The sequence below is a fragment of the Bradyrhizobium sp. LB14.3 genome, from assembly GCF_040547985.1.
Taxonomy (GTDB): domain Bacteria; phylum Pseudomonadota; class Alphaproteobacteria; order Rhizobiales; family Xanthobacteraceae; genus Bradyrhizobium.
Window position 1 is genome coordinate 1 of sequence record NZ_JBEPQT010000002.1, and the last position, 54214, is coordinate 54214.

Genomic DNA, 54214 nt, shown 5'->3' on the forward strand with positions numbered 1-54214 from the left:
AGAACGGCCTCGACAAACAGTCGGTTGTCCTTGCCGCTGCGGCCCGGATCTCCCGGCTTGCCAAGACAATGCGGCTCCATCTTCGCCCATTGGGCGTCAGTCAAAACGAATCGGTCCATCCCAAGCTTGAATCACAACCAAGCCCCGATGAGAATCCTGAATCCCAACAGACCCTAGGGCATCGACCATCCGTCCAGATTTTCGGAGCGCCCGTTCGCTGTCCGCCTAGTCCGGTAACTGTGTTCCATCGCTTCGAGGTGGTGGCGCGTGAAAATGTCCGTGGCCGTTTCCAGCGCCACCCGATATCGCTCCGCCAGTTCGAGAACGAGTGTGCACTATGGTACTTAGTGTCGCTCGATGGTGTGGTGATAGCAGTGGATCGCGATTTCAAGAACGAAGTGTTTTCCAGTTTTGATCCAACCCGGTTAAGCCCTGCGACGAGTGCGGCAGGAAGCCTCTTTCCGTCTTGAAAATGCTCAACCCGCAAAACGGTAAAATAGTTCGCATGTTCAAGTGCGAATGCGGTGCGCAGACCTGGACCACAGACCTGGACCGAGGAAAAAGAGTAAGCCCCCTCGGTGACATGGTCATTCATGACCAATTCCCGCTTCTCACCATTTTGACGATCACAGGTGCCTGATTTGCGGGAACCGGAACCATCATTGTACGTTGGGCGCGAGTTCATTGGCTGGAGTATGACCATGGCGCCACGACGCAGGATCATCCAATCCTCCCCACTCGAAGTACGGCTTACCGAGGAAGCGAAGCGACTTCGCGAGAAAGCCAACACACTTCCACCGGGCGCTGCCCGCGAGGCACTGATCCGCAAGGCCCGACAAGCTGAAACCGGCTCGCACATGAGCGAGTGGCTGGCGTCTCCCGGCCTGCAGGCGCCTGAATAGGACCTCCGCCGCGCTCGTGATACGTTAGCTGCCATCAGCGGCCACGGTATCGGGCGCCGCTGACTGAGAGACGCCATAGCGCTCCCCCGCCTGCTAGCAGGGAGTGCTTGTGTGACAGAGCAATTCAGTCCCAAGACCCAGGAATTGTTGGACCGCGCTCAACGCGCGATAGCCAAGGCCATTGCACTTCGCAAATTGAGCCGCAGGCAGCGATCAGATGCCGAGCGAAAAACGTTCGAGCTTGAAATGACGATGTATCGTGAGCGGGCGCAACAGCTGCAAAATAAGAACTAGGGCTGCGGGGCTTGACGACGGTTGCGGTGCCGGAGTCTGATCGGCCGGGTGACAACATCAGCGCGACATCGACGAGCTCGCGCGCATGGAGCGCATCTGCCTGGATCTGGCGGAGGAGAGCACTCTGTCCCTTGAGCGCGTCGCCCTGATCGAGATGCCGGCCGGTACGGTGCCGCGGCAGCCGAGCCCGCAAGCCCGCTAAGCGTTCAGACTTCCCATGGTCTTCCCAATCCAAATTACTGGGAAGATCGGGCTTTGCATTTCTGCCGTAAGTACTTGAAATCGCTGGTCGGGGCAGCTGGATTCGAACCAACGACCTGCAGTACCCAAAACTGCCGCGCTACCAGGCTGCGCTATACCCCGAATGTCCGGCGAGCCCCGTCGATACACGCTTCCCAAAGCGCCAGCAAGCTTTCCAAGGCGCCCCCGCAAGCTTCCTAAAAAGACCGCCAGGGACGGGGGCAATAACCCCTTCCCGCCTACTTGCTACCGAACAGCGGGTGGCCGACGCGATCGCCGGCGCGGATGCCGTATTTTTGCGCCGTCCCCGCCACCACCTCCAGAACGGCGCGCGCGGGCCCCCTGGATGAGATGATCCTGGTCGACATCGGCTCGGTATTTTCGGCGATGCGCAGGATGCGGCCGTCGGCGCGAATGAAGATCATGTCGAGCGACACATAGGTGTTCTTCATCCACATCGAGACTTCCTGCTCGGGATTGAAGTCGAACAGCATGCCTTTGCCGTCGGCCAATTCCTTGCGGTACATCAGGCCAGTCTGCTTCTCCTCCTCCGTCGTCGCGATTTCGACCGAGAACACCTGCACACCGTTTTTGGTGACGATCTCGAGCGGCTGGAAGCTGGCGGCGCGGACGGGTGCGCTCGCGACGGCACAGCCGGCGACGACGAGGATGGCGGCAAGCCACCCCTTCGCAACGGCGAAGACGGCCTTTCGATCGAAATTCATGGACGGCACTCGAGGCGTGGGACTGGGCCAGTCCTTACGCGGCGGTCGCCGGAAAAGCCAGAGGCGCGCCGGTCAGCCAACGCGCCTCTGCTCACGATCGCGGGAATTGGAATTAGTGGGACGAGACCGGCGACCCCGTCTCGGGATGGATCTCGGCCGCCATCATGCCCTTGGAGCCGGGCCCGAAGCGGACCAGGACATACTGGCCGGGCCGCAGTTCGGTCATGCCGAAGCGGCGCAGTGTCTCCATGTGCACGAAGATGTCGGGCGTGCCCTCGCCGCAGGTCAGGAAGCCGAAACCGCGCAGCCGGTTGAACCATTTGACCTGGGCTCGCTCCAGCCCGCTGGTCGCGGTGACCGAGACATGGGTGCGCGGCGGCAGCATCTGCGCCGGATGGATCGCGGTCGATTCGTCCATCGAAACCACGCGGAAGGCCTGGTAGCCCTTGGCGCGCTGGATGCACTCGACGACGATGCGGGCGCCCTCGTAAGCGGTCTGGAAGCCGTCACGCCTAAGCACAGTAACGTGCAGAAGCACGTCGGGCCAGCCATTGTCGGGAACGATGAAGCCGTAGCCCTTTGAGGCATCGAACCATTTGATAACGCCGTGAACCGCGACGAGATTGGCGCTGCCCTCACCAAGTTCGGTGAAGGGACTAAGCGCGCTGTCGCGACCACCACCGCCGTGTTCGCCCACGGAGGGAACTCCGACCTTCTTGGACTCAAATCCGTCCGACGACCCCATAACCCCGGACCCCACACATGCCATGCGACCCGCCTGAATAGCGGCGCCGAATCACGCGTCTTTAGAGAATCTAGAGAATCTTCCCAACAGAGAATCTTCTCAACTCGACGCGACGCGAATCTTTCGACTCAAAAGATAACACTCCCGGTTGCGACGCATAGACAAAAAAGAGATTCGCCGGAACCTATGAACAGCTTGCACGGCCGCGAATCAAACTACCGCCTCAATTAGCGACAAAGGGCCCGAGCGTTTCGCCGATGTCGTGGCGGATCACGAGGTCGGCGATATCGTCCTGCTCGGTCGGCTCCCGGTTGATGATCACCAGACGTGCACCTGATCTCTTCGCCATCATCGGAAAGCCCGCGGCCGGCCATACCACCAGCGAGGAACCGGTCGCGATGAAGAGGTCGCAGGCTTGCGACAAAGCGGTTGCACGCTGCATTTCGTCCTCGGGCATCATCTGGCCGAAGGAGATCGTGGCAGTCTTCACCGGCTCGTCGCACGCGGTGCAGTTGGGCGCGGCGCCCGCCTCGTCGAAGCGGCGCTTCACCCAGTCGAGCGGATAGGCCTGCCCGCACCCGATGCAGCGCGCATAAGTGGTGTTGCCGTGAAGTTCGATCACGTGCTCTGCAGCGAAGCCCGAGGCCTGGTGCAGATTGTCGATATTCTGGGTGATGATCGCGGGAACCTTGCCTGCGCGGTAGAGCGCGGCGAGCGCGCGATGGCCGCGGCCAGGCTTGGCGGCCGCGAAGACCTCCTCCATCGCAAAGCGCCGGCGCCAGGATTCGTCACGCGCCTCCGGGCTGGCGACGAACTCATCGAACGGGATCGGACGGTTGCGCGTCCAAATTCCGCCCGGCGAGCGGAAGTCGGGGATGCCGCATTCGGTCGAGATGCCGGCGCCGGTGAACGGCACGATCCGTTTGGCCTCGGCGATCATGTCGCCGAGACATTCGACGCCGCTGCGAAGATCCGATGCAATCAACGCCGCCTCCCGTTTGTTTTGCCTTTTTGTTTTGCCGGTTTGTTTTACTGATTAATTTTGCTGATTTGTTTTGCGCTAGCTGCAATGTGCGCAAGCGACAAGACTGTTGACGCTCTTATCCACTGCCCCGCAAGCGTGGTCGGCAATTCTTTCCGCCCTTCGCATATCACAATCCTGCAATGCCTCCTCCCCATTGACGCCCCAATCAGAAGCGCCAATGCATATGTTGACGCGACTCAACGCGATTGCGGCGGCAGTGCTTGAGTTCAGGAGTGTACACATACTCCACGTGTAGAGGGGATTTGACATGACCGAGGACGAACAACGCAAAATCCGCGAACGCGAAGAGATCGCCGCCCGTGTCGCCGCCTTCCGTGCCACGCAGGAAAAATTCAAGCGCGAGCGTGAAGAGTATTTCGTGTCGACGCTCGACAATGCCCGCAAGGTGGAGCGGCCCTCGCTCTGGCCGTAAGACACCAGATCACCATCCATGAAAAAAGCCCGGAGCATTGCCCCGGGCTTTTCATTTGGTCCAGCCGTTACCAGTGACGGTAATAATGGTGGCGGCGATAGTACGGTCCGCCGCCATAATAGGCGTACGGGCCAGGGCCGTAACCATAGGCCGGGCGACCATAGTAGCCATACCCCGGGCCGTAGCCGTAGCCGTAAGGATGGGACGCTGCGACAGCGCCCGCGGTGATAGCGCCGGCAGCCAAGCCAAACGCGAGGCCCGGGCCGATGCCGCGACCACGCGCCTCGGCGGGCGCAGGCGCAGCAATCGCGGTCACGCCGACGGCCGCAACGGTAGCCAAAATTGCCAATGTCTTCTTCATGATCTCCTCCGTGATATTCGCCGGGGCAACGCCGCCGCCGCGCGATGGTTGCGCGCAGGCTGCGGAACTCAGCGCCGTCAAAAAGTTACGAAACGAGGGGAACGAAATCGATCGGGCGCGATTGCACCTGCAAGTGCGGAAGCCTCCGCTATCCGGTTGAGGCAACAGCACGAAGACCCCCGTCAGTATCTTCGCGATGCTGGCGGGGTTTTCAGTTTCACGGGAGGCAAATGGCAGCGGACGATCATTGCTGCCAAGGGGCGGATGATCGAGGAGGAAAAAATGCCAATATCCGCGCTGCTGGCCCGAATTCGCAGGCTTCTTCCCGGATCCGGCAACGAGCATTACGACGAGATCGTCCGCAATTTCGGTGTCGGCACGCTGCGTCCGCCGCCGACGCCAATGAGCGACGGCGAGCTGGCGCGGGCCATTGCCGAGTTTCTGAAAGAGACACCGTCGAGCTCATCCGTGGCGACCCTAGGCCGGCGGATCGACCCCTCCTCGCCGCTCTGACGCCACTCTCGAACGGGAACTCTCGCAGGCCCGGAACGGGGGGCGCATACGCACGTTGAGCTTGCCTTCACGACAGGAGACACGACATGCCCGTTTGGCTTGAAGTTCTAGTCAACCTGTCCGGCTATGCCGGCTTCGTGGCGCTCGCAAACCGCGGTGTCGCGTATCCGGATAGTTCCGTCGACGAGCGCTAGTTGGCGTGCGGCGCCTGGCCTGCCGTGCGCATCAGCCTGTCAGCCTTGACCGCGACGCGCGTGTCTTCGAGCTGCGGGCGCAGCGAGAAGCTGATCACCACGAAAGCGAGACAGAACAGCGTGCCGACGATGGCGATGCGCCGGTAGGTGTGGCGGTCGCCTTGATAAAAGGACGGTTCTGAAAATGGTGTCATGAATTCGTTCTTGGCAAAATTGGTTCTTGGCAAAGTCGTTGCCTGTCTTCGCCGGACAGACCTATCCCAAGTAGAGGCAAGCGCAACGCGATTGGGTTTTTAACCTAACCGAATAGGGTTATCGGCTTTCCGGCAAGCTTCCGTTAGGAGTTTGCGAAGCGTCTTTAGAACTCGGCGAGCCGCTTCAAGCTGGCGCGAAACCCGAGGCTGCGATGGCCTGCGACCAGCACGGTGCCGAACACCTCGGCCGCGTCGTCGCTGAACGTCCCGGAGAAGCCGCTCGTCGCCTCCTCGCCGCCGAACAGCGGCCGGGTGAGGCCATCGGCGAACGGCGTATGCTGGTTGGTGGCAAGCTCGCCCTTCCAAGTGCCGTCCTTCGAAGAGTCGTTCTTCGACGTGCCGCGGCCGATCGTGTAGGAGCCGCGCGACCAGAAGTAAGGGCCGCCACCGAGCAGCAGGCCGTCCCGCAAGATCAGCACGCCGCTGTCGCGGCCCTTTACGCCGTCGAGCATGTGGATGTGGATGGAATAAAGCCCGTTCTTCATGTTGCGTCCGCCGCGGGAGCAACGATAGCGCCGGACAGGGAGAGCGTCGAGACGATGATGAGACGATTCGCGCGTTTGCCGACCGGCTTTGTTCCAGCTTCGCCTGCCTTTCGTTCTCAAAGAACGAATCGGAATAGACGAAACCACGCGAAGCAACCCTTAACAATTCGTTTGCACGCGAACGAGCGCACCATCGCAACCGAGCGCTCGATCACATCGTGTCGTCTGATTTCGATCGCGGCGACGCCTGCGGCACTGACGACCTGTCTTTGCGCAACCGCGGATGCCGGTCGTACCAAAACACTTTTGCGATCCCAGCGAATATCTCGAGAAACCAGCACGCATCCATGTCGCGCCTCCCTCGCCTCATCTTGTAACGAGGACGCAAGGACCGGACCGTGCGAAGCATCACGCCGGCTTGGCTTGGAGACGCGTGTCCCACATCGATACAGAAGCCATGGCTTGTTCTGCATCCGACTCCATTTCGTTCGCAAAGAACGAATCGGAGTCGAGAAAATCAGCGCAAAACGATTCCTAACGATCAGTGAAGTCGGGCGCAGTTGCCCGTGATCAGCGAAATAGCGCGACGCTCGTCACGCCGCTCGCTTCGCCGACTCCTTCTCCGAAAACTCCTTCTCCGAAAAGCAGTCGAGGATCTGGATGCGGAGCTCTTCCGCGGCCGGGCCCTCGAGCTTCCTGAGTTGATTCCAGAGCCTGATCACTTCGCGTTGTTTCTCGACAGTCATGGGCACACCTCCAAAAGAGATGAGTCACCAGAACAACATAAGAACAAAAAGTCCAGTCCCTCCCCGCGAAATTCGCCGGGCACATTGCCTTGAACCATCCATCGCGCTGGCGCGGTTGCTTTTTGGAGTTTCAACCTTAGGTTTGAGAGACGGCTGGCGGCCAGGCGCTGAAATCCCAACGCCGTCAGCCACGAGAACCCCGTGCGCGAGCGCGGGGTTTTTCTTGCGGGAACGCAGTTCGGCCCTCCCCGTTACACTCCCGGAGCGAGGGGACCGTGATCAGAAAATACTACGCCGTCGAAGTGGTGCGTCAGATCGAGGAGACCGTGGAGATCATGGTCGAGGCGCCGGACGAGACCAGTGCACACCATGCAGCGCTTGCGCACCTGAAGGCGCGCGGCTCCGAATATCAGTGGCTCAATCCCAAATGCGATTTCGTCGTCTGGCGCGAGCGCCAGGTCGATACGCCGGCGATCATCGACGTGTCGACAAAGCCGGAGTAGCGGCCGGAACGTTTGTCCCGCTGCACGTTGTCCTGGCGAATTCAGTGGTGCTGGCGGCGTGTCGCGACGCGGCCGTCCAGCTCGACGAGCCCCGGTCCGAAGGTCCGGGGTTTTTCTTTGACGACTCCGTCAGACCGGCAAATTGTCGGTCATCCCCGGCGGCACTTCGCCTTGCTTGCGCCGCTCGGCGAGCAGCTCCTTCTCGGCCTCGTACCAGAAGGTGTCCATCGTCCCCGCGGGCTCGCCGGCCTCTTTCCAGAGGTGATAGGCGCGGTTTCGAATCTCTTCCTCGCTTAAGCTGGCCATAGGGTTTCCTCCCTGTCGGAAGCAAAGCCTGACACAGCCCGAGAGTTCCTTCTAGCCCGCGCCATCACACGGCGCTCGTTGCGGCGCTTCGCGAAGCAAGCCGCCGCAACGAAAATGCCAGCGCCTTGGACGGGCGCTCATTTTAGACGGAGTGCTCTTTAAACAGAGTCCTTGGCCACCTTCAGCGGCGAGGCCTTCACCGACTTGCTCGCCGGCTTCGCCGCGAACTGCATCGGCTCCTTGGTGAAGGGATTGACGCCCATGCGGGCTTCGGTCGCAGGCTTGTTCACCACCGACATCTTCGCGAAGCCGGGAATGACGAACTCGCCGGATTCGTTGAGCTCTTTATAGCCAACCGTCGCCATGTACTCGATGACCGACTTCACGTCGTTCTTCGACAGCTGCGTGCCCTCGGCAATTGCATCAATCAATTGGGTCTTCGTCATCTTCGCCATGTCTGAATTTCCTTCTGTGCGCGTGAGCAGGCTTTGCTCAGGAGGCGGTCCGACCGCGCAACGCGCTTCTGATTCATGCCAACTTTCATGAAGTGACGGGGCTTAGAACCCATCGAGGCCTAAAACGCAAGCAGGGTTCTGCGGGGGGCCCGACCGCCCCCGAAAAGATGCCGCAGCCAGCGCCGCTACTGGATTGAACCATTCGCCGGCTGAGGCGTCTAACTCTTTGAAGTCCCCAAGCTTCACCCCATCAGAGAGCCCCGCTTTCCCCCAGGCGGGGCTTTCGCTTTTTCCGGGACCGGCGGCGTCATGCCGATCAGGCCGGACCCGAGCTCTGCGCCCGAGCCACGCGGACGACCATCACAAGGCAGGTTCTCTTTTCAGGCCATCTCCTGCATAATGGGGCATGGCAAAAACAAAAGTGACCTTCAAAACCGTCCGCATTGCAGACAACGACTGGAAAATCCTGGCGGATTACCCGGGCAGCGAACAGCGCGAAATCAAGGGCTTCACCAGCAAGGCAGATGCCGACGACTGGATCAACGGAGATCGCAAGATCGCGTGGCTCCGCTCCCAAGGGTACGCCAAGTGAACTGAGCATCAAGTGACCTGCGTATCAGGTGACCTGCCTCGCGGAGTCATCTCGTCGTGAAACCTGTGTCTGGGCATGCCCCGTTGAGACTTCAGTAACCTAACCCCGCCAAGCTCCTCGCAGTATCGTTGCGTTGGAGTACCCCACAGTGCTGGATTTTAACGAGCTGCGTGAACTCGCGGCTGACGTTCGCGTGTTTGTCGACATTGCCGAAGACAAGGCCGAAGCGCTTCGCGCCGTCATCACGGCCTATGACGTGGTGCTGGCGATCTTCCCGTCCGAACAGGGCATGGGCCTCCACGTCATCAAGGGCGGCGAGATCCTGGACCAGATTGCAAAATCACGAACCCATGTGATGTACAGCCACACGGCCATCGCGGTTCCCGACCTGGAGCACGCGGAAGTGCTCAAGCAACTGACGGCGCCCATCACGCAACGGATCGCAGCCTAGCTGCAGACGAGAATTTCTTTGCTCCGGAACGCCCGGTTTAGGAACCGGGCTTCTGCGCTCCCGTTGGCGCACACAACCAACCAGGAGTTTGAGATGAAGAAGCTTATCATTGCGACCGCCGCCCTCGGCCTCATGTGCGGCTCAGCCTTTGCCCAGACCCAGACCGGCCCCGCTGCGCAGACCGACAACATGCAGAAGCCCGGCATGTCCAACTCGAACAAGGGCACGATGACCAGAGGCACGACCGGCATGAGCCATGACCGCATGAACAAGGGCGGAATGGTGAGGCCCGACGCCTCCGGCCAGGGTGGCTCCGGCCCCGGCAGCGACCAGGGCGGCACCAAGACCCGCAGCAACATGAAGTAAGCCAGGCTCCTGTACGGCTTGCCTTTCGGCCGCGTAGCTTTCCACAAAGCGGCGCGGCCGTTTCATAGCGAGGGTCTGACGGGGACTGATGTCTCGCCGCAAGACCGACCTCATCCTGAGGGCCCGCCGCAGGCGGGCGTCTCGAAGGATGCGCCACGAGCGAGCCATCCACCAAGTGTTTCTTCAGACGCGATAGCTCACTCTCGAAGCTTTTGGAAACCTGTCGAGCGAAGCCGCGTTGTCCAACGCACTGCCGGGTGACAGCCGGACGCAATGGGGATGTTGGACGCGGCGCATTTTTCCGGTTTCTGCCCGCGACATCAACGCATCGGTACGCGCTGACAACTAACCTGTTCCCGGCAAGTGCACCCTCACCAAATGCATCCTTGCAATGCACTCCTAACAATAATGGGCGCACCGGAACGGTCAGTTCTCACGCGAGTTAGCTCATCTCCAGACAAGGAGATCGTCATGAGCGTTGAAGGTAAAGTGAAGGAAGGCGCCGGGTACATCAAAGAAGAGATGAACGAACACGGCAAGTCCCCTGAGAGCCAGAAGAAGGCTCAAGAGGGTCGTGACTTGCGCAACGAAGGCCGCATCGAAGACGGCAAGCCGCCGAAGACGACGAAGCCCGGCACCGGTCACTAGAACGCTTTCGAACGAGAGTGGATAGCGGTTCGCGTGAATTTTCGAAAACCGCCCCTGGCAATGTCAGGGGCGGTTTTTCAGATCAGCATCGCCTCCATGGCCATTCCGATCAGGGCAACCGCGACCAGGCCGCCAATGACTGAGGCGAACAAATTGACGATCCACGCCTGACGGAAAGATCAACATCCAGCACTGTCACCTTAATTGCCAGGTCACTTCGGTAGACCGCGAATTGCTAGCTTGGCGACGACAAGGACAACGAAGACAGGCGCCCCGTAAACGATTGCATTCACGGCCCAAGCGATGGCTACGCCCAAGAAAACGGAACCGCCTACCGCTCCCCAGAAAAGGTAAGCTGCGGAGATGCCGGGCATCTCCCACGCCATCACAGCGATGGAGTGGTCGGTTAGCTGCTCCATGACGAGCAGCACCGTCGAGACGAGCGCCCCGATTGCCAATGTAATGATGAGAATGGATTTCGTTGTTTTCAAAAACCCAACAGCCCCATCACTGTCGGAATCATGAAAAAGGCTGCCAGGCCGAGGAGGCCTCCTACGGCAACCTTCACCCAACGCGGTTGGATTTTCGGGTCGAGCCATGTCGCAAGTTTGACCCAGAGCGCATACGCCCATCCAGCAACAATCGAGTGGATAAGTGCGAACAGAAGCTCGCCTAGAATATTGGCCATAGCGGTTAGTCGCGTCATCTCCGCAGGAGTTCATCTGCCAACGCCTTAATCAGCCCTGTGGGAAGGCTCCAAAACACGGCGCATGATTTCCACTAACTCACATCTCCAACCTTTTCACCATCGTGGTGATTCCACCCCTGGAGCAGCGACGAATGAGGTGGTCCCGGTTGTCTGATAAGTTGGGTACCCTGCTCGCTCCGCGAGCTTCGGGGCCACGCCTGACGGATAAGTCAATATGATGCACTCACCGTCTCTGCCGTGTCGCACTTGAGGGGGTGCAGTCCAGTGCATTAAATTCATTTGCGATCGCCACCTTGCGGCCCTGCGGCTTTGGTCCACCCGCCATTTCCTCCTCACGTGCATGTGCACGCGGCCCCTGCCACTCCTCCAACTTTCCTGCTATTTGCTACCCGCCGTCCCGGCCCGAACCAAAGGGAGCAACAACCATGCGATACCTCCACACCATGCTGCGCGTGCGCAATCTCGATGTCGCGCTGAAGTTTTACCAGGATGCGCTGGGACTGAAGGAGGTGCGGCGGATCGAGAACGACAAGGCGCGCTTCACGCTGGTGTTCCTGTGCTCGTCGGACGATCTCGAGGCGCTGAAGAAGCAGCCGCAATCGCGCGGCGCGCCGCTGGTCGAGCTGACCTGGAATTGGGACGAGGAGAAATATGGCGAGGACCGCTTCTTCGGCCACCTCGCCTATGAGGTCGACGACATCTACGCCACCTGCGAGAAGCTGCAAAAGGCCGGCGTCACCATCAACCGTCCCCCGCGCGACGGCAACATGGCCTTCGTCCGCTCGCCGGATTTGCACTCGATCGAGATCTTGCAGAAGGGCGAGCCGAAGGCGCCGCAGGAGCCGTGGTCCTCGATGCCCAACACCGGCCACTGGTAAGCCTGCCTCTTTGGAACCAGCACCCGCCCCCTGCGTTCTCTCTTCGACAATGCAATTTGGAGGAGGACGCAATGGGACGAGGATTATTGCTTTGGATGGTTGGCGTGCCGATCCCGGTGATCATTCTGCTGTGGCTGTTCTTCGGCCACTGACGTAGGGCTCACTTGCGACAGGCTTGCTTGCAATGAAAGCTCCGCCTTGCGCGGAGCTTTTTGCATGAGGACCTTTTGCATGAGGACCTTTTGTATGAGGACCTTTTTGCATAAGGGGCTCGGCGCAATCGCGCATCGCTCGCCGCGGCAAATTCCGCTATCACCCGCGCCGAAAGAAACGCCGCGGGAGGATGATGTGCCGGACCAAAAACTGACGATCTGGGGCCGCGCCAATTCGGTCAACGTGCAGAAGGTGCTGTGGTGCCTCACCGAGCTCAGCCTGCCCTATGAGCGCATCGACGCCGGCATGGCTTTTGGCAAGACCCGCGAGGCCGACTACCTCGCGATGAATCCTAACGCGCGGATCCCGACGCTGGTCGAGGGTGACTTCGCGCTGTGGGAGTCCAATTCCATCATGCGCTATCTCTGCCTCGCGCACGGGCGCGGCACGCCGATCTATCCCGACGCGCCGACGCTGCGCGCCAGTGTCGACCGCTGGCTCGACTGGACGCTGTCGATGGTGCAGCCGGTCGACCGTCCGGTGTTCTGGGGCATCGTGCGCACGCCGCCCGCCGAGCGAGACATGATCAGGGTGCAGCAGGATGCCGATGCCGCCGCCGAGGTCTGGGCCATCGCCGACGGCCTGCTCGCCACGCGCCCGTTCATGGACGGCGATGCGTTCACGCTCGCCGACATCGCGATCGGCGCCTATGCGCGGCGCTGGCTCGGCGTCGAAGGCATCACGCGCCCCGCGCAGCCGCATCTGACGCGCTGGCTCGCCGAACTCGGCAAGCGGCCCGGTTTTGCGCAATATGTGGCCCCGCCGATGTCGTGAGCCGCTGACGCGGCTTAAAGTCCGTTGAGAGCACGATGAATCGCCATTTTGCCGCGCGCCGCCGGGACTTGACGGCTACTGTGCATGGGGTTGTTTTCGCGTTTTTTGTTTTGGGGGCCCTAGCGCCAGCCGCGCTCGACCAGCAGCACGCCGACGATCACCACGAGCGACACGACCGCGGTGGCGAGCTTTGCCGTCCAGCTCAGGCCGCGGCCGACCCACCACAGCAGCGCGCAATACATCACGAACGGGACGATGATCTCGGGCCGCATGATATCGGGCGGCATGCGGCCTCAGCGCCTGACCGTGGTCTCGACGCTGATCGAGCCGCCGATCTTGACGCAGGTCCCGGTGCTCTCGACCATATAGAAGCCACGGCCATAGGAGGCGCAGGAGCCCGCCTTCGCCGTCCCGCCCGCGCCCTTCAGCGGCAAGGCCTTGCCGGCCTGTGGGCGCTCCGCGGGCGGAAGACGCAAGGCCTCTGCCGCGGACGCGGATGTACCTAGCAACGAGACGAGGATGAGGAGCAGCGCACGCATGCGGGCCGTTCTAGCCCGGACCGGCGCCACGCGCCATCGGGTCGCTTCGCCCGCGGTCAGATGAACTTGATGCCGGCCGATTTGCCGCGGCGCCAGACCACCTGGCAGCTCCGCCCGGTCCGCGCATCGCGTGCGAAGGCCATCCGGATCGTGCCCGGGAGCTGGCTCGCATCCTCGTCCATCGTGATCTTCGCGCCGGTATCGGAGATATCCTGGACCAGGCATTGCCGTGCCGCGAACCCGCCGTCGAGCGTGATCCAGGCGTGCTGCGACAGCGACTTGCGGGCCGCGCGCTTCTTGGGCTGTGGCATAGGCTCAAATTCTCCCCTTCCAGCGCTAGCCCAGGGAACCTAAGAAACCGTTGAATTCGCCCCCCGAATGATCCCGGGGGCGGCTGTCCACCGGCCCAAAAGAGCGTTCCCGAACGGCTTGCCCAGGGCGCCAAAGGCCATTATAGGTTCGCCCGCTGCAGCCGCCGGGCACGACTCGGGCGGTCAGTGGCCGTGCCGCGAAAAGCGACGGGGCCCTGGGTTTGCTCCCTTCGTCTATCGGTTAGGACGCCACCCTTTCACGGTGGAGAGAGCGGTTCGATTCCGCTAGGGAGCGCCAACAATTTCAATGGCTTACCTCCCTCGCCCGCCAATATGTCCAACGTTTGGCCAATAAACTTATGCGCACAGCTACTGAGCTGGAGGCCATCTGTCGTGAGTTGGCAGACACCACAGCCGACCCAGCGTGGCGCCCTGTTGGAGATCGCGGACAATTTAGGACCACCTGAGGCGCGCGCCCCCTAAACAAGCACTGCCTAAAAACTAGCTGTATAACATATACCGACATCTAGATGCTGAAGAGGCTCAAATCAGCCGGCCAACCACCCCCGCAAATTTCCCAATGTGCAAAGGCCAACCCGCGTGAACCCGAACTTCGCGGTGCGTTGCTAATTGGGTGCAAGTTCGCCCTGATCTCCCACGGCCATTCCGGCCGCCGGAGAGCAAAAGATGACGCACGAAATCACCTGCAAAGAGTGCTGCGGAACAGGCCAGGAAATTCAAATGCGGGCCGTCCGCGTTGGTTCGAAGCTAACCAATCCTGAGCCGTGTCCGCACTGCAAAGATACCGGCAAGCAACCCTCCTAAGGTCACTCTAGAGAGGCCCGCCAGCGTGAACCGGCGGGCCTCCGTGATCAATTCGCGCGAGCGCCGGGTGCGATCTCCATTCGCGCAAGCTTACTGTCCTCGCAGTCTTGCCGAGCGTGGCCTAGGATCAGCGCACCGAGCGTCACCATGTAATCAGCCGGCACGATGAGCTTGATCTGCATGGTGCTGTAGCCGTCGCCGTCGATCGTCGGGAGGCTGAAGATCAGGCGCTGGTTCGCGCCGAGGCTATCGATGCGGGCGAGCTCGCCGACGAACATATCGGGCGCTTGGTCGATAAGGCGGTGGGTCATGGGGTATCTCTTTAGCTTGGCTTGTCACAGCCGTTGCCCGAAGGCGGCCCGGGCAGCCGGGGGGTGACAACGTGCTAAAGAGACACGTCGGCGCGCTTTTAAGCCTCTCGGCTCTGGACATGACGCACCGCCCCCGGCATAAAGGCCAGCTTGAGGTGCGCCCGCCAAGGCGCTCCTAGGCGACGTAGGAAACCCGCCAAGGTCTCCACCGAGCGCTATAGGCCGCAAACCCCGCCAAGGGTCGCAGGCCGCATCTTTAGTCCGGGTTGTCACACCCGCGGACACTGCACCACTGATTTGGTTAAAAAAATCCACCCCTTTCGGGGCGCTTCGGCGCGCTTCTTGCCATAGAGACCTCCCAAGCATGGAGGCGTGCACCGATGGCACAACGAGCTCGTATTCTCAGACGCCCAAGGCCCAGTTTGAAGCATATCGCGCGCGAGCTGGTCAGATTGCTGGACGCGATCGACGAGCTTGAAGACCTGAAACAAAGGGTCCAGATCGCCGAGGCCGCGCGGGTCCTGCATTAGGGCGCCGGAAAGTCCGTTGTCGCGTTAAGACAGTCCCCCGCGCGGTTGCTGGCCGCATTAGTCCCAAAGGCCCCGGGTGACAATGTCGCCTCGTGTCCCGCTTCCGTTGTCGAACAGGGATTCATCCAAAGACACCAGCGGGCTATCGCCGAACTTGGCGTACTTGGTCGGGAACATCTTGTTGTGCGAGGCCACGTAGGATTTGACGCGGGCTCTAACGTCTTCACGCCTCAAAGCTCCGGTCAGCAGATCCTCGAAGATCGCGCTGACAACATCGTCCTTATCGGGGAAGGTCGCTGGCGGCATGGCGCGGATAGAATAGTAGTCGTTCTTTTGCTCACCCTTATTCTCATTGTGGACGCGGAGCCAACGGGTACGAAGTGCGCGCGATCGTGAACCTTCAAATGACCTTGGCAGCGAGCATGTTTAGTTCAGGATCTTCGCGCCTGGCCCGCGTGAGAGCGTGATGGGCCAGTAGCCGAGTTGGTCTTCCGGCTGACGTCAGAGAACTGATCGTAGCTCCTCGTTCGAGAGCAGCTTTCACCTTTACCAGCACCTGCGGTTTGACAAGGCCGCCAGTCTTGTACCGAAGGAAGTGACACATATTGCATTTCCGGATCACGCTGCCTTTGTCAAAGTTCAGCCGCTGGTGGTCCGCAAAGGGATGCCCAAATTTGCAGTGCGTTTTGATTCGGTTGTGCGCCCCCCTGCGCTGGCGAGCAATTTCCGCATTCGCAGCGCGGAGCGACCGAGCTTCCTGAACAAATGCGGGATGGGTCTGCAAATAAAGATCGAGGCTGGCGGCCCTCACTCCGATTTCCCGAGGCGTTTTTCCCGCCCGAAGCTCGGCCATCACTCGTGCTGCCGTCCTGTCTCTGATGCTGTACAGCGTCGCTCCCATGCTCGCCTCCACAAAGCGCAGAATTGCACTGCGGAAGGACGCGCCTGAGTCGAGGCGTCGCAAGGGCGGCGGAGGGTCAATCCACCGGGAATGCAGCTTACTCTCGCCCTCCGGTTGCGGTCACTTGTAGCTCGCCGGCTTCGACCGGCCGTGCGACACGTCGATGACTTTCCCGCCGATATCGGTCGGCGTCATGCCGAACCTGAACGTGACCTTCGGATCTGCAACGCCATAAAGGTGGTACATGTTGGCGCTGTCCACCTTGCGCGACTCCGCGGGGTATAGCTCAAGGGCCTCGCACTCAGAGCCCAGAAGCTGGTTCTTGATGCTCTGAAAGAGCCGCCATTCCCTGATGATCGGCTCGCCGTCATGTCTCTCGATGCGCAGCTTAAACCAACCGCTCCCAAGGTGGTACTTCAGGACCAGGAAGAGCGAATTTTGCCAGTGCTCGGCCACGTTCTCCACGGCGAGCAACTTGACCGCGTCCTCGCGGGCGCAACTGTGCTCCTTCATCAAAAGCGCGATGTCATCCTCGGAAAGGGTCTTGGGCTTGATACGCTCAAGCGGCTCCCAGGTTGTCGGCCTTGCGCACCACGGCCAAGCGCCGCAGCACGTCGCCTGTATCCTCGATGCGGTAGCCGTCCGCCTCGAAGTCCTTGCGCTCGGCAGCCTCCAGCTCGGTCTCGATCAAAGTCCGCAACTCGATATGCGCGGCGATATGATCAGAGGCGACCACCATCAGAAGAGACCAGAACGTGAGATCGGCCGAACGAACCTCGACCAGATCACCCATCGTGAACTTGGCTGCGATCTGCTTAAAGAAGCCATCGCTCTTCACGTCCGCGATCGTCTCCTCGGGACGCATCGTATAGCTCCATTCGCAGCGTGCGAACGAGGCACCGACGAAGCGCTTGAGATCGGCCAGGGCCTTCTTCACAGCCGGCTTGTCATCAGACTTCAGGGCGGCCATATCGGCGTGGAGGCGGTTCTTGGCCGCGGCGTTCTGCTCTGCCCGAAAGCTGGTTTCTGCTGCCGTCCTGTCACTTCCCTCGCACGAGTGCTTCAAGGCGCCACTTCAGCGAGATGATAGCCCGCAAAGCCGAATCGACCCGCTCATGGCCGTCCGCCGGCAGGTTGGCGTTGCCGTAGAAGGCCTTGGGGCTTTCCTTGACCTCTTCCTCAAGCCGGTGACGTATTCGGTTGCAGTGTCGAAAGCAGTCGTCATTTTCATTTCTCCTGTTGGTCATCGGAAACCGCCGACGCGGTAAATCAGGCGGTCGCCTGACCGTATCGTTTCCATGTTCCTGGTGAGCCCGCCGACACGCACAGGGTGCCGCGATAGTCTCCGGCTTGTGGATCGCCATATTCAATATCGTCGCCGACCAGCCACGAGCCGCCGGTTGGCGTAGTCGATGCACTCAACGAAACCCGCTGCGCCCTGAACTTCCGCATGGCGACGCCGTTCGTGCCGAGATCGAGACGAACCGGCAGAATGTTGAGGCCGCTGTAGGCTGTCGGAACGTATGTCGCGTTGGTCGTGTTGCCCTCAAACAGCCGGACGCAGCCATAGGCAGTTGATGAGCCCATGAAATAGCCAATGCTGATGACGCCGGCCACGTGATTGCGCGAGACCTCTACATCACCGCAAGCGGCATCGACATGAACGCCGTAGGATTGGAAGCTGTCGCCAGAGGTTCCAAGCCGGTTGTGTCTGATGTTGTGGCGCAGGCCCGCCTGAGCATATATGCCGGCAGCGGTCGCGCCCACGCCATTTGACCAGCACCAGTTATATTCGCACGTGATTTCCTCCGGGACAGTCGTTGCCCCGATGAAGATACCATCCAGGTAATTGCCCGGAACTTCGTTCTTGGTCACTAAGACGCTGGTCGCTTGCTCAGCAAGAGTGATGCCGTGCAGATGACCAGGGATGTAGCAGTTGCGGACGGTCCCCCCAATCATCCGACGCAGAAGGATGCCGTCAGCAGCGCTGGCAATTAAGTTGCCAAGCGTGCGGATGTTCTCGATTACAACATCCGTGGTGTTAAGTGGACTGGTATAGGGCGAATAGCTAAGGCGAAGTGTGTCCCGCCTCCACTTCCACCCGTCATCACGAAGCAAACAAGAACAAACCTCAGACATAGACGATCTCGCAAGGATCGCGTGACGCCGTGCCCCCCTTGCGGGGGTGCGGCGTCACACGCCCTCTGTTACGAGCAAAAGAAAGACGTACGGCCGAACGTAACGGCTTGGCGCATTACTCGGCCTCACACCGGGGTTAGTCCGAGTCTGCGCCCGCTTCGAGGGAAACTTCGCAAAAGCCGAAGCCTTGCGATCTGATGGTGTGGGTGTAGGTTGGCGAGATGATGTTCGATGCGATCAACGGCATGCTGCTCGACATGCTGGCCGCAATCGGAAGAAAAGATTTTGAAGATCGCCGCCGCCGACAGGCGCAGGGCATCAGCAAGGCGATGACCGAAGGCAAATTCAAAGGCCGCCCCGAGAACACCGAGCGCAACAGCGACATCGCCAACATGCTCGCCGAGGGCAAGTCGTGGAACACCATACAGCGCGTCACCAACTGTTCCCGCGCTACCATCGCGAAGGTCGCCGCCAAGCGGTCGTCGGCTGAGAGAGCGCTGGCGTGAGGCTGATCTATCGGGAAGGCCGCATCGAAATCTGGTCGGTTGGCGGCGAGTTCTGGGTCTATGGCTGCACCCGCAGCGGCGACCCCATCGTGTGCCCGAACTTGGGCATGGCGCAACGAGATCGCGGCCCGCTAGACAGCGCCGCGAGGCCTTCCGACGCCAGCGAGATCATTGCTCGAAACGCCAAGGGGAGCCGTACTCCCCCCGGCCAACCATCTATTGGATCGAGCGTGAGGAAATAGAGTTCCTGCCCTCGGCTCAGAACGTCCGCTCTCTCGGCAATTTCCGATTTTCTCTTTTTATGTTTGTTATGTTTGGGAATTTTGTCGCGCATCCCGCTCGTCGTTCGGATGCCGCGCCAGATCATCAGCGCGCCTCGCCTGTGCGTTGGTTTGCTCGGCGCATGACGACGTGCGCTTGAACCAACGACACATGGACAGGCTTCGTTGAGCGGTCCGCCAAGACCCGCAACCCGGCAGCTTCTGCCGCGTTTGTGCGGAGATGCTTGCGCCTGAATCGCGGCAAGATAGCCATAAAGGCTCAGCCGCCTACCGTGCTAGCCACATCACAGCGCCCCGACAGAAGTTGAAGGCGAGACGTCCATAGAAAAGGCTGCTCTCTGGCTCTGACGCAGCCAGGCGGTACGAACTGCCGAGAGCTCGGACAAACTCGATCATCCCCATGAATTCATGGAGCGTCGGCACCAAATGAATGCTCGCGAGCTGCAGCAGCAGGGCTTCAATGCCGATGGTGCTCATGACGGGCCTGCTCCTGCGCGCGGCAGCGGCATGAATTGCGCGAGATAAGCGCTCCGCCATTGATACGGCGTGTCGCCGACAAAGCGCTTGAACACCGTGGTGAAATGCGCCTGGGTCTGGAAGCCCACGGTCAAGGCGATATCGACCAGGGTGACTTCGGCCTGTTTGAGCAGCTCCTGGGCGCGTTCGATACGCCGCCTCAGCAGATATTCGTGCGGCCGAACGCCGACGGCCGCGCGGAACTGTGCGGCGAAATGCATCCTGCTCAGCCCGGCGACGGCGGCCATGCCCTGAAGCGTCATTTTGGCAGGCAGATTCTCGTCGATATATTGCAGGACGCGCTTGAGACGCCAACTCTGCAGCGACCGTACGGGCCGGCCGGCGCCCTCCTCGTGAATGGCGTCGGCCGGGTCGAGCTCGGCCCGTGCGCTGGAGGCCTGCCGGCTGAACGTCCGGGTGAGGATCGCAAGCCGCAGGGCGTCGGCCATGATGGCGGAATGGGCGTCGTGCGTGGCTTCGGTCACTGCGAGCGCATCGGAAAGGCGCCGCATAACCGGATCGGTGAATTCTTCCGCCGCAAACGCCCGTTCGCTCTCGGCAGGCGGCCCCGCAAGAAGTTTTGCGGAGAGCCTGAAGCCAGGCCCGCGAACGGCGGAACGTTCGACGTCTGCCGCATGCTCGACCGCCAGGGCCATGTCCAGATGGACGAAGGACAGCATTGACCCGCCTTCATCGAACCGGCCAGGGAGTTTCGATAGCCCGAGCCGATCGCGATCGATTGCCGAGATATCGATCGCGCGAACGTCATGATCCTTGATTGCCTGTGAGCGTGACATCTGCAGCGACATCGTCGAATCTCCTTGTTCCCGTTTTCGATCCGGCCAGGCCTGACTGCCTTGCCCGAATGTCATGGGAACAGCGTAATTCGGCGGTGCGTGCGATCCATTCTACGCGCGGGTGCGTCGATAGGTTCTCAGGTTGACCGCATCATACCTAGGTATGATCGCAACACGCTCGTCGGGTGAGCGCACTGGCGCGACGCCTCACCGGCATCGCGGATGCGGCAGGACTTGCGGCGTGACGCGCCTGCGGTAAGTTGACGCGCTTTTTGCGCACCATCCACCGGTGGGACCACGCGAGCGCCCCGATTTTTCCGGGGAATGCCACCTGCCGGCGCTTTCGTCGGATTGAGCGGCGCGACAGGTCTTCCACGAGAGCACGAAAATCGTGCGGCTGGATGTTGTGAACGCGATCAAATCGCGGCATCAACGCTGCTGATATGAGAAGAACGACTTCCAGCGACGATGACGACTCATGATCGGACCACGGGCTCATCCATGAGCCGCGCCGGCTTGCGGTTCTGGTCCGCCGTCCTCGCCTTTGCGGTTTTCCTGGTTGACGTGCTGACGCCGCTCGAGGGCGCGGTGGCGGTTCTCTACGTCGTGGCGATCCTGCTCGCAGCGAAGACCAACCGGCGCGACGACACCATCGTCGCCGCAGCTGGCTGCATAGCCCTGACGATAACCGCCTATCTGCTGTCGCACGATCTGCGGACCATCGCCTCGCCCGCGCTTCGCGTGCTGGTGAGCCTCGCGGCAATCGGGATCACGACCCTGCTGGCGCTGCAGAATCACGCGGCAACGAAGCGCCTCGCGGCGCAGGCGCGCCTGCTCAACCTCTCGCACGACATGATCTTCGTCAGGGATTGCGGCGGCGTGATCACCTACTGGAACAAGACGGCCGAGCAGATCTACGGCTGGTCGGACGACGAGGCGCTCGGGCAGCTCGCCGACGAGCTCCTGCAGACCAGATATCCCGACCGGCGCGAGGTCATCGAAGCGGGCCTGCTCGACACCGGTCGATGGGAAGGCCGCGTGCAGCAGCGAACGAAAGACGGCGTCGCCCTGACCGTCGATGCCCGATGGGCCTTGCAGCACGACCGTCTCGGCAAGCCCGTCGGGGTCCTTGAAACGCACACCGACGTCACCGACCGCATGGCCGCACACAGCGCGCTGGTGCAGAGCGAGCAGCGATACCGCCGGATGTTCGACGCAAGCCGGATCGGCGTGGTCGAAGAGGACTGGAGCGAACTCCGAACCGCGCTGCAATCGCTGAAGACCGCAGGAGCCGGCCTGCGCGACCATCTGGCGCGACACCCCGATTTCGTCCGGCATGCCCGCCGGCTCGCTGGAATCACCGACGTCAATCCGGCCCTGCAGGAGATGGCAGGGGCAAACGGCGCCGCGATGTTCATCGAGAATGCGGACCGGCTTCTCGGCGAGAACGACCGGAATTTCCTCGGCGCATTGGTCGCGTTTGCGGAAGGCGAGCCGTTCTACGAAGGCGAGACCGAGCTCGTCAGGCTCGACGGACGCAAGGTTCCCGTGCTGTTTACGATCGCCTTTCCCTCCGGGCCCGACGGCGATCGCAACGTGCTCGCCTTCGTCATCGACATCACCGAGCGCAGGCAGGCGCAGGATGCGTTGCTCGCGGCGCAGGCCGAACTCGCTCATGCCGCGCGCGTCGCCACCCTCGGCGAGCTCACCGCCTCCATTGCCCACGAGGTCAACCAGCCGCTGGCGGCAATCGTCACCAGTGGCGAGGCTGGCCTGCGCTGGCTGCGGCGCGAGGTGCCTGATCTGGACGAGGTTGGAGCCACGATCGTTCAAATCGTCGCGGAAGGCCGCCGTGCCAGCGAGATCGTGGCGCGCATCCGGACTTTCCTGAAGAAGGCCCCTGCCGAGCAGGACAGTCTCGATATCGCAGAGATCATCCAGGAAGCGGCCCTTCTGGTCGCACGGGAACTCGCGAATGATGACGTCGTCCTCACAGTCGAGACGGAACCTGGCCTCAAGCCAATCCGCGGCGACCGGATCCAGCTTCAGCAGGTGCTCGTCAACCTGCTGGTCAATGCCGGCCAGGCCATGTCGGACCAGCGCAAATCCCGCGCTGTCAGGCTGCGCACCAGCGATGTCGACGGCGAAAGCCTCGCCATCATGGTGCAAGACAGCGGCCCCGGCATCCTTCCCGACGATCTGCCGCGCCTGTTTGATCCGTTCTTCACGACGAAGCGCGGCGGAATGGGCATGGGACTTGCGATCTGCCGAACGACGGCGGAAGCTCACGGCGGCCAGTTGTCCGCCGAGAGTACGCCCGGCGCGGGAGCGACATTCCGCCTGACACTGCCATACAGCCAAGAAAAAACTCGACCATGACACGACCAGATCACTCGCAACCGCCGGGCGGATCCCTCAACTCCGTCGTCATCATCGTTGATGATGATGCGGGGATCCGCGCCTCGCTCGACAGCCTGTTCCGATCCGTCGGCCTCGAGACGCGCCTGTTCGGCTCGCCGGCCGAACTGCTCGGCGGCTCGCTGCCCGACGGCCCTGGCTGCATCGTGCTGGACATCCGCCTTCCCGGTGTGAGCGGGCTCGATCTGCAGAGCCAGCTCGTCCGGCAGGGCATCAGCTATCCGATCATCTTCATGACGGGCCATGGGGACATTCCGATGTCCGTCCGTGCCATGAAGGCCGGCGCCGTCGATTTTCTCTCCAAGCCATTTCGCGACCAGGACATGCTCGACGCAGTGACGGCGGCGCTCGAGCGCGATGCACAGCACCGGACCGAAGCCGCGACCAAGGAGGACATCCGCGCCCAGTACGAGACCCTGACGGCGCGCGAGCGCGAGGTGATGGGCCATGTCACCGCCGGCCTAATGAATAAGCAGGTCGCCGCCCTGATCGGCCTCAGCGAGATCACGGTCAAGATCCACCGGGGGAACGTCATGCGCAAAATGGGGGTCCGGTCGTTCGCCGACCTCGTTCGTAAGGCCGAGGCGCTCGGAGTTTCCCAGACCCGCAGGACTACGGACCAAACCTGAGTATAATTCCGGCGGGACTGCCCCGGGTGCATAAAGCCTCATCGGCCGCGCAAAGGGAGATGCTCTCCTTGCGGAACACCGCGGTCAGGATTGTGCGCCCATGGCCAAGACCCCGGTGATTGCGATCGTGGACGACGACGAAGGCGTTCGCGCGTCGCTGGCGAGCCTCGTGCGTTCGGTCGGCTATGAGGCGCAGGCCTACGAAAACGGCATGGACTTCCTGCGGAAGGCGCCAGGAGACGATCCGGCATGCATGATCGCCGACGTCCAGATGCCTGTCATCACCGGCGATGAGCTGCAGGCCCGGCTGGTTGCCGCAGGCCGCAATTTCCCGATCATCTTCATGACGGCGTTTCCGAGCGAATCCGTGCGTCAGCGCGTGATGGCGGCAGGCGCGCATTGCTTTCTCGGCAAGCCCTCCAGCGGCGACGAAATCATCCGCTGCCTCGAAGAGGCGCTGGCGGGCCACGGCCGCAATAGTCCGGCCCGCGGCTGAGCGGACGACAGCCCTTTTCTCGCGACCCAACGTGCATTCCGGCAACCAGATTGGTGAACCGGAAATACCGGCGAACCCGGCACATCTCATACTCGGAGGCGTATCACGACAGTGGCAGCGCCGACCGCTCTGCCGGGAGGATCTCGCGCGATGCAAATCAATGCCGATGCTGCCGCCGAGGCGCGCCCGTTGGTCTTCGCCGGCTTTCCGGCGAGCTCCTGGGCCTTTGCGCTGCGGGTGTGGCTCGCGATGCTTCTCGCGCTCTATGTGAGCTTCTGGCTCGAGCTTGAATCGCCCTCGTCGTCAGCCCTCACGGTAGCGATCCTGGCACTGCCCACGCGCGGTCAAGGCATGGAAAAGGCCGGTTACCGGCTGCTTGCAACCGGCATCGGCGTGGCGGCATCGATCGCGATCGCCAGCATGTTTTCCCAAACCGACGGTCTCCTGCTCGCGGTGCTCGGCATTTGGGTTGGCCTTTGCGTCTACGTCGTCGGGATGCTCGACGGCAATCGCGCTTATGCAGCGTCTCTCTGCTGCACCACGGTCGCACTGATTGCTATTCAGCAGATCGACAACCCGCTCAGGGTATTCCCGACCGGCATCGCGCGCGGCGCCGCCATCGGCATCGGCGTCCTTGCGGTGGCGCTGGTCAACGAGGTGCTGGCCGCGCCGGACTACCATCCGGTTCTGGCAAGCCGCCTGGAGGCGCTGCGCCGCCGCGTCTTGGACTTCGCGCAAGGCGCCGATCGCGGTGAAGCTTCATACGTACCGATCGCGGCAGGTCTTTTGCACGATATCGCGGCGCTGCGTCCGGAGATCGCCAGCCTCGCGACGGAGTCAAGCAACGGCTCGGCGAGAACCGCGGCCGCGCGCTCGGTGCTCGTCGATCTCGTCAGCGCGTTGTCTCTCGCCCGCATGCTCGCAGCGCTATCCGTCGCTTCCGTCGCGGCCAGGGACGATCCGCATCACGGCAGATCGGCCCTGATGACGATCTGCCGGACTTACCTTCGCAGCGACATCGACCGCAAGAACGCAGACGTGCGCCGCAGCCTCAATGCACTGCACGACGGAAGGTACCCCTCCCACGCGTGGCGTGCGCCCCTGTATCGCTCGCGCCGCATCGCGGCCGAAAGCGGCGCGCGGGCGGCGATCTATTTCGCGCTGGGCGCGGGCTTCTTCATGCTGGCGGGCTGGCCCGCTACCGAGCTCTGCCTTTCGCTGGTCGCGGTCATTACGGGCCTCGGCTCGACGTCCCCCGAGCCACGCAGTTTCACCATGACGGCAATGATGGCAACGCCGATCGCGTGCGTGCTGGCCGGCGTCCTGAAATACCTCGTTTTCAACGGCGTATCCGAGTTCCAACTGCTGGCGATCGGTCTTGCGCCCGTCGTCATCAGCCTTGCGCTGCTGATATCGCTGCCAAGCCGCATATTGTCACCACTGGGACGCCTCACACTGGTGTTCACGCTCGCCACCCTCACGCCGACCAACCCTCAGAGCTACGATCCAGAGGTGTTTCTGGTGACGTGCCTCTTTGTCTGTCTGTCTTCAGCCCTGGTCTTGGCGGCGCAGCTTTTGCTCCCTCCCCTGTCGGGCGAGCAGCGGATCGGGCTGTTGCTGGAAGAGGCAAAGCGCGAGCTAGATCACCTGGACAGCGGGCGAACCCGGCATCTCGCACCCGGGGAAGCCACGTTTCGCGATGCGGCACGGATCGAGCAGATCGTAACGGCCAAGGGCGCTTCCCCGATTGCCGATCAGACCGTCGCCGAAGCGATGCACTGTTTCGACAGGGCGGCGATTCTGCGGCGATGCCGCGCGGAAATAGAGCGGCTAAAGGCAGGACCGCTTGCCGGTGCCGCGCGTGCCGCTGAAACAGCAGTTGCGCTGCGGAGCGGTGCAGCGATCCTCGGGGCTGCCGAGGCGCTGCGCCAAGCGGCAGCTCAAAGCGGCCTGTCTGCCGATGCGGCTCTTGCCGTGCTCGTCCCTGCGAGCATTACGTTCGGAGCGCCGCAGACTCTCACCGGCCCCAGCCAAGAGAAGCGGTCATGATGAACACGTATCGGGACCTCGTCTTCGGTGGCGTGCTCATTGCTCCCATCGTCTCCTATGCGGCTATCGCGCTGATCGCGTTCCTGATGCTTCGGCCGGTGCTGCGCCTCATCGGATTTGCGGAATGTTTCAGTAACCCGTCACTGGCCGAGCTCAGCCTCTATGTGGCGATGTTCGGTCTGTTGGCATTGTTTTTCTAGGAGAAGAGTCATGGCTAGCGCCCTTCCCCAAGATACCTCTCGACTGTTCTATGACGAAACGCGGGGCGGAGCACAGCGGGGTGCCTCCGACACCGTTGATCGATCCGGCCTCGACGAACCCGAGGCGCGCGACACCAGAAATCGGAGCGCCGACGACAAAGCGCCCTGGCAGGCGCCGCCCCCCGCGATGCCACGACGCAATCCCCTCGGACGGTTCAAGGCCGGCGTCGGCAGGCATCTTGCGACCCTCGCAATCGCGCTGGTCGCCGTCCTGATATCGGTCGCGACGTGGCAGCATTACGTCACCGCGCCCTGGACGCGGAATGGCAGCGTGCGCGTCCAGGTCGCCAATGTCGCGCCGCAAGTTTCAGGCAAGATCGTGGAGCTGCGGGTGGCCGACAACCAGTTCGTCCACAAGGGCGACGTCCTCTACATCGTCGACCCGTTCGACTTCGACGTTGCCGTCCGCGTCGGCAAGGCCGTCCTCGACCAACGGGCGGCGGACCTGGAGGTCAAGCAAGCCCAGTTCAACCGGCGCCAGCATCTGTCCAATCTTGCGACGACACCCGAAGAACAGCAGATCTTTGCAGGCAACGCAGCGCAGGCAAAGGCCGCCTACGAGGCGGCAGCGCACCAGCTTGCACAGGCGGAACTAAATCTGAAACGGACCAGCGTGACCAGTCCCGTCGATGGCTACGTCACCAATCTCCTGCTGCGCGCAGGAGACTATGCCGCCACTGGCGTCAGCAACATTTCAATCATCGACTCCAACAGTTTCTGGATCGACGGCTATTTTGAGGAGACCAAGATGGCCCGAGTCTGCGTCGGCGATCGCGCCGAAGCGCAACTGGTCGGCTACTCGAAGCCGATTCTGGGGCATGTGAAGACCGTGACGCGCGGTATCAGCGTGTCGAACGCCGCCACGGGCACGCAGGGCTTGCCCAACGTCGACCCCATCTACACGTGGGTGCGGCTTGCGCAGCGCGTTCCGGTTCGCGTCGCCATCGACGCGGTGCCGCCGGAGGTGCCGCTAGTCTCCGGCATGACGGCGACGGTGACGATCCGGCAGCCCTCGAGCGAACCCCAAACCCCGTTTGAACGGTTGCGCGCGAATTTCGTCGATCCCGTCGCCGATCTGTTCGGCGCGGGACATCCGCCTCGCGCGAACTGCCTTCAAGCCACATCCCAGCAGCGCCCCGAGGTGGAAGCGGTTCCGTATTCGCGCGAACTCGTGGCTCCCCCGGCGGACACGATCGCACCCGGCCTCGGCGCCTCGCCACGCCTGCCCTGAATCGCACGAAGAAGCCCGGCCGGGGAGACGGTACCGCATGCACCTCTCGTCCGGTGGTGCCGCGCCTAACATCAGACATCACTAGACATGTACTTGATCTCTTTGGCTCAATTGAACTTTTCGCGACATGCGGTCGCACCTCTCGCATTTACAAAATCTAATACCGCTTAAGCTTCCTTAACGAGCCTTTCGACAAGGTCGCACCTATCGTTCGAACATGGATCATTTGCATTCAGCAGCCGTCGCGACGGCAGCAGAATCCAGGATACGGGGACGAACGATGCTCACTGATATGCAAGCGGCCGGCGCCCGGGTGACGTATCAACCCAGCCAACGCGAACCGGATTCTCCGCAAGAGTCTCGCGCAATTTCCCTCGAACGCAGGTGGCGCCAGCCTAACCAACGTGCCGGCACCGCGTCCGAGGACATTACGATCTCGCGTTGGACCTCTGCGCAAACGGCCAGAAGGCACGAAGAAGCCCGGACGCCTTGCGACCGATACTTCCTGGCCATCGCCTTAAAGACAACACGCGTCAAACTGACCAGAGGCCGTCACACCGTCTTCGACGGCGTCATGCCGGCAGGCACGCTGTATATCGGCGCACCGTCGCAGCAGCTCAGTGCGCAGTTCTACGCGCCGTGCGATTTCCTGCACTTCCACGTCTCCGCCGGCGGTTATTTTTCGCCTCTGCGGCCTGGAGCAGGACCCACCGCGCCGGAAGGCCTCAACGACCTCGTCCTGCTCCGCGACCCGTTTGCCGAGCAGCTCGCGAAAGCGCTGACCGAACGCGGCCATTGGGCCGACCGGGAATTCGCGCGCTGCATCGGTCAGACGCTAGCAATGCACATTGCCCGGCGCGAACTCCCGCACGCGAAAGTCAATGCGTTGCCGAAATGGCGGCTGCGGCGCATCGAAGAGTATGTCGGGACGCACTTCGACCACTGCATCACCCTGTCCGAGCTTGCCAAGGTCGCGGGACTGTCCCGGATGCACTTCGCGGCGCAGTTTCGCGCCGCCACTGGATACCGACCGCGGGAATACCTGCTGCATCAGCGCATCGAGCGTGCGAAATCGCTGCTATCGAATTCCGAAACGGCCCTGGTCGAGGTGGCGCTGACCGTCGGCTTTTGCACGCAGGCGCATTTCTCGACCGTCTTCAGGCGGATCACGGGCGAAACTCCCGCGCGCTGGCGATGCGCCAGCCGGAACGCGTCGGCTCCCTCCAGATTCGCCGGCAGCGATCTGGCTTCGACCTGCAAGGCCGTGTCTTGCGTGCTGCCCGCGGGCTTCACGTGAATCATGCGAAATGAGAAACAGCCGGGGTTCGTGAAATACTTCGGCAGCGGGATTGGCGATGCTGCTCGTGTTAGGTGACTGAGACCCCCAAGTCACGGCTCGAGCCTTTCTCCTCCCTGGGCATACGAGCATTTTGGGGCCGTCCTCCCCCCAAGGACGGCCCCTCTTTTTCGACGACGCGATCGACGGCATCGTCTCTCTTGTCGCGTTTAGGCGCTCAGGTGAGGCGCAACCCAGGCGCGGACGCCCTGAAGACTCCTGAAATCATCCAGAGAGCGAGCCGGAAGTCCGGCCGCGATTTCCGCGGCCATGCTGCTCAGCGCATGTCCCGGCCCCAGATCGAGAAATCCCGTCGCACCCGCTTCGACACAGGCTTGCAGGCAATCTGCCCACTGCACGGTGTGCGAGATCTGTGCGGCAAGCTTGTCGAGACCGCTCTCGGCCGAGACGACCGGACTGGCATCTATTCCGCTCAGAATGCGCGCACCGATCCTCGGCGGGAAGACCACCGGTGCCAGGCGCAAGGTTTCACGAAAGACGGCGGACGCCGCGGCGAGCCGTTTGGTGTGGGAGGCAACCTCGACCGGTAACGTGACGATCCTTGCGGCGTGCATGGCCCGCGCGTCGATGGCAATCCCGCTCAGCGCCTCACGGCCGCCGCCGATGACAAAGGCGTCGCCCGGATTGACGATGGCGATCGCTGCGCCGTGGCACTCGCAAAGGCGACCGATCGCGTCTGGCGAAAGGCCGCGGACGAAGATCAGCCCGTCGCCCGCGCGCGTAGCCGCATCCATGGCCTCTGCGCGGCGCGCCACGAGATCGAGTGTGGTGGTAGCATCGAACAAGCCGCCCACACCCCAGGCGGCGACCTCGCCGACGCTATAGCCGGCAATGATGACGCCATGTGGGATGACCTCCGCGAGCGCGCGCGCCGCAGCGAGCGACTGCAAGGTGCAGAGAATCTGGCCGGCACGGTTGCGATGCATGGCCTCATAGGCTTCGCCGCGCACCAAATCGCGCGGATCCCTGCCGCCGAGCAATGCGGCCGCGTGCCCAAACAGCTGCGCGGCTTCCGGCGCATCGCCCGTGAGAGCGAACATGTCCCGATGCTGCCTGCCTTGCCCCGCGCAAAGGATCGCAAGCGTCATGGTCCCGGCCTAATGAGGAAAGAGCAGCGCGATCGCGATCGCCAGGGTCACGGCGCTGAATCCGGTGCTGGCGATGACCATGGACCCTGCCCTTGCGGAATCCAGCCGGTAGTTGACTGCGAATAAGATTCCAAAAAAGCCCGAGGGGATGGCGGCGAGCAGAATAGCCGTTTTCGCAGCATCCTGCGTGATCGGAATGACGCAAATGACCGCAACCGCCAACAGCGGGCGCCCGATGTCCGAGGCCACCGTTGCAGCGGTGATCTTCCAATCCAGCCGAAACGACTGCGCCGACAGAATGGCTCCTGTGAGGAACAGGGCGACGCCGGCGGCCGAACTTCCGATCAGCGCGAGGCTCGCATGCGCAAGCGCGTCGAGGCTCACATCCGACAACGAGAACAGGATGCCAAGCCCGGGCGCGAGCACCACCGGTTTGGTGATCGCACGCCGGATTGCCGTCAGGACCTGCAGCGTCGCCATTTGCTCGCCGCGAGCCTTGGCGGCGCCCATTTCCGCGATGATCAACGTTAGCGGACTGATGAGAATCGAGCCCGCCGCCAATGCAACGGCAACCGGGACAGTGCCGGCCGGCCCCACGACCGACGTCATGATCGGAAGGCCCACGCCGGCGAGATTCGGAAAGCCGATCGTCAACGCCTGTAACGATGCTTCCGACCGGGAGACCTTGGAGAATCCACGTGCGGCAAAATACCAGGCGATATAGAGCAGCAGCATCGTCACGCCGAGCACCAGGAAGAGCGGGATCTGCTCGATCATCTCGCGGCGCGACGCCGAGGCGGTCGCGGCGAACAGCGAGGCCGGCAACGCAAAGTCCATCACGAGTGCGTTGAGGGCGTCGACGTGAAGGTTGTCGACGATATGAAATTTTCCGGCGGCGTATCCCAACAGCAGAACGAAGAAGACCGGCACCAGCGCCATCAGGATCGCGTTAGACATCGTGGAACCGGCCTTTCGTGGGCGTCGACGAAGAGCGTCATTGCGAGCAGGTCGGCCGATCCACCCGGGCTGAGACGGCGGGCGACGAAGCTTTCGTGGATCGATTGCGCCCGCGCACGCCAGCCGGGCGCGCGGACGCCGCCTGAAGCGATGAAGCTCCGCGCCTCGTCATGCGCGAAGCGGAGGCCGTCGAGCCCGCCGCGATGTAGAAGATTGGTGTCTTCGACGGATGCGATCAGGGCGAAGCACGCTTCAACCCGAGCGGCTTCCACATCCTGCGGCACGACAGACGTTGCTCTGCGCAGGGACGGCAAGCCGATCCGGTACACGCTGGGAAATCCCGTCGCGGCCTCGATGCGCGCACCGCCCGCGCGAAAGCGGCGGCGGGCCACGCTGCCGTGACTGTGCAGCAGCACTGGACCATCGAGTATGCTGTCGCCCCACAGGCGCGCCACGACATCGCCGAGCGGAAGCGCGGGATCGACCAACCCGCCGGCTCTCGCGCCGGCCGCCGCGCACAGCAAGCCGAGTCCGAAGATCGCGCCACGATGCGTGTTGACCCCCGCAGTCGCCGCCAGCATGGCGCGCTCCGCTTCAAGGCCGATGATGCGAAGCCGCCCCATGCCGCAGCCATGCGCGCCCGCATCGGCCAGGCGTTGCAGATAGGGTCTGATGGCCGCGGCGCTGCGACGAAACGTGGCCGCATCCATGTCGTCGTGACTGCCATTGTCGACATGGCTCACGAGCCCCGGCTTCGGCCAGGTTTCGAGCTCCTGGACGAGGCAATCGGCGGCGACAGCGCCGACCGCGGAGACATCGGGCTCGATCAGCGCCCGGCGCAGAACCGGCCGTTCCACGCCTCTTGCAGCCGTGGTGATCATGATCCCCTAGCTCTCGAAATGAATTGCTGCCTGCCGAGCAAGACCACCCGCTCGATGCTCTTGACCAGAAGCTCGCCCGCGCCGCCGTGGAATTCGCGCCAGTTGACCGCGGCGCCGTCGGCGCCCATCAGCTCGCCATCAAGCCGCATCGGCGCGTCGGTCTCGACCGCGGCGACTTCGGCAACGAAACGATCGATGTCGGTTTCACCTTGAAACTCGAACAGGACATCGAGGTCGGAACGACCGGTGACGTAGTCGAGCCCGGTCAACGACTGCCAGGCCAGGCTGCCGAAGACGCGCGCGTCCACCGCATGGCGAAGCGCCAGCCCGTCGAGCCGGTCGAGCGTCGGCCACCAGTTGCGCGGCGCGTAAGCCCGCGCCTGCCGCAACAATGGCGGCCTCGCGACCGAGGCGACGTGGTCGATATCAACCATAAGGCAGATCCGTTTCTTGCCGGCCGAGGGCGGCAAGGGCAGGCCCAGCGCGAGGCCGCCTGCCTCGCATGGCAAAGCGCGACGCCTGATCGTCGGCCATCGCATTTTGGGCCAGCGCGCGAGAAGGGAATCGGCTGCGAGATCGTCGCGCGCGTCCAGCATCGCGCGCCATCCCGCGGGGCTGACGAAGACGAGGTCATGACGACCCGGTGGATGCTCACCGTGCTTGCAGGGCCAGGTCACGAACACGCTCCGCAATCTCGGCGGCCTTGAGCCGGCCGCCACGCTCCTTGCCGAGCGCATCCCGCCGGTCCTGCGCGGCCGGCATGTCGGCGAGCAACGCCTCCAGCTGGTCGGCGAGCGAACCGGCATTGCTCCATGTCATGTGAACGGCGCCCATCTGCGCAAGATTGGACAAGCCCGGCGCGAACACCGGCGTCGACTTCGCCTTCTCCTGCAGCGCCTCCATCGACAGCTTGGTGACCTTCGCCATCGACGGCAGGTCCATCACCGCGGGATCGGCCCCGGGCAATCCGACCAGCACGCGCGTTGCAAGGCCTGTCGCAAGCAGGGCACCCGCCGCCGAATGACCGTACAGGAGGCCGATGGTCGGGCGACCGTTCATGTCCGCATGGATCAGCACCTTCGCCAGATGCGCGAGAAATTCATTCAGCCCGAGCAGCTCGTCGCGCTTGCTCATGCGCTGGCTGTCGCTGTCGACCAGCACCAGGATCGGACCGGAATTCCGGCCGATCGACTCCAGGACATGGCCTGACAATCTGATCGCCTCGTCGACGCCCAGCGCAGTCCGGTCTGCAACGCCAAGCACGAGCATCCGGCCACCGGATCGCAGCGTCGCCGAGCCGAGGATGACGCCCTTGTCGCGCCTCACCTCGTGGCCGTCGGGAAAGAGCGAGGCGATAATATCATCGAGCGTCACGGCTGGTCCTCCCGATCCGGTTGGCAGGGGCAATGAACTCATCGGCCGGCAGCTCGGGAACGGCTTGAGCATCCGCGATGCCTTCCACCGTCCAGATGTCGACGGCATCCGCGCAGGCACCGAAGCTGCGCAGCCGGCCAGCAAGCCGATCCTGTTCGGCCTTCAACCTGTCGAGACCGAAAGGTCCGACCAGGCCGAGCAGTTCCAGCGCGGCCTCGCGAAAATCCTGCACATTGTCGTCGGCGAATGCATCAGCGGCGCCGAGCAGACGGCGATGCTTGCCGCCCATGGTACGCCAGACCAAAGCGCGATCGCGGGAGTCGAATTCCTCAACGCCGCGATTGGTCTCGATGACTTCCGGGCCCGACACCGCGATGCGCCCCGGCTCGGAGACGGCGAGCGCGGAGCAACAGCCTGCGATCAGGCCGCCGCCGCCATAGCATCCGGACCTGCCGCCGATCAGACCGATGACCTTCACGCCGGCGCTACGCGCCTCCATCACGGCGCGCATGATCTCGGCGATGGCAAGCTCGCCGGCATTGGCTTCCTGCAACCGGACGCCGCCGGTATCGAACAGGATCAGCACAGGAATCGAGCCGATCTGGCGCGCGGCGCGGAGCAGCCCAGTCAGCTTGGCGCCGTGCACCTCCCCGAAGGCGCCGCCCATGAAACGGCCCTCTTGCGCGGCGACGAACACGGGCGAGCCATCGAGGCGGCCGTGACCGACGACGATGCCGTCGTCGAACTGCTCGGGTAGATCGAAGATCTTCAGATGCAGGCTGACCTCGCGCTGCTCCGGCCCGATGAACTCGACGAAGCTGCCGGCATCGAGCAGCAGCTCCAGCCGCGTGCGGGCCGACGCCTCGTAGAAGCTGGTGCTGCGGGCCCGTTCGGCCGGGGCGATGTCCTTGAGTTGCGCGGTCATTGGTCGTTCTCCGCTATCAATCGCACCGCCTGCGCCAGCCGAAGCGAGACGGTATCGGGACGCGCGCCGCCGTCGTTGATCGAGAACTTCAGCCCGCCGGGTGAATAGCGCTCGACGAAATCGCCGATCACGGCACTCCAGACCTCACCGAAGCCGACCGCCGCGGTCTTGATCTCGATGGCGCATTCCGCGTCCGGCAGCACACGCTCCACCAGCACCTCGAGGTTGCCCGAGGCGACCACGCCGACAATCGCACTTCGCCTGGCGCCGTCCGCGCGGGAGTGGACCGGATGTCGAAAGCTGAGATCTTCCATGGTGCGTCCTCACCAGTTCCTGAATTTCGACGGAGGTGCGTATAAGCCGCCTGACCAGCGCACGAGGTCCTTGATCGAGCGCGCCGCCAGCAGGCTGCGATCCGCATCGAGCGGATTAATACCGAGATCCTCCGGCCGGCGGATCACGCCGCGCTCGCGCAAGCGCGAGACCATGCCGCGGTCCCGCCGACGGCCGACATCGGTATAGCCGGCAACGCCGCGAATGGCCTGCTCGCGCTCCTGCGCGGTGCGGCACAGCAACAGGTTCGCGACGCCCTCTTCGGTGACGATGTGCGTGACGTCGTCGCCGTAGATCATGACCGGCGCGAGATCGAGCTTCAGCTTCTCGGCGAGCTCGATCGCATCGAGCTCCTCGACGAACAGCGGCACGTTCTTGTCGCCGAACGTCTCGCCGATCTGCACGACCAGCTTGCGGCCACGGCGCATCAGCGCCGTGCCGTCCGGATCGGCCTCCGCTCCGGCCTTCAGCCAGGGCTCACTCGGATGACGCCGCCCACGGGCATCCGCCCCCATGTTCGGGGCGCCGCCGAAGCCTGCAATGCGCGAGGTGGTGACGGTCGACGAATTACCTTGCAGATCGATCTGCAGCGTGGAGCCAATGAACATGTCGCAGGCATAGAGCCCGACGGTCTGACAGAAGGCGCGATTGGAGCGCAACGAACCGTCGGAACCGGTGAAGTAGATGTCGGAGCGGGCGCGGATGTAATCGTCCATGCCGACCTCCGACCCGAACGAGTGGATCTGCCGCACCCAGCCGGACTCGATTGCGGGAATGAGCGCGGGATGCGGATTCAGCGCGAAGTGCGTCGCGATCCTGCCCTTCAGCCCCAGCCTCTCGCCGAATGTCGGCAGCAACAGCTCGATCGCGGCCGTGCTGAAGCCGATGCCGTGATTGAGCCGCTGCACACCATAAGGTGCATAGACCGCCTTGATCGCGAGCATCGCCGTCAGTATCTGGCCTTCCGTGATCGCAGCCGGATCGCGCGTGAACAGCGGCTCGACGAAGAACGGCTTGTCGGCCCTGACGATGAAGTGGACCCGGTCGGCCGGGATATCGACCCGCGGCACGGTCTCGACGATCTCGTTGACCTGGGCGATTACCACACCGTCCTTGAACGCCGTCGCCTCCACGACGGTGGGCGTGTCCTCGGTGTTCGGGCCGGTGTAGAGATTTCCGTCGCGGTCCGCGCTGACGGCTGCAATCAGCGCGACGTGCGGCGTGAGGTCAATGAAGTAGCGGGCGAACAGCTCGAGATAGGTGTGAACCGCGCCCAGCTCGATCTTGCCGCCGAACAGCATGCGCGCAATGCGTGCCGATTGCGGCCCTGAATAGGCATAGTCCAGCCGCTTCGCAACGCCGCGGTCGAAGAGGTCCAGATGTTCGGGGAGAACGACACCCGACTGCACCATATGCAGATCGTTGACCTTGGAGAGATCGACCGCCAGCAGCGCGCGGCTCAAGAGATCCGCCTGCTTCTGGTTGTCGCCCTCCAGGCAAACCCGGTCGCCCGACCGGATCACGGCCTCCAGCAGGCGCGTCACGTCGTGCGCTTCGACGATCTTGCCGCGGGCAAGGCCAGCTCCCGCCGCAATGCGCGCATCGCGCGCGGCTCGATTGTTCTGCCAGCTCGTCATGACCGTCATTCCCTCAGACCGGCGCCGCACAGAAGCATCAGCGCTTCTTCGATTGCATTCGTGAATTTAGGGACAGTCGGGACGGCGGGAGGGTTGTAACTCCCGCCGTCCTTCCTTCTGCCGGTCGTCCGTGCGTCAGGACCAGCGAAGGGTGATCAGCGCGTAACCGGCGGCTGGATACTGCGCGCGGCGCGGATGATGACCGCCGCCACTTCCTTCGGATGCGACTCGTACACCGAGTGGCTGGCGCCCGGGATCACGGTGGTCTGGCTCTTGGCGCGCTCGTAGTACCAACGCTCCAGATCCGGACTGATGATCTGGTCGTTACCGGCGACGATGCCCCAGCTCGGCTTGGTCTTCCACGCCGCCGCCTTCAGCGGCGTGCTGAAGACCTGGGTCGCGGCCGGGACCTGCGAGCGCGCGACGAACTCGGCCCGCTCGCGCGGCAGATCCGGCGCGAACAGTTTCGGGAATTGCACGGGATCGAGATAGGTGAACTTGTCGGGCGTCACCTTGATGACGCCTTCGGTCTTCCCGAGCACGCTCGGCGTCTTCTTGCCCAGCGCCGATTCGTCCTCTCCGACGTCAGGCGCATGTGCGGCGACGTAGACAAGACCAACGACGTTGGGATGAACGCCGGCCTCGGTGATGATCGAGCCACCGTAGCTGTGACCGACGAGAAGCGTCGGGCCATCCTGCAGATCGAGAATGCGCTTGGCCGCAGTGACGTCGTCCGCGAACGAGGTCTCGGGCTCCTGCACCATGGTGACGCGGAAGCCTTCCCTGGTCAGGATCTCGTAGACCGGCTTCCAGCCGGACCCATCCACCCAGGCGCCGTGCACAAGGACGATGTTCTTCAGGGGTTCCGCGCTTGCGGGAGCAACGGTCGAGAACAGGGAGAGAGCGGCGGCAAAGGCGAGGCCGGCGTTGAGGTGTTTCATGTCGAGATCACTCCGGGTTGGAATGACGCGACACTAGTTTCGAGCCTTGCTGGCGTATTTCCGCAAACAACTATCCTTGCCACTTCGCACGCCGGGACGCGCGAGCTGCGGCGATTGCCGCTCGAACATTCTCCGGACGCGGCCGGTTGAGAGGGGCATTTCTGACGGAACGGCCTCTCGTCACGCACACTGACATTCTTGACATGATCTCTCGCAAGCGTGAACGGCGGAGCGTTCGGACACGAAAGACGCTCGATGGGGGCTCTGTCATTCACGACAAGGTTCCTGACCTCACTCAAACTCCAAGCATAGGACCGAACAATGACATCCATCGCAAAGTACAGCGCCGCCCTCTTCGCACTGCTGTGCGCAACGATGCCGGCTCGTTCCGGAACCTGCACGGATGACATCGCGCACACCCAGGCCCAGCTCGATCTGGCCATAGAAAAGGACGCGGGCTCCCACGGCTGGCAGCCGGAGAGCCTCAGCGCGCTGCGCGGCCATCAACCCACGCCCCGCTCGCTCGCGGAAGCAGCAGGTGGCAACGGCGTCGATTTCACCGACGCGCTCGACGCGCTCGATCGCGCGCGCACCGCCAATCGCGGCGGCGACATCGCCGCGTGCGGCCGGGAGATCGCGCACGCGCGGGCCATTCTGAGATAGCGAAAGCACTTTCAGGGCCGACGACGAGGCGGCCCGCCAAAATGGTCGCGCGAGAGCGAATGCGGCGCACGAAGCGCCTCGCCGTCGTGCAGCCGAGCAGCAGGACGTGCGTTCTGGAAATACCCGCGCTAGCGCGGTTTCCTATTGTTCGATCGCAGTAGCCGGAGCTTTCATCCATGCGACAACAGCATTCAACATACAACGGTGTGATGCTTGCGACCGCCATACTGGGGCTGGTCCCGGCTGCGGCCATCGCGCAAACAACGGTGCCGGGCATGCAGCCGCCTACGGGCATGCTTGCGACGTCACCCCTGAACCCGCAATCCACGCGGCCGGTGGGCATCCCGCTGGGATCGACCGAAATCGCAACCCCCGGCATTTCCCCGATCAATCCTGTGCAAAGCACGATGGGCTGCGCCGGGTCCGGCAACGCCGCATCGACCGGAGCATTGTTCGACGGCGGCGGGTTGTCCGGCACCTCATCGACCAATTGCGCCGGCAGCACCGCAGCGGTCTCATCCCTGCCCTCGACGTCGACGGTCGGCCGCGTCGGAATTCCGCTGGGCGCGACTGAAATCGGCGGCGCCGGAATCAGTCCGCCCGTGCCGGTGGCCGGCCCCACGTCCTTGAACGGCACGACCTCGATCGACGGCTCCGGCAATCCCCAAGATCAAGGAGGATCATCACCGTGAAACGGAACCTCACCGTTGCGCTTGTTACTCTCGTTGCGGTCATGGTCGGCGCCGGATTCTGGTTCTTCGGCACCGACCGCACGCCGGGCGTGGCAGCCGCACCCGTGGCCGCTGCCGTGCCGGTGGTCGCCGCCACGGTCACGGGCAAGGACGTTCCGATCTATCTGCGCGGCATCGGCACGGTGATCGCCTACAACACCGACGTCGTGCGCAGCCAGATCCAGGGGCAGATCGTCAAGATCGCCTTCACGGAAGGACAGACCGTCAAGGCCGGCGATCTCCTGGCCCAGATCGACCCGCGTCCTTACGAAGCGCAGATCGAGCAGCTCACGGCCAATCGCGACAGAGACCAGGCGCAACTCACGAACGCCGAGGCCAATCTCTCCCGCTACAATCAGCTCGGGGACAAGGGCTATGCGACCCCGCAACTGATCGAGACGCAGACGGCGCAGGTGGCGCAGCTCAAGGCCGCCGTGAAGGCGGACCAGGCCCAGATCGACGAGGCGAACGTCCAGCTCAGCTATACCCGCCTGTCGTCGGCCGTTCCCGGCATCACCGGCGTTCGCCAGATCGATGTCGGCAATGTCATTCATCCGACCGATGCCAACGGCCTCGTCGTCGTCACCCAGATCGAGCCGATCTCGCTGCTGTTCACCCTGCCGCAGGCAGACCTGCCCATAATTCAGGAGCACGCCGCAAAGGGCTCCCTGAAGGTCGTCGCCTACAGCCAGGACAACAAGACGAAGCTCGACGAAGGCACGCTGCTACTGGTCAACAACGAAATCGCAGGAACGACCGGCACCGTCCAGCTCAAGGCCGTGTTCCCGAACCATGAGCACCGGCTGTGGCCGGGCCAGCTGGTGAATGCGCGCCTGCTGCTCGAGATTCAGAAGGATGCGCTCACTGTCGCCGGCTCGGCCGTGCAGCAGGGCCCGAACGGCACCTATGTCTATGTCGTGACCGACGGCCAGACGGCCGCCTTGCGTCCCGTTCACGTCGTACAGATCCGCGATGGCCAGGCCCTGATCGACCAGGGGCTGAAATCAGGTGACGTTGTCGTGATCGACGGCCAGTACCGGCTCGCGGAAGGCAGTCGCGTTCGCGAGCTGCATGGCAACGCGGCGCGCGAAGCCGACCTGCAAAGCGCCGTGCAGGACGCAATCCCATGAACCTCTCCGCGCCCTTCATCCTGCGGCCGATCGCAACCGCTCTGCTGATGGCGGGCTTGCTGCTGTGTGGCCTTGCGGCCTATCCGCTACTGCCGGTCGGCGCCTTGCCGAACGTCAACTACCCGACTATCCAGATCTCGGCGCAACTGCCCGGCGCCGACCCGGGAACGATCGCCTCGTCGCTGGCGACGCCGCTCGAACAGCAGCTCAGCCAGATCCCCGGCGTCACCCAGCTCACCTCGTCCAGTGCGCTCGGCGTGGCCCAGCTCACGGTGCAATTCGAGCTGTCGCGCACGGTGGACAGCGCGGCGGTGGACGTGCTGGCCGCGATCAACGCCGCGAGCCCGTTCCTGCCGCCAAACATCCCCTACCCGCCGACGATCCGGAAGGTGAATCCGGCGGAGACGCCGATCATGCTGATCGCGCTGACGTCGGACTCGCTGCCGCTGACCACGGTCGATGCCTATGCGGAAAACATCCTGCTTCCGAAGATATCGCAGGTGCCAGGCGTGGGCCTGGTCGGAATCGGCGGCCAGCAGAAACCCGCGATCCGTGTTCGCGTCAATCCGCAGGCGCTTGCCGCGCGCGGCATCGGCCTTGAAGACGTCCGCAGCGTGATCGCCGGCGCCAATGTCGACCTGCCCAAGGGCACGCTCAACAGCCCGCGCGTTACATATACGCTGAACACCAACGATCAGTTGCTCAAGCCCGCCGCCTATGAAGACCTCATCATCGCCTATCGCAACGGTTCGCCGGTGCGGATACGCGACATCGGCACGGCGATCGAGGGGCCGGAGAACGACCTCCTGGCCGGCTGGTACGGTAAGGATCCCGCCGTCATTCTGGCGGTCCAGCGCGTTCCCGGCGCCAACGTCATCGAGACCGTCGACCGCATCAAGAAGCTGCTGCCGCAACTGCAGGCCTCCGTTCCGCCCGCGATCAAGGTGACGATCGCCGCCGACCGGACCGCCACCATCCGCGCCGCAGTCTCCGACGTTCAATTCACGCTGATGCTGACGGTCGCGCTGGTGGTGATGGTCATATTCCTCTTCCTGCGGAATTTCTGGGCCACCATCATTCCGGCAATCACGGTTCCCCTGTCGCTGGTCGGCACGTTCGCGGTCCTGTACGTGCTCGGCTATAGCCTGGACAACCTCTCGCTGATGGCGCTCTCGATCGCGGTGGGCTTCGTGGTCGACGATGCAGTCGTCGTGATCGAGAACATCGTGCGCCATCTCGAGCAGGGCATGACGCCGATGGAGGCCGCGCTCAAGGGCTCCGGCGAGATCGGCTTCACGATCGTCTCCATCACCCTGTCGCTGATCGCGGTGTTCATCCCGCTGTTTCTGATGGGCGGTTACGTTGGCAAGCTGTTCCAGGAATTCGCGATCACGATTACCGCCGCGCTGCTGCTGTCGCTCATCATCTCGCTGACGCTGACGCCGATGATGTGCGCGCGGCTCCTGAAGGACGACTCGCGGAGAAAGCACGGCCGAATTTACCTCATCTTCGAACGTGGTTTCGATGCCCTGCTCGCGCTCTATGCGAGAGGCCTGCGAATCGTGCTGCGCCATCGCTTCGTGACGCTGCTGGTGATGCTCTCAACCGTCGCGCTGACCGGCTATCTGTACGTGATCATTCCCAAGGGTTTCTTCCCGCAACAGGACACCGGGCAAATTGTCGGCATCACCGAAGCCGCACAGGACATCTCCTTCTCTGCGATGTCCGAGCGACAGCAAGCGATCGTTGACATCCTCTCAAGGGATCCGGCGGTACAGTCGGTGGCGAGTTATATCGGCCCGGGCGGCCCGACCGCGACGCTCAACCAGGGACGCATCTTCATCGTCCTGAAGCCGAAGCCCGAGCGCAAGGCCAGCGCCGATCGGGTGATCGAGCGGCTGGGGCCCCAGCTCGCCCACATCCAGGGCATCAGGCTTTACATGCAGGCCGCCCAGGACATCACCATCGGCGCACGGCTGTCGAAGACGCAGTATCAGTACACGCTGACAGATGCCGATTCCAACGAGCTCACCAACTGGTCGGCGACCTTCCTGGCAAAACTCCGCGCGCTCGACCTCATCACCGACGTCGCGAGCGACCAGGCCAATGCCGGCCCGAGGCTGGAGGTCACCGTCAATCGCGAGGTCGCATCGAGCTTCGGTATCCTGCCCACGACGATCGACAATGCCCTCGACGACGCCTTCGGCCAGCGCATCGTTTCCACGATGTTCACCTCGCTGAACCAGTACCATGTCGTGATGGAGGTCGATCCGCGTTTCCAGTATGGCCCCGAGGCGCTCAAGGACATCTACCTGAACTCGGCCACCGGCCAGCAGGTCCCCTTGAGCACGCTGGTTCACAGCGTCATCAAGCCCGCGCCGATCCTCATCAATCATCAGAGCCTGTTTCCCTCGGTGACGATCTCGTTCAACCTGAAGCCCGGCATCGCACTGGGCGATGCGGTGACGGCGATCCAGAATATCGAGAGGAGCACCGGCAAGCCCGCCTCGCTCTCGACCTCGTTCCAGGGCAACGCGCAGGCGTTCCAATCCTCCCTGTCAGGCACGCCGTTGCTGATCGGGGCCGCCCTAATCGTGATCTACATCATCCTCGGCGTACTCTATGAAAGCCTGATCCACCCGATCACGATCCTGTCGACGCTGCCTTCGGCCGGCATCGGCGCACTCCTGCTGCTGCTGGCAGTCCACATGGATCTCAGCGTCATCGCCATCATCGGCATCATCCTGCTGATCGGCATCGTCAAGAAGAACGGCATCATGCTGGTCGATTTCGCCCTCCAGGTGGAGCGCCAGCACGGACTCAGCCCCGAAGAGGCGATCTACCAGGCCTGCACGCTGCGCTTCCGCCCGATCCTGATGACGACGATGGCCGCGCTGCTGGGCGGCGTGCCGCTGATGATCGGCTCCGGCACCGGCGCGGAGCTGCGCCAGCCGCTCGGCTACACGATCGTCGGTGGCCTGATGCTGTCGCAGGTCCTGACGCTCTACACGACGCCCGTCGTCTATCTCTATCTCGACCGGCTCGGCAACCGGCTGACCGGGCGGAAGCCACGGGCGACCGAGACATCCGCGCCATCCACGAGCGAAGCAGATTCGGGATTGCGCCATGAATCCGCTTGAGCAGGTCACCGCCGGCATGATGCCGGCTCGATTTCGGATTCGTGCGTTTTGACAAAGCGTCGACGAAAACGCAGAAGACCGCTCTTCGGCGGGGCGGTAAACCGTTTGCATGACGCTCGAACGCCTGGATGGCTCTAACCCCGTACAGCCCCAGCGATGGTGGCGCCGTGTGCTGCCGATCCAGACAATACAGGATCGCATTCTCCTGTGGGCTTGGGGCAGCCTTGTTTTGACCCTGCTGTCCTTCGCCTGCTCACTGCTCGGAGACAATTTCACGGCGATCGCTTTCGCCGCTTTTCTGGCCGCTTCGCTGACGCTCGTCGGCGCGATCATGGACATCACGGCCCTGAAGAAGGCCCATGTCCAGCTAGAACGGAGCGAGCAGCGCTACCGCCATTTGTTCAGCCGCATGCCGATCGCATTCCGGCAGCTCGATGCCAGCAGGCTGGTCGTGCTGTTCCGGAAATTGCGCGCCGAAGGCGTCAAGGATCTCGGCGCCTATTTCGACAGCCATCCCGAATTCCTCCGAACTTGCATGGACGCGCTCTCGTTTCAGGAGGCCAACGAACGGGCCATCCACATGTTCGGCGGCGGCGCCGGCGACTATGTCGGACGTTCCATGGCCGAGACCTGGAGGGATCGTCCCGATACATTCCGGCGCGCCATGGAATCCCGTTACCGCGGTGAGACGAATTTCGAGGAAGAGACCAGGATGGTCACGTGGGACGGCCGCGTCGTCGACGTTCTCTTCACGACGGCCCGGGTCGGCCCCATCAACGATCTCGAAGTCAGCCTGGTCGGCACCATCGACATCTCACAGCGTGTTCGCGCCCAGCAGAAACTCCAGCAAGTACAGGCTGAGTTCGCGCATGCCGCGCGAGTCTCGATGCTAGGTGAACTCACCGCGTCGATCGCCCACGAAGTCAACCAGCCCCTGGCCGCGATCGCCACCAACGGCGCAGCCGGGCTGCGATGGCTGAACAGGCCCACGCCCGATATCGTTGAGATCAGCAAGACAATCGAGAACATCGTTGTGGATACCCAGCGCGCCGCGAACATCGTGGCGCGCGTTCACGGGATGGCTTCGCGGAAAGCGCCCGAGCAGGCATTGCTATCGTTCGACGAGATCATTCGGGAAGTGCTTCTGTTCCTTCGACACGAGATGGAATCCCGCGGCGTGACGATCCTGCATCGGCCTGATCCGGGCACGCCGCAGGTGCTCGGTGACCGTACCCAACTCCAGCAGGTCATCGTCAATCTGGCCATCAACGCGGTGCAGGCGATGACGCAAGCGGGATATGACGATCGCAGGATCATCATCAGCACGGTCATACAGGACGCGGCCACGCTGTACTGCTCCCTGGAAGACAACGGTCCCGGCATCGCCGCCGAACATGTCGACCGGCTGTTTGAGAGCTTTTTCACGACCAAGGAGAGCGGAATGGGCATGGGATTGCCGATCTGCCGGTCGATCGTCGAAGCGCATGGAGGCCGGATCGGCGCCGAGGGCCATGGCGCGAATGGCGGCGCCCGCTTCTGGTTCACGCTGCCGATATCCGTTTCGCCGGCGGATTCGCGGCGCTGCGATCTCCAGGCCCATACGTGATCGCGACGTCCGGCGCGGCTGCTATTCCCCGGTAGCGGCCGAACGCGCGAGGCGGATCGGGACGCCCTTGTATGACGGCGTGAAGCTCAGGGGATCACGGGCATAGAGCGGCACCAGCGGATTGGTCTCCGGATAGTACGCCGCGCAGCAGCCGGTCGGAAAGGAATAGGCCACCACGCGGAAGTTGCGCACGATCCGCTCGGCGCCGTCGGTCGAGGCAGTGGTCAGGTCGACGCGGTCGCCGTCGGCAAGCCCGCGCTTCCTCAGCTCGTATTCGTTGAGGAAGATCACGTCGCGCTGGCCGAACACGCCGCGATAACGGTCGGACAGCGAGTAGAGCGTGGTGTTGTACTGGTCGTGGCTGCGGATGGTGGTGAGCCACAGGGACTCCGGATCGTTCTGCGGCGGATCCTCGCCGCAGCCCGGGAAGACCAAAAAGTTTGCCTTGCCCGACGGCGTCGCCCAGATGCGCTCGCGCGCGGTCGAGGTGAGATGGAAGCCACCTGGGACGCGGATGCGGGCGTTGTAGCCCTGGAAGATGGGGAACACCGCCTCGATCGCATCGCGAATGCGGTCGTAATCAGTCACGAAGCCGTCCCAATCGACCACCGTGCGCTTGCCCAGCGTCGCCTTGGCAACGCCGGCGACGATCGCGATCTCGCTGAGGAGATGCTCCGATGCCGGCTTGTTGCGGCCGCCGGACGCATGCACCATCGACATCGAATCCTCCACCGTGATCGACTGCGGCCCGGATTCCTGCACATCGATCTCGGTGCGCCCGAGGCACGGCAGGATCAGGGCGGCCCGGCCATGAATCAAATGGCTGCGGTTGAGCTTGGTCGAGACGTGGACGGTCAGATCGAGCTTGCCGAGCGCCGCCTGGGTCGCCTGCCAGTCCGGAATGGCCGCAGCGAAATTGCCGCCCATCGCGAAGAATGCCTTCACCTCGCCGCGGATCATGGCTTCCAGCGCGGTCACCACGTTGTGCCCCGGCGCGGCCGGAGGCTTGAAGCCGAAGCGTTGCTCAAGGCGGTTGAGGAAATCCGCCTTGGGGACCTCAGTGATCCCCACGGTCCGATCGCCCTGCACGTTGGAATGACCGCGAACCGGACAGACGCCGGCGCCTTCGCGCCCGACATTGCCGCGCAGCAGCGCGAGATTGGCGATCTGCTGGACGTTGTTCGCGCCGCGCCAGTGCTGGGTGATGCCCATGCCGTAGACGAGGATGGCGCGCTCGGCCTTCATATAGGCGCCGGCCGCATATTCCATGTCCTCGCGCGTCAGGCCGGACTGACGTTCGATGTCTGGCCATTGCGTGCGCTTGAGATCGTCGATCAACGCTTCAACGCCGACGGTGTGGCCGCGAATGAAATCCCAGTCCAGGATCTCGGGCTGCTCGGCGGCACGAGCGGCCTCGTCGGCTTCCACCAGAATCTTCATGATTCCCTTGAGCACGGCGACGTCGCCGCCGACCCGCACCTGGAGCAGTTTTGAGCTGATCGTCGTCGACGACAGCGTGATCATCTCGACCGCGCTCTGCGGTGCCTGGAAACGTTCCAGCGCCCGCTCACGGAACGGGTTGAACGAGACTATGGAGGCGCCGCGGCGTGCCGCATTGCGCAGGCTGGTCATCATCCGCGGGCTGTTGGTGCCCGGATTCTGACCGAAGATGAAGATGCAGTCAGCCTTGTCGAAATCCTCAAGCAGCACGGTGCCTTTGCCGACGCCGAGCGAGTACGGCAGGCCGACGCTGGTCGCCTCGTGGCACATGTTCGAGCAGTCGGGGAAGTTGTTGGTACCGTATTCGCGCACGAAAAGCTGATAGAGGAAGGCGGCTTCGTTCGAGGTCCGCCCGGACGTGTAGAACTCCGCCATGTTCGGATCCGGCAAGGCCCGAAGCTCGCGACCGATCATGTCGAATGCATCGCTCCACTCCACCGGGAGATAACGGTCGGATGCGGCGTCGTAAGCCACCGGATGGGTGAGCCGCCCGACCATTTCGAGATCGTAATCGTTCCAGCTCGCGAGCTCCGTGACGGTATGCTCGGCGAAGAATTCCGGCGTGCAGCGCTTCGATGTCGTCTCCCAGGCGATCGCCTTGCCGCCGTTCTCACAAAATTCGAAAGACGAGGTGTGCTTCGGATCGGGCCAGGCACAGCCGGGGCAATCAAAGCCCTCCGGCTGATTCATCCGGCTCAGCGTCGCTGCGCCCTTCAGCGGCGCCCGCTGCACCAGAAGCGCCTCGCTGAGCGCCTTGAGTGCGCCCCAGCCGCCGGCAGGTTCACGATAGGGCCGAACCGATTTCGTGGTCATCTCGATATCTCTCGATATGGCAATTCTCCGGTTCAGTTAAGGATCGCGCGGGCAGAGCCGTCTTTTCAAAACGAAGCCGAATTTCGCAATTGCACACGTTCGGTCCCGGGCGGCCGGCCGCAGCAGCCATGCATTCCGGCAAAAAGAGCACCGTTCGCGGAAGCAGAAACGGCAACCGGAAACTAGATTTGTCGGCCAGAGCCCCGTCGCTACGGAGGGCTTTCGACATTTTTCAGGAGCGACCCAATATGTTCTCAAGACGTGATTTGCTGGCCATGTCCGCGGCAGGCGCCGCCATGGTCGGTTCCAGCGCGCAGGCCGCAACCTTCGGCAATCCGGACGAGCCGCCGCAAGGGGCCGTGAATGCCAAAAGCCCGGGAAGCCTGACCGATCCCGGTCCGCAAAATCCTGAATTGGCCAAGCAATTCCCCTCCGCGCAAACCCCGCCGCCAACCGATGTTGGCGGCCTGCCGATGGATTGGGCCTCGTTCAACAATGCGCCGAGGCGCATCCAGAATGGCGGCTGGGCACGGCAGGTCACCGTCGAGGATTTCGCCATCTCGAAGGAGATCTCCGGCGTGAACATGCGGCTGTCCGCCGGCGGCATCCGCGAGCTGCATTGGCATCAGGCGGCCGAATGGGCGATCATGACCTACGGCAGCTGCCGCATCACCGTGCTCGACACGCAAGGACGCCCCTATGTCGGCGACCTCAAAGCCGGCGACCTCTGGTATTTCCCACCGGGCGCGCCGCATTCGCTGCAGGGCCTGGGGCCCGACGGCTGCGAATTCGTAATCTGTTTCGACGACGGCCACGCCAATGAGTTCAACACGCTGCTCGTGACGGACTGGCTCGCCCATACGCCGCCCGAAGTGTTGGCGAAGAATTTCGGCGTCCCGGCTGACGCGTTCGCGAAGATCCCGCTGCACAATCGCTGGATCTTCCAGGGCACGGTGCCCGGCGATCTCGCCGCCGATCGTGCCGCAATCGCCAAGCATGCCGAAGCACCGCCCTATCCGTTCATCCATTCGCTCGGCAGTTCGGCGCCGGTAAAGGAGAGTTCCGCCGGCAGCATCCGCGTCGCCGACAGCAGCAACTTCAAGGTGGCCACCACCGTCGCCGCGGCGCTGGTGACGATGCCGCCGGGAGCAGTCCGGGAGATGCACTGGCATCCGAACGCCGACGAGTGGCAGTACTATATCAAGGGCAAGGCGCGGATGACGGTGTTCGACACCGGCCCCAACGCGCTGACGACGGATTTCTCGGCCGGCGACATCGGCTATGTCCGGCGCAATCTCGGCCATTATGTCGAGAATGTCGGCGACACCGAATTGCAGTTCGTCGGCGTGTTCCGTGCGCCCCGCTACGAGGAGGTGTCCCTTTCCAACTGGCTGACGCACACGCCCGCCAGGCTGGTCGCCCAGCATTTCAACATCGACGAGAAGCTGGTCGCCCAATGGCCGGACAACAGCCCCGGCGTCATGCCCAAATCCTGAACCAGACCTCTGACAAGGGGGCCTGAACGAGAAAGGCGCCAAAGCCGGCGCCTTTCTTTTCGTCCATGGCGGCCCGCTGCAACTTCGAGCGTGCAGCCGTCAGTAGTGATCGGCCGCAGGCGCCGGCTTGCCGCGGAAGACGCGATATCCGACGGCGACATAGAGCAGCATCAGCGGAAATACGAACAGGCCGGCGCCCCAGAACATGAAGGCGAGACTTGCATGAGGCGCCGCGGCCTCGTCAATCGTGACAACGAACGGAATCATGTAGGGCCAGAACGACAGAGCGAGCGTGGCGAAAGCCGCCACGAAGATCAGCGCGACCATATGGAACGGCCAATAATCGTCATGGACGAGGATGCCCTTGGCCAGCATCGCGGCGGCGCCGGCGCCGATCGCGGGAAACACGAGCAGATAGGGCCGGTCGGTCCAGCGCTGCAGAATCGGAAGATGTTCGGCAAGCGCATACGCAAAGACGACGACCAGGAACACCAGGACGCCGATCGCCAGCGGCGGGATATGGCGCCGTGCGGCATCCCGAACGGGGCCATCGCTCTTCCTCACCAGCCAGCAGGCGCCGAGCAGCGAATAGCCGAAGCAGAGCCCGATCCCGCACAGGGCGGAAAAGGCGGTCAGCCAGCCGAACGTTCCGCCGGCATAATCGCCGTTGGAGAACTGAAGTCCTTCGACGAGAGCACCGACCATCGCGCCCTGCATGAAGCTGGCCGCAAACGAGCCCGCGACGAAGCTGACGTCCCAGACCCAGCGCGACCGGAGCGCCTTGCCGCGAAACTCGAAGGCCACGCCGCGCAGGATCAATCCGAGCAGCATTACGACGACAGGGATATAGAAGGCCGACATCACCATGGCGTAGACCACGGGGAACGAGCCCCACATGATCACGCCCGTGACGATCAGCCAGGTTTCATTGCCGTCCCAGACCGGAGCGACCGTGCTCAGCATGGCATCCCGCTTCGCCTCGCTGCCAGCCACGCCGAACAGCATGCCGACGCCGAGATCGAACCCGTCGAGGAGGAGATAGATCAGAATGCTGATGGCAAGAAGGGCAAGCCAGTACATCACCATGGCTATTCTCTCGCCTCGAGATAGCTGCGCGCGGCCGGCACCTGATCGGCGAGCGACATCGGCCGATTGGGCACGGGAACGTGGAGTGGCTTGCCGCCGAGTCCCGCCGGGCCGGCACGCAGCAGCCGATAGATGTAATACGTCCCGAACGAGAAGATGAAGGCGTAGACCGCGACGAACAGGATCAGGGAAGCCATCGCAGCCGACGCGGTCAGGAACGGCGTCACGGCGTCCGCAGTGCGCAATACGCCGTAGATAGTCCACGGCTGGCGCCCCACTTCCGCGGTGTACCAGCCAGTGAGGATCGCGATCCAGGGCAGTGGGAAGCTGAGGAAGATGCCCCACAGCAGCAGGCGGCTCCGATCGAGCCGATGCTTGAGGCCGAGCCAGGTCCCGAGCCAGGCCAGCCCTAGCATCACGAAACCGCAGCCGACCATGATGCGGAAAGCGAAGAACGGGATCGCCACCGGCGGCCGGTCTTGCGGCGCGAAGCTGGTCAGGCCGACCTCCTTCGACGTCAGGCTCATGCTGCCGATGATGCTCCCGAGCACGGGAATCGAAATCGCGTATTTGTTCGATTCAGTGCTCGAATCGGGAATTGCGATCAGCACCTCCGAGGCCGGCTGCTCGTCATGCCAGCGTGCCTCGATCGCGGCGAACTTGGCCGGCTGGTAGTCGTGGACATAGTCGCCGACGAGATGCCCGATGAAGAGCTGGGCCGGCAGCAGCACCGCCGCGAGCGCAAGGCCCATCCGCAGCATCACGTGCGCCTCGGCGCGATAGGTCCGCCGCAGCAGATACCACGCGCCGGTCGCCGCCACGCAGAACGCGCCGGTCAGGTAGGACGCGAGCAGCATGTGCGGAAATCGGACCCAGACCACGCGATTGAAGATGATCTGCGCCCAGTCATCAGGCACGAACTGGCCGTTCTGCAGGACGTAGCCGGTCGGCACCTGCATCCAGCTGTTGTTGACCATGATCCAGAAAGCCGACAGCGTGGTTCCGAGCGCGACCATCGCGGTCGAGAACAGGTAGAACCACGGCGGCACCCGGGGACGACCGAAGATGAGGATGCCAAAGAAGCCCGCCTCCAGCATGAAGGCGGTGAATGTTTCATAGGACAGAAGCGGGCCCTGGATCGGACCCGACATCTTCGAGAGCACGCTCCAGTTCGTCCCGAACTGAAACGCCATCACCACGCCCGATACGACGCCCATGCCGAATGCCGCGCCGAAGATCTTCAGCCAGAACTCGAACAGGGTCCGGTAGACGGGCTTGCCACTGGACTGGTGCATCGCTTCCAGCACGGTGAGCCAGGCGGCAAGCCCGATCGTGAATGCCGGAAAGATGATGTGGAACGAGATGGTGAAGGCGAATTGCAGCCGCGACAGGAGGAGTGCCGTCGGATCCATCGGATAGTCTCCCGTTCGCTCACGCCCGATTCGCGGCCATTGGCGCGCGTGCCGCCGGCTGCGGAATGTTGTCGACCTTGAGGACCTCCGCCGTCGCCGCGCGAATCTGGCGGCAGAAATCCGCGTCGTCGATCAGCGACACGCCATAGGACGGGACGATCTGCTTGAGCTTCGGCAGCCAGGCGCTCGCCGTCAGCTCGCCGGCAAAGCACTTCTCCAGCACGCTGATCGCGATGAAGGCGGCGGTGGAGGCACCCGGCGAGGCGCCGAGAAGGGCGACCAGAGAATGATCGTTCGCGCCGACGAGCTCGGTCCCGAACTCGAGCAGACCGCCGCGCTTGACATCGGGCTTGATGATCTGGACGCGCTGGCCCGCGACCTGCAGCCTCCAGTCCTTCGGGTCCGCCTTGGGGAAATATTCGTCGAGCGCCGCGAGCCGGTGTCCCTCGGATTGCAGCACCTGCCCGACCAGATATTCGGTGAGATCGAAATTGTCCCGCGCCACCGAAAGCAGCGGCTTGACGTTGGCGGGACGAATGGACTCGAAGAGATCCAGCAACGAGCCGTGCTTGAGGAACTTGCTCGAGAAGCCCGCATAGGGGCCGAACAGCAACGAGTGCTTGCCGCCGATCACGCGCGTGTCGAGGTGCGGCACCGACATCGGCGGGGATCCGACCGCGGCCTTGCCGTAGACCTTGGCATGATGTCGCTTGTTGATCTCCGGATCATCGCAGCGCAGCCAGATCCCACTGACCGGAAAACCGCCATAGCCGCGTCCTTCCGGGATACCGGATTTCTCCAGCAGCGGCAGCGCACCGCCGCCGGCACCGATGAAGACGAATTTCGCGCGAACCGAACGCGTCTCGCCGCTCGCGGTGTCCCGTACCTCGATCCGCCACCGGCCGCCCTGCTCCCGGTCAAGACCGGTGACACAGCTGTTGTAGTGGACCGTGCAGCCCGGCTGACTGACAAGATGCCCGATCAGCAGATGCGTCAGCGCGCCGTAATCGACGTCGGTACCGGTGGTGATCCGCGTTGCGGCAACCGGTTCGTCGCCACTCCTTCCGTCCATCACCAGCGGCGTCCATTCGGCGATCTGACTGGGATCCTCGGTATGCTCCATGCTCTCATAGCAATGATGGGCCGACATCGCCTTGAACCGCTTTCGGAGAAACGCGACGTTCTCCGCCCCGTGCACAAAACTCATGTGTGGCACCGGATGAATGAAGGACCTGGGATCCACGATCGCTCCCCGCCCGATCAGGTAGGACCAGAACTGTCGGGACAGATCGAACTCGACGTTGACCTGGAGCGCCTTGGAGATGTCGACGCTGCCGTCGGGCCGCAGCGGCGTGTAGTTCATCTCGCAGTTTGCCGCATGGCCGGTACCGGCATTGTTCCAGGAGTCGGAGCTTTCCCGCGCGCAATCCCCGAGGATCTCGAACGTCTGGATCGACAGCGAGGGTTCGAGCTCCTTGAGAAAGACACCGAGGGTCGCGCTCATGATGCCGGCGCCAATGAGGACGACGTCGGTTTCGCGGTCGGAAGCTGTTGACATGGCTCTTTCCTTCGTTGGCTATTGCTGTTCCAGATGGTTCGATCAGGCCCGCGCCGATTGCCGCGCTTTGGCGCGGAACGGCACGTCCGCTCCCGGCCGCAGGATCACGTAGGCACGGCGCCAGGACGAATCGTCGGTCAATTTCCAGCTGTGCCCGGAGCCTGCGGTATCTTCGGCCAGCAGGACGTTGCCAGGGTGGATCAGGAAGTGGTGGCCGTCACGCGTCTGGAAATCGAGTGTACCGCTCAGCGTGATCACGAGCTGCCGGATCGGCGCAGTGTGCCAGGCGAAGGCCCCGCCTGATTCCGTCTCCTGGAAGGAGATGCTGACGGCATCGATCTTGCCGGTCAGGAAGTCGCCACGCTGGCCCGGCTCCAGCTCGAGAAAGCCGTCCTCGAAATGCGAGTTGTTATCCTTGCCGGTCCATAGACGCACACAGCGGATCATTGTGTCTCTCCTTGCATTGTTGCTGCATTGCCCGAGCGAGATTGTGCGCGCCGGATCATGGCTCTTGCTCCCTTCAAACGGCTTTCGCGCCGATCGCCAGCGGCACCTTGATCTCGGCAACGTAGGGCTTGACCATCTTGGCGGGATCCACGATACGGTCGAACTCCGACTCGGTCACGAAGCCGAGCTTCAGCGCCGCCGACTTCAGCGTGAGATCGTTGTCCGTCGCGTAATGCGCGATCCGCGACGCCTTGTCGTAGCCGATCACCGGAGCCAGTGCCGTCACGAGCATCAGCGACCTCTCGACATACTCCTGGATCTTCTTGCGGTTCGGCTCGGTACCTTCGACGAGGAAGGTACGGAAATTCGTGCAGCCGTCGGTGAGAATGGTGACGGACTGCGCGATGTTGTGGATGATCAGCGGCTTGTAGACGTTCATCTGCAAAAAACCTCCGGCGCCGCCGAACCCGACGGCGACATCGTTCGCCATCACCTGCACGGCGATCATGGTCAGCGCCTCAGCCTGCGTCGGATTGACCTTGCCCGGCATGATCGACGAGCCGGGCTCGTTCTCGGGTATCCTCAGTTCGGCAAAGCCTGCGCGCGGACCGCAGGACAACAGGCGGATGTCGTTTGCGATCTTGTAGAGCGAGCCGGCGAGCGTGCGCAGCGTGCCGGAAAGCTGCACCAGCGCGTCGTGCGCGCCCTGCACTGCGAACTTGTTCGGCGCACTGACGAAGGGCAGGCCCGTCAAGCGCGCGATCTCGGCGGCGACGGCCTCTGCAAAGCCCGGCGCGGCGTTGATCCCGGTGCCAACGGCCGTGCCACCCAGCGCTAGACGGTAGACACCCTTGAGCGTGTCGTCGATACGCGCCAGATTGTCAGCGAGCATGACGGCGTAGCCGGACCACTCCTGACCGAGCGTCAGCGGAGTGGCGTCCTGCATGTGGGTTCGGCCGATCTTGACAATGTCGTCCCACTGGCTCGACTTTGCCGCGATCGCGTCATGCAGAGCCTCGACTGAGGGAACGAGGCGCTCCGTCACGTTCAGCGCGGCCGCGATGTACATGGCCGAAGGAAAGCTGTCGTTCGACGATTGCGACATGTTGACGTGGTCGTTCGGATGAACCGGCAGCTTGCTGCCGAGCGCGGTGCCCGCGAGCTGGCAGCATCGATTCGAGATCACCTCGTTCACGTTCATGTTGAACTGCGTTCCGCTGCCCGTCATCCAGACGTGAAGGGGAAACATGTCGTGATGCTGGCCCGCGAGAATCTCGTCGCAGACGTGGACGATCAGCTTGTGGATCTTGCCGTCGAGACGACCGCCGGCATAATTCGCGTTCGCCGCCGCCTTCTTCAGGATCGCGTAGGACTGGATCATTTCGCGCGGCATCAGGTCCCGGCCGATGCTGAAATGCTCCAGCGAGCGCTGCGTCTGCGCACCCCAGAGCTTGTTCGCGGGAACGTTCACTTCACCCAGGCTGTCTGTCTCTTTGCGGAGGTCGCTCATCCTTGCCTCTCGTGGCAGTTGATGTCGGAAAGTACCTTGGCGGTACTGATCGAAAGTGTACGAACGGCACGGTGAGCAC

At 63.0% G+C, this 54214-nt stretch carries 63 protein-coding genes, 2 tRNA genes and 1 pseudogene; 25 read left to right on the forward strand and 41 right to left on the reverse strand.

Annotated features, from left to right (window positions below; translation table 11 throughout):
- Positions 1–119 (reverse strand): annotated as a pseudogene (locus ABIB00_RS03610) (IS5/IS1182 family transposase); the annotation flags it as partial.
- A gap of 894 nt (positions 120–1013) precedes the next feature.
- Between ABIB00_RS03610 and ABIB00_RS03620 the strand changes: the two are divergent.
- Positions 1014–1196, forward strand: a complete 183-nt coding sequence (locus ABIB00_RS03620; RefSeq protein ID WP_354103416.1) for a hypothetical protein — start codon at positions 1014–1016, stop codon at positions 1194–1196.
- Positions 1197–1482: 286 nt separating this feature from the next.
- Here ABIB00_RS03620 and ABIB00_RS03625 read toward each other — a convergent pair.
- From ABIB00_RS03625 to ABIB00_RS03640, 4 genes are all read right to left on the reverse strand, one after another.
- Positions 1483–1559: transfer RNA gene (locus tag ABIB00_RS03625), tRNA-Pro, on the reverse strand.
- 116 nt (positions 1560–1675) lie between these two features.
- Entirely contained in the window at positions 1676–2161 is a 486-nt protein-coding gene (locus ABIB00_RS03630) for a DUF192 domain-containing protein (RefSeq protein ID WP_247349099.1), read from the reverse strand.
- Between the two features lie 112 nt (positions 2162–2273).
- A complete protein-coding gene (locus ABIB00_RS03635) occupies positions 2274–2906 on the reverse strand; it encodes a cold-shock protein (protein ID WP_247349100.1) in 633 nt (210 codons plus the stop codon).
- Positions 2907–3129: 223 nt separating this feature from the next.
- A complete protein-coding gene (locus tag ABIB00_RS03640) occupies positions 3130–3891 on the reverse strand; it encodes an SIR2 family NAD-dependent protein deacylase (RefSeq protein WP_354103417.1) in 762 nt (253 codons plus the stop codon).
- Positions 3892–4198: 307 nt separating this feature from the next.
- Here ABIB00_RS03640 and ABIB00_RS03645 point away from each other — a divergent pair, with 307 nt between their 5' ends.
- Positions 4199–4363, forward strand: a complete 165-nt coding sequence (locus ABIB00_RS03645; protein ID WP_015686271.1) for a hypothetical protein — start codon at positions 4199–4201, stop codon at positions 4361–4363.
- Positions 4364–4430: 67 nt separating this feature from the next.
- Here ABIB00_RS03645 and ABIB00_RS03650 read toward each other — a convergent pair whose 3' ends face one another.
- Entirely contained in the window at positions 4431–4724 is a 294-nt protein-coding gene (locus ABIB00_RS03650) for a hypothetical protein (protein ID WP_354103418.1), read from the reverse strand.
- A gap of 282 nt (positions 4725–5006) precedes the next feature.
- On the opposite strand from ABIB00_RS03650, the gene ABIB00_RS03655 reads away from it, so the two are divergent.
- Positions 5007–5237: a hypothetical protein gene (locus ABIB00_RS03655; protein WP_247349114.1), complete on the forward strand. Its 231-nt coding sequence runs from the start codon at positions 5007–5009 to the stop codon at positions 5235–5237.
- Between the two features lie 190 nt (positions 5238–5427).
- Here ABIB00_RS03655 and ABIB00_RS03660 read toward each other — a convergent pair whose 3' ends face one another.
- The 3 genes from ABIB00_RS03660 to ABIB00_RS03670 all read right to left on the reverse strand — a co-directional run bounded on the left by ABIB00_RS03660 (position 5428) and on the right by ABIB00_RS03670 (position 6916).
- Positions 5428–5625: a hypothetical protein gene (locus tag ABIB00_RS03660; protein WP_247349104.1), complete on the reverse strand. Its 198-nt coding sequence runs from the start codon at positions 5623–5625 to the stop codon at positions 5428–5430.
- 164 nt (positions 5626–5789) lie between these two features.
- A complete protein-coding gene (locus tag ABIB00_RS03665) occupies positions 5790–6170 on the reverse strand; it encodes a GrlR family regulatory protein (protein WP_247349105.1) in 381 nt (126 codons plus the stop codon).
- 593 nt (positions 6171–6763) lie between these two features.
- Entirely contained in the window at positions 6764–6916 is a 153-nt protein-coding gene (locus tag ABIB00_RS03670) for a hypothetical protein (RefSeq protein WP_354103419.1), read from the reverse strand.
- A gap of 275 nt (positions 6917–7191) precedes the next feature.
- Here ABIB00_RS03670 and ABIB00_RS03675 point away from each other — a divergent pair, with 275 nt between their 5' ends.
- A complete protein-coding gene (locus ABIB00_RS03675) occupies positions 7192–7419 on the forward strand; it encodes a hypothetical protein (RefSeq protein ID WP_247349107.1) in 228 nt (75 codons plus the stop codon).
- Between the two features lie 129 nt (positions 7420–7548).
- Here ABIB00_RS03675 and ABIB00_RS03680 read toward each other — a convergent pair whose 3' ends face one another.
- Together ABIB00_RS03680 and ABIB00_RS03685 are read right to left on the reverse strand one after the other, a co-directional pair.
- Positions 7549–7725, reverse strand: coding sequence for a DUF2934 domain-containing protein (locus ABIB00_RS03680; protein ID WP_247349108.1), 177 nt, complete (start codon positions 7723–7725; stop codon positions 7549–7551).
- A gap of 158 nt (positions 7726–7883) precedes the next feature.
- Entirely contained in the window at positions 7884–8180 is a 297-nt protein-coding gene (locus ABIB00_RS03685) for an HU family DNA-binding protein (protein WP_071914190.1), read from the reverse strand.
- 406 nt (positions 8181–8586) lie between these two features.
- Between ABIB00_RS03685 and ABIB00_RS03690 the strand changes: the two genes are divergently transcribed.
- The 4 genes from ABIB00_RS03690 (at position 8587) to ABIB00_RS03705 (ending at position 10237) form a co-directional block, all read left to right on the forward strand.
- A complete protein-coding gene (locus ABIB00_RS03690; protein ID WP_247349109.1) occupies positions 8587–8772 on the forward strand; it encodes a hypothetical protein in 186 nt (61 codons plus the stop codon).
- Positions 8773–8920: 148 nt separating this feature from the next.
- Positions 8921–9223, forward strand: a complete 303-nt coding sequence (locus ABIB00_RS03695) for a hypothetical protein (RefSeq protein ID WP_354103420.1) — start codon at positions 8921–8923, stop codon at positions 9221–9223.
- Between the two features lie 93 nt (positions 9224–9316).
- Positions 9317–9589 (forward strand): hypothetical protein, encoded by a 273-nt coding sequence (locus ABIB00_RS03700; RefSeq protein ID WP_354103421.1) that lies wholly within the window; start codon positions 9317–9319, stop codon positions 9587–9589.
- A 471-nt stretch (positions 9590–10060) separates the two neighbouring features.
- Positions 10061–10237, forward strand: coding sequence for a hypothetical protein (locus ABIB00_RS03705; protein ID WP_354103422.1), 177 nt, complete (start codon positions 10061–10063; stop codon positions 10235–10237).
- Between the two features lie 212 nt (positions 10238–10449).
- Here the strand turns inward: ABIB00_RS03705 and ABIB00_RS03710 are convergent, their stop codons facing one another.
- Positions 10450–10728 (reverse strand): hypothetical protein, encoded by a 279-nt coding sequence (locus ABIB00_RS03710; protein ID WP_354103423.1) that lies wholly within the window; start codon positions 10726–10728, stop codon positions 10450–10452.
- Positions 10725–10925 carry a hypothetical protein gene (locus tag ABIB00_RS03715; RefSeq protein WP_354103424.1) on the reverse strand — a complete coding sequence of 67 codons (201 nt, stop codon included), beginning with the start codon at positions 10923–10925 and terminating at the stop codon, positions 10725–10727. Before ABIB00_RS03715 ends, ABIB00_RS03710 begins: the two co-directional genes overlap by 4 nt.
- Positions 10926–11371: 446 nt before the next feature.
- Here ABIB00_RS03715 and ABIB00_RS03720 point away from each other — a divergent pair, with 446 nt between their 5' ends.
- Together ABIB00_RS03720 and ABIB00_RS03725 are read left to right on the forward strand one after the other, a co-directional pair.
- Positions 11372–11824: a VOC family protein gene (locus ABIB00_RS03720; protein ID WP_354103425.1), complete on the forward strand. Its 453-nt coding sequence runs from the start codon at positions 11372–11374 to the stop codon at positions 11822–11824.
- A gap of 348 nt (positions 11825–12172) precedes the next feature.
- Entirely contained in the window at positions 12173–12811 is a 639-nt protein-coding gene (locus ABIB00_RS03725) for a glutathione S-transferase family protein (RefSeq protein WP_354103426.1), read from the forward strand.
- Positions 12812–12930: 119 nt separating this feature from the next.
- Here the strand turns inward: ABIB00_RS03725 and ABIB00_RS03730 are convergent, their stop codons facing one another.
- The 3 genes from ABIB00_RS03730 to ABIB00_RS03740 are packed head-to-tail and all read right to left on the reverse strand — an operon-like array spanning position 12931 to position 13661.
- Complete coding sequence (locus ABIB00_RS03730; RefSeq protein WP_247445636.1) at positions 12931–13098, reverse strand: hypothetical protein; 168 nt, start codon at positions 13096–13098, stop codon at positions 12931–12933.
- A gap of 6 nt (positions 13099–13104) precedes the next feature.
- Positions 13105–13350, reverse strand: coding sequence for a hypothetical protein (locus ABIB00_RS03735; RefSeq protein ID WP_247342383.1), 246 nt, complete (start codon positions 13348–13350; stop codon positions 13105–13107).
- Between the two features lie 56 nt (positions 13351–13406).
- Entirely contained in the window at positions 13407–13661 is a 255-nt protein-coding gene (locus ABIB00_RS03740) for a PilZ domain-containing protein (protein WP_247445634.1), read from the reverse strand.
- Positions 13662–13884: 223 nt separating this feature from the next.
- Between ABIB00_RS03740 and ABIB00_RS03745 the strand changes: the two genes are divergently transcribed.
- A tRNA-Glu gene (locus tag ABIB00_RS03745) sits at positions 13885–13959 on the forward strand.
- 574 nt (positions 13960–14533) lie between these two features.
- Here ABIB00_RS03745 and ABIB00_RS03750 read toward each other — a convergent pair.
- From ABIB00_RS03750 to ABIB00_RS03780, 7 genes are all read right to left on the reverse strand, one after another.
- The gene (locus ABIB00_RS03750; protein ID WP_354103427.1) at positions 14534–14797 is read right to left on the reverse strand and encodes a hypothetical protein; all 264 of its coding nucleotides are present in this window, start codon (positions 14795–14797) and stop codon (positions 14534–14536) included.
- A 587-nt stretch (positions 14798–15384) separates the two neighbouring features.
- Positions 15385–15633, reverse strand: coding sequence for a hypothetical protein (locus tag ABIB00_RS03755; protein WP_247445632.1), 249 nt, complete (start codon positions 15631–15633; stop codon positions 15385–15387).
- A gap of 94 nt (positions 15634–15727) precedes the next feature.
- Positions 15728–16228: a hypothetical protein gene (locus tag ABIB00_RS03760; protein WP_247445631.1), complete on the reverse strand. Its 501-nt coding sequence runs from the start codon at positions 16226–16228 to the stop codon at positions 15728–15730.
- A gap of 120 nt (positions 16229–16348) precedes the next feature.
- Positions 16349–16741 carry a DUF7694 domain-containing protein gene (locus ABIB00_RS03765; RefSeq protein ID WP_354103428.1) on the reverse strand — a complete coding sequence of 131 codons (393 nt, stop codon included), beginning with the start codon at positions 16739–16741 and terminating at the stop codon, positions 16349–16351.
- 46 nt (positions 16742–16787) lie between these two features.
- Positions 16788–17198: a hypothetical protein gene (locus ABIB00_RS03770; protein WP_354103429.1), complete on the reverse strand. Its 411-nt coding sequence runs from the start codon at positions 17196–17198 to the stop codon at positions 16788–16790.
- Between the two features lie 70 nt (positions 17199–17268).
- Positions 17269–17475 carry a hypothetical protein gene (locus tag ABIB00_RS03775; protein ID WP_247445628.1) on the reverse strand — a complete coding sequence of 69 codons (207 nt, stop codon included), beginning with the start codon at positions 17473–17475 and terminating at the stop codon, positions 17269–17271.
- A 22-nt stretch (positions 17476–17497) separates the two neighbouring features.
- Complete coding sequence (locus tag ABIB00_RS03780) at positions 17498–18367, reverse strand: right-handed parallel beta-helix repeat-containing protein (protein WP_354103430.1); 870 nt, start codon at positions 18365–18367, stop codon at positions 17498–17500.
- A gap of 245 nt (positions 18368–18612) precedes the next feature.
- Here ABIB00_RS03780 and ABIB00_RS03785 point away from each other — a divergent pair, with 245 nt between their 5' ends.
- Positions 18613–18873 (forward strand): serine integrase family protein, encoded by a 261-nt coding sequence (locus ABIB00_RS03785; protein WP_354103431.1) that lies wholly within the window; start codon positions 18613–18615, stop codon positions 18871–18873.
- 58 nt (positions 18874–18931) lie between these two features.
- Here ABIB00_RS03785 and ABIB00_RS03790 read toward each other — a convergent pair whose 3' ends face one another.
- The 3 genes from ABIB00_RS03790 to ABIB00_RS03800 all read right to left on the reverse strand — a co-directional run bounded on the left by ABIB00_RS03790 (position 18932) and on the right by ABIB00_RS03800 (position 20479).
- On the reverse strand, positions 18932–19240 hold the full coding sequence (locus ABIB00_RS03790) for a hypothetical protein (protein WP_354103432.1): 309 nt from the start codon (positions 19238–19240) through the stop codon (positions 18932–18934).
- A 181-nt stretch (positions 19241–19421) separates the two neighbouring features.
- Complete coding sequence (locus ABIB00_RS03795) at positions 19422–19631, reverse strand: hypothetical protein (protein ID WP_354103433.1); 210 nt, start codon at positions 19629–19631, stop codon at positions 19422–19424.
- On the reverse strand, positions 19628–20479 hold the full coding sequence (locus ABIB00_RS03800; protein WP_354103434.1) for an AraC family transcriptional regulator: 852 nt from the start codon (positions 20477–20479) through the stop codon (positions 19628–19630). Before ABIB00_RS03800 ends, ABIB00_RS03795 begins: the two co-directional genes overlap by 4 nt.
- Positions 20480–20968: 489 nt before the next feature.
- Here ABIB00_RS03800 and ABIB00_RS03805 point away from each other — a divergent pair, with 489 nt between their 5' ends.
- The 7 genes from ABIB00_RS03805 (at position 20969) to ABIB00_RS03835 (ending at position 28847) form a co-directional block, all read left to right on the forward strand.
- Positions 20969–22846: a PAS domain-containing sensor histidine kinase gene (locus ABIB00_RS03805; RefSeq protein WP_354103435.1), complete on the forward strand. Its 1878-nt coding sequence runs from the start codon at positions 20969–20971 to the stop codon at positions 22844–22846.
- Positions 22843–23514, forward strand: coding sequence for a response regulator transcription factor (locus ABIB00_RS03810; RefSeq protein WP_354103436.1), 672 nt, complete (start codon positions 22843–22845; stop codon positions 23512–23514). Before ABIB00_RS03805 ends, ABIB00_RS03810 begins: the two co-directional genes overlap by 4 nt.
- 100 nt (positions 23515–23614) lie before the next feature.
- The gene (locus ABIB00_RS03815) at positions 23615–24010 is read left to right on the forward strand and encodes a response regulator transcription factor (RefSeq protein ID WP_354052926.1); all 396 of its coding nucleotides are present in this window, start codon (positions 23615–23617) and stop codon (positions 24008–24010) included.
- A 150-nt stretch (positions 24011–24160) separates the two neighbouring features.
- Positions 24161–26059 (forward strand): FUSC family protein, encoded by a 1899-nt coding sequence (locus ABIB00_RS03820; RefSeq protein WP_354103437.1) that lies wholly within the window; start codon positions 24161–24163, stop codon positions 26057–26059.
- On the forward strand, positions 26056–26259 hold the full coding sequence (locus ABIB00_RS03825) for a DUF1656 domain-containing protein (RefSeq protein WP_354103438.1): 204 nt from the start codon (positions 26056–26058) through the stop codon (positions 26257–26259). The genes ABIB00_RS03820 and ABIB00_RS03825 overlap by 4 nt, the downstream gene beginning before the upstream one ends.
- Positions 26260–26446: 187 nt before the next feature.
- Positions 26447–27550: an HlyD family secretion protein gene (locus tag ABIB00_RS03830; RefSeq protein ID WP_502917791.1), complete on the forward strand. Its 1104-nt coding sequence runs from the start codon at positions 26447–26449 to the stop codon at positions 27548–27550.
- Between the two features lie 280 nt (positions 27551–27830).
- Positions 27831–28847 carry a helix-turn-helix domain-containing protein gene (locus tag ABIB00_RS03835; RefSeq protein ID WP_354103440.1) on the forward strand — a complete coding sequence of 339 codons (1017 nt, stop codon included), beginning with the start codon at positions 27831–27833 and terminating at the stop codon, positions 28845–28847.
- A 209-nt stretch (positions 28848–29056) separates the two neighbouring features.
- On the opposite strand, the gene ABIB00_RS03840 is transcribed toward ABIB00_RS03835, so the two are convergent.
- The 9 genes from ABIB00_RS03840 to ABIB00_RS03880 form a co-directional block, all read right to left on the reverse strand.
- Entirely contained in the window at positions 29057–29995 is a 939-nt protein-coding gene (locus tag ABIB00_RS03840; protein ID WP_354103441.1) for an ACP S-malonyltransferase, read from the reverse strand.
- Between the two features lie 9 nt (positions 29996–30004).
- On the reverse strand, positions 30005–30952 hold the full coding sequence (locus tag ABIB00_RS03845) for an AEC family transporter (RefSeq protein ID WP_354103442.1): 948 nt from the start codon (positions 30950–30952) through the stop codon (positions 30005–30007).
- Positions 30934–31833 carry a triphosphoribosyl-dephospho-CoA synthase MdcB gene (gene mdcB, locus ABIB00_RS03850; protein WP_354103443.1) on the reverse strand — a complete coding sequence of 300 codons (900 nt, stop codon included), beginning with the start codon at positions 31831–31833 and terminating at the stop codon, positions 30934–30936. The genes ABIB00_RS03845 and mdcB overlap by 19 nt, the downstream gene beginning before the upstream one ends.
- Positions 31830–32510 carry a malonate decarboxylase holo-[acyl-carrier-protein] synthase gene (gene mdcG, locus ABIB00_RS03855; protein WP_354103444.1) on the reverse strand — a complete coding sequence of 227 codons (681 nt, stop codon included), beginning with the start codon at positions 32508–32510 and terminating at the stop codon, positions 31830–31832. The genes mdcB and mdcG overlap by 4 nt, the downstream gene beginning before the upstream one ends.
- Entirely contained in the window at positions 32485–33207 is a 723-nt protein-coding gene (gene mdcE, locus ABIB00_RS03860) for a biotin-independent malonate decarboxylase subunit gamma (RefSeq protein WP_354103445.1), read from the reverse strand. Before mdcE ends, mdcG begins: the two co-directional genes overlap by 26 nt.
- Complete coding sequence (locus ABIB00_RS03865) at positions 33194–34132, reverse strand: biotin-independent malonate decarboxylase subunit beta (protein WP_354103446.1); 939 nt, start codon at positions 34130–34132, stop codon at positions 33194–33196. Before ABIB00_RS03865 ends, mdcE begins: the two co-directional genes overlap by 14 nt.
- Positions 34129–34446 carry a malonate decarboxylase acyl carrier protein gene (mdcC, locus tag ABIB00_RS03870; protein ID WP_354103447.1) on the reverse strand — a complete coding sequence of 106 codons (318 nt, stop codon included), beginning with the start codon at positions 34444–34446 and terminating at the stop codon, positions 34129–34131. Before mdcC ends, ABIB00_RS03865 begins: the two co-directional genes overlap by 4 nt.
- A 9-nt stretch (positions 34447–34455) precedes the next feature.
- Positions 34456–36102: a malonate decarboxylase subunit alpha gene (gene mdcA, locus ABIB00_RS03875; protein ID WP_354103448.1), complete on the reverse strand. Its 1647-nt coding sequence runs from the start codon at positions 36100–36102 to the stop codon at positions 34456–34458.
- 155 nt (positions 36103–36257) lie between these two features.
- Entirely contained in the window at positions 36258–37043 is a 786-nt protein-coding gene (locus tag ABIB00_RS03880) for an alpha/beta hydrolase (RefSeq protein ID WP_354103449.1), read from the reverse strand.
- A 321-nt stretch (positions 37044–37364) separates the two neighbouring features.
- On the opposite strand from ABIB00_RS03880, the gene ABIB00_RS03885 reads away from it, so the two are divergent.
- From ABIB00_RS03885 to ABIB00_RS03905, 5 genes are all read left to right on the forward strand, one after another.
- The gene (locus ABIB00_RS03885; protein WP_354103450.1) at positions 37365–37706 is read left to right on the forward strand and encodes a hypothetical protein; all 342 of its coding nucleotides are present in this window, start codon (positions 37365–37367) and stop codon (positions 37704–37706) included.
- Positions 37707–37882: 176 nt separating this feature from the next.
- A complete protein-coding gene (locus ABIB00_RS03890; protein ID WP_354103451.1) occupies positions 37883–38398 on the forward strand; it encodes a hypothetical protein in 516 nt (171 codons plus the stop codon).
- Positions 38395–39567, forward strand: coding sequence for an efflux RND transporter periplasmic adaptor subunit (locus tag ABIB00_RS03895; RefSeq protein ID WP_354103452.1), 1173 nt, complete (start codon positions 38395–38397; stop codon positions 39565–39567). The genes ABIB00_RS03890 and ABIB00_RS03895 overlap by 4 nt, the downstream gene beginning before the upstream one ends.
- A complete protein-coding gene (locus ABIB00_RS03900) occupies positions 39564–42707 on the forward strand; it encodes an efflux RND transporter permease subunit (RefSeq protein ID WP_354103453.1) in 3144 nt (1047 codons plus the stop codon). The genes ABIB00_RS03895 and ABIB00_RS03900 overlap by 4 nt, the downstream gene beginning before the upstream one ends.
- Before the next feature lie 109 nt (positions 42708–42816).
- The gene (locus ABIB00_RS03905; protein ID WP_354103454.1) at positions 42817–44313 is read left to right on the forward strand and encodes a sensor histidine kinase; all 1497 of its coding nucleotides are present in this window, start codon (positions 42817–42819) and stop codon (positions 44311–44313) included.
- Positions 44314–44334: 21 nt separating this feature from the next.
- On the opposite strand, the gene ABIB00_RS03910 is transcribed toward ABIB00_RS03905, so the two are convergent.
- A complete protein-coding gene (locus ABIB00_RS03910) occupies positions 44335–46626 on the reverse strand; it encodes an FdhF/YdeP family oxidoreductase (RefSeq protein ID WP_354103455.1) in 2292 nt (763 codons plus the stop codon).
- Positions 46627–46874: 248 nt separating this feature from the next.
- Here ABIB00_RS03910 and ABIB00_RS03915 point away from each other — a divergent pair, with 248 nt between their 5' ends.
- Positions 46875–48122, forward strand: a complete 1248-nt coding sequence (locus ABIB00_RS03915; RefSeq protein WP_354103456.1) for an oxalate decarboxylase family bicupin — start codon at positions 46875–46877, stop codon at positions 48120–48122.
- Positions 48123–48221: 99 nt separating this feature from the next.
- Here ABIB00_RS03915 and cydB read toward each other — a convergent pair whose 3' ends face one another.
- The 5 genes from cydB to fumC all read right to left on the reverse strand — a co-directional run bounded on the left by cydB (position 48222) and on the right by fumC (position 54135).
- Entirely contained in the window at positions 48222–49208 is a 987-nt protein-coding gene (gene cydB / locus ABIB00_RS03920; protein ID WP_354103457.1) for a cytochrome d ubiquinol oxidase subunit II, read from the reverse strand.
- Positions 49209–49210: 2 nt separating this feature from the next.
- Positions 49211–50620 (reverse strand): cytochrome ubiquinol oxidase subunit I, encoded by a 1410-nt coding sequence (locus ABIB00_RS03925; RefSeq protein ID WP_354103458.1) that lies wholly within the window; start codon positions 50618–50620, stop codon positions 49211–49213.
- Positions 50621–50639: 19 nt separating this feature from the next.
- A complete protein-coding gene (mqo, locus tag ABIB00_RS03930; protein ID WP_354103459.1) occupies positions 50640–52178 on the reverse strand; it encodes a malate dehydrogenase (quinone) in 1539 nt (512 codons plus the stop codon).
- Positions 52179–52220: 42 nt separating this feature from the next.
- Complete coding sequence (locus tag ABIB00_RS03935) at positions 52221–52625, reverse strand: cupin domain-containing protein (protein WP_247445598.1); 405 nt, start codon at positions 52623–52625, stop codon at positions 52221–52223.
- A 73-nt stretch (positions 52626–52698) separates the two neighbouring features.
- Entirely contained in the window at positions 52699–54135 is a 1437-nt protein-coding gene (gene fumC / locus ABIB00_RS03940; protein WP_354103460.1) for a class II fumarate hydratase, read from the reverse strand.
- Positions 54136–54214 lie beyond the last annotated feature (79 nt).

Coding starts and splice junctions, on each gene's coding strand:
- ABIB00_RS03630 (WP_247349099.1), bottom strand. CDS start 2,161: ATGAATTTCGATCGAAAGGCCGTCTTCGCCGTTGCGAAGGGGTGGCTT.
- ABIB00_RS03635 (WP_247349100.1), bottom strand. CDS start 2,906: ATGGGGTCGTCGGACGGATTTGAGTCCAAGAAGGTCGGAGTTCCCTCC.
- ABIB00_RS03645 (WP_015686271.1), top strand. CDS start 4,199: ATGACCGAGGACGAACAACGCAAAATCCGCGAACGCGAAGAGATCGCC.
- ABIB00_RS03650 (WP_354103418.1), bottom strand. CDS start 4,724: ATGAAGAAGACATTGGCAATTTTGGCTACCGTTGCGGCCGTCGGCGTG.
- ABIB00_RS03655 (WP_247349114.1), top strand. CDS start 5,007: ATGCCAATATCCGCGCTGCTGGCCCGAATTCGCAGGCTTCTTCCCGGA.
- ABIB00_RS03660 (WP_247349104.1), bottom strand. CDS start 5,625: ATGACACCATTTTCAGAACCGTCCTTTTATCAAGGCGACCGCCACACC.
- ABIB00_RS03665 (WP_247349105.1), bottom strand. CDS start 6,170: ATGAAGAACGGGCTTTATTCCATCCACATCCACATGCTCGACGGCGTA.
- ABIB00_RS03670 (WP_354103419.1), bottom strand. CDS start 6,916: ATGACTGTCGAGAAACAACGCGAAGTGATCAGGCTCTGGAATCAACTC.
- ABIB00_RS03680 (WP_247349108.1), bottom strand. CDS start 7,725: ATGGCCAGCTTAAGCGAGGAAGAGATTCGAAACCGCGCCTATCACCTC.
- ABIB00_RS03685 (WP_071914190.1), bottom strand. CDS start 8,180: ATGGCGAAGATGACGAAGACCCAATTGATTGATGCAATTGCCGAGGGC.
- ABIB00_RS03690 (WP_247349109.1), top strand. CDS start 8,587: ATGGCAAAAACAAAAGTGACCTTCAAAACCGTCCGCATTGCAGACAAC.
- ABIB00_RS03700 (WP_354103421.1), top strand. CDS start 9,317: ATGAAGAAGCTTATCATTGCGACCGCCGCCCTCGGCCTCATGTGCGGC.
- ABIB00_RS03705 (WP_354103422.1), top strand. CDS start 10,061: ATGAGCGTTGAAGGTAAAGTGAAGGAAGGCGCCGGGTACATCAAAGAA.
- ABIB00_RS03715 (WP_354103424.1), bottom strand. CDS start 10,925: ATGGCCAATATTCTAGGCGAGCTTCTGTTCGCACTTATCCACTCGATT.
- ABIB00_RS03720 (WP_354103425.1), top strand. CDS start 11,372: ATGCGATACCTCCACACCATGCTGCGCGTGCGCAATCTCGATGTCGCG.
- ABIB00_RS03730 (WP_247445636.1), bottom strand. CDS start 13,098: ATGCCGCCCGATATCATGCGGCCCGAGATCATCGTCCCGTTCGTGATG.
- ABIB00_RS03735 (WP_247342383.1), bottom strand. CDS start 13,350: ATGCGTGCGCTGCTCCTCATCCTCGTCTCGTTGCTAGGTACATCCGCG.
- ABIB00_RS03740 (WP_247445634.1), bottom strand. CDS start 13,661: ATGCCACAGCCCAAGAAGCGCGCGGCCCGCAAGTCGCTGTCGCAGCAC.
- ABIB00_RS03750 (WP_354103427.1), bottom strand. CDS start 14,797: ATGACCCACCGCCTTATCGACCAAGCGCCCGATATGTTCGTCGGCGAG.
- ABIB00_RS03755 (WP_247445632.1), bottom strand. CDS start 15,633: ATGCCGCCAGCGACCTTCCCCGATAAGGACGATGTTGTCAGCGCGATC.
- ABIB00_RS03760 (WP_247445631.1), bottom strand. CDS start 16,228: ATGGGAGCGACGCTGTACAGCATCAGAGACAGGACGGCAGCACGAGTG.
- ABIB00_RS03765 (WP_354103428.1), bottom strand. CDS start 16,741: ATGAAGGAGCACAGTTGCGCCCGCGAGGACGCGGTCAAGTTGCTCGCC.
- ABIB00_RS03770 (WP_354103429.1), bottom strand. CDS start 17,198: ATGGCCGCCCTGAAGTCTGATGACAAGCCGGCTGTGAAGAAGGCCCTG.
- ABIB00_RS03775 (WP_247445628.1), bottom strand. CDS start 17,475: ATGACCAACAGGAGAAATGAAAATGACGACTGCTTTCGACACTGCAAC.
- ABIB00_RS03780 (WP_354103430.1), bottom strand. CDS start 18,367: ATGTCTGAGGTTTGTTCTTGTTTGCTTCGTGATGACGGGTGGAAGTGG.
- ABIB00_RS03785 (WP_354103431.1), top strand. CDS start 18,613: ATGCTGCTCGACATGCTGGCCGCAATCGGAAGAAAAGATTTTGAAGAT.
- ABIB00_RS03790 (WP_354103432.1), bottom strand. CDS start 19,240: ATGATCTGGCGCGGCATCCGAACGACGAGCGGGATGCGCGACAAAATT.
- ABIB00_RS03795 (WP_354103433.1), bottom strand. CDS start 19,631: ATGAGCACCATCGGCATTGAAGCCCTGCTGCTGCAGCTCGCGAGCATT.
- ABIB00_RS03800 (WP_354103434.1), bottom strand. CDS start 20,479: ATGTCGCTGCAGATGTCACGCTCACAGGCAATCAAGGATCATGACGTT.
- ABIB00_RS03805 (WP_354103435.1), top strand. CDS start 20,969: ATGAGCCGCGCCGGCTTGCGGTTCTGGTCCGCCGTCCTCGCCTTTGCG.
- ABIB00_RS03810 (WP_354103436.1), top strand. CDS start 22,843: ATGACACGACCAGATCACTCGCAACCGCCGGGCGGATCCCTCAACTCC.
- ABIB00_RS03815 (WP_354052926.1), top strand. CDS start 23,615: ATGGCCAAGACCCCGGTGATTGCGATCGTGGACGACGACGAAGGCGTT.
- ABIB00_RS03820 (WP_354103437.1), top strand. CDS start 24,161: ATGCAAATCAATGCCGATGCTGCCGCCGAGGCGCGCCCGTTGGTCTTC.
- ABIB00_RS03825 (WP_354103438.1), top strand. CDS start 26,056: ATGATGAACACGTATCGGGACCTCGTCTTCGGTGGCGTGCTCATTGCT.
- ABIB00_RS03830 (WP_502917791.1), top strand. CDS start 26,447: ATGCCACGACGCAATCCCCTCGGACGGTTCAAGGCCGGCGTCGGCAGG.
- ABIB00_RS03835 (WP_354103440.1), top strand. CDS start 27,831: ATGCTCACTGATATGCAAGCGGCCGGCGCCCGGGTGACGTATCAACCC.
- ABIB00_RS03840 (WP_354103441.1), bottom strand. CDS start 29,995: ATGACGCTTGCGATCCTTTGCGCGGGGCAAGGCAGGCAGCATCGGGAC.
- ABIB00_RS03845 (WP_354103442.1), bottom strand. CDS start 30,952: ATGTCTAACGCGATCCTGATGGCGCTGGTGCCGGTCTTCTTCGTTCTG.
- mdcB (WP_354103443.1), bottom strand. CDS start 31,833: ATGATCACCACGGCTGCAAGAGGCGTGGAACGGCCGGTTCTGCGCCGG.
- ABIB00_RS03865 (WP_354103446.1), bottom strand. CDS start 34,132: ATGACCGCGCAACTCAAGGACATCGCCCCGGCCGAACGGGCCCGCAGC.
- mdcC (WP_354103447.1), bottom strand. CDS start 34,446: ATGGAAGATCTCAGCTTTCGACATCCGGTCCACTCCCGCGCGGACGGC.
- mdcA (WP_354103448.1), bottom strand. CDS start 36,102: ATGACGAGCTGGCAGAACAATCGAGCCGCGCGCGATGCGCGCATTGCG.
- ABIB00_RS03880 (WP_354103449.1), bottom strand. CDS start 37,043: ATGAAACACCTCAACGCCGGCCTCGCCTTTGCCGCCGCTCTCTCCCTG.
- ABIB00_RS03885 (WP_354103450.1), top strand. CDS start 37,365: ATGACATCCATCGCAAAGTACAGCGCCGCCCTCTTCGCACTGCTGTGC.
- ABIB00_RS03890 (WP_354103451.1), top strand. CDS start 37,883: ATGCGACAACAGCATTCAACATACAACGGTGTGATGCTTGCGACCGCC.
- ABIB00_RS03900 (WP_354103453.1), top strand. CDS start 39,564: ATGAACCTCTCCGCGCCCTTCATCCTGCGGCCGATCGCAACCGCTCTG.
- ABIB00_RS03905 (WP_354103454.1), top strand. CDS start 42,817: ATGACGCTCGAACGCCTGGATGGCTCTAACCCCGTACAGCCCCAGCGA.
- ABIB00_RS03910 (WP_354103455.1), bottom strand. CDS start 46,626: ATGACCACGAAATCGGTTCGGCCCTATCGTGAACCTGCCGGCGGCTGG.
- ABIB00_RS03915 (WP_354103456.1), top strand. CDS start 46,875: ATGTTCTCAAGACGTGATTTGCTGGCCATGTCCGCGGCAGGCGCCGCC.
- cydB (WP_354103457.1), bottom strand. CDS start 49,208: ATGGTGATGTACTGGCTTGCCCTTCTTGCCATCAGCATTCTGATCTAT.
- ABIB00_RS03925 (WP_354103458.1), bottom strand. CDS start 50,620: ATGGATCCGACGGCACTCCTCCTGTCGCGGCTGCAATTCGCCTTCACC.
- mqo (WP_354103459.1), bottom strand. CDS start 52,178: ATGTCAACAGCTTCCGACCGCGAAACCGACGTCGTCCTCATTGGCGCC.
- ABIB00_RS03935 (WP_247445598.1), bottom strand. CDS start 52,625: ATGATCCGCTGTGTGCGTCTATGGACCGGCAAGGATAACAACTCGCAT.
- fumC (WP_354103460.1), bottom strand. CDS start 54,135: ATGAGCGACCTCCGCAAAGAGACAGACAGCCTGGGTGAAGTGAACGTT.